This window comes from Anaerolineae bacterium, from assembly GCA_035529315.1.
Taxonomy (GTDB): domain Bacteria; phylum Desulfobacterota; class Desulfobacteria; order Desulfobacterales; family ETH-SRB1; genus Desulfaltia.
This window is the reverse complement of the sequence record DATKWZ010000016.1, coordinates 115,344-162,859: the sequence shown is the minus strand read 5'-3', so window position 1 is coordinate 162,859 and position 47,516 is coordinate 115,344. Positions and strand designations below refer to the sequence as shown.

General features: G+C 41.1%; 41 protein-coding genes and 4 tRNA genes (1 of these 45 only partly in view). 31 read left to right on the top strand and 14 right to left on the bottom strand.

What is annotated here, in order from left to right:
- Positions 1 to 309 (bottom strand): acetylpolyamine amidohydrolase (locus VMW78_03865; protein ID HUV50139.1); only part of this gene is annotated, 309 nt, incomplete at its 3' end.
- Between the two features lie 908 nt (positions 310 to 1,217).
- Here VMW78_03865 and VMW78_03860 point away from each other — a divergent pair.
- Positions 1,218 to 2,363, top strand: coding sequence for an amidohydrolase family protein (locus tag VMW78_03860; GenBank protein ID HUV50138.1), 1,146 nt, complete (start codon positions 1,218 to 1,220; stop codon positions 2,361 to 2,363).
- 87 nt (positions 2,364 to 2,450) lie between these two features.
- Entirely contained in the window at positions 2,451 to 3,320 is an 870-nt protein-coding gene (locus tag VMW78_03855; GenBank protein ID HUV50137.1) for a menaquinone biosynthesis protein, read from the top strand.
- 5 nt (positions 3,321 to 3,325) lie between these two features.
- On the opposite strand, the gene VMW78_03850 is transcribed toward VMW78_03855, so the two are convergent.
- Both VMW78_03850 and mqnB read right to left on the bottom strand, forming a co-directional pair.
- A complete protein-coding gene (locus VMW78_03850; protein ID HUV50136.1) occupies positions 3,326 to 4,162 on the bottom strand; it encodes a 1,4-dihydroxy-6-naphthoate synthase in 837 nt (278 codons plus the stop codon).
- Between the two features lie 3 nt (positions 4,163 to 4,165).
- The gene (gene mqnB, locus VMW78_03845; GenBank protein HUV50135.1) at positions 4,166 to 4,900 is read right to left on the bottom strand and encodes a futalosine hydrolase; all 735 of its coding nucleotides are present in this window, start codon (positions 4,898 to 4,900) and stop codon (positions 4,166 to 4,168) included.
- A 273-nt stretch (positions 4,901 to 5,173) separates the two neighbouring features.
- Here mqnB and VMW78_03840 point away from each other — a divergent pair, with 273 nt between their 5' ends.
- From VMW78_03840 to VMW78_03820, 5 genes are all read left to right on the top strand, one after another.
- Positions 5,174 to 6,280: an aminopeptidase P family protein gene (locus VMW78_03840; protein HUV50134.1), complete on the top strand. Its 1,107-nt coding sequence runs from the start codon at positions 5,174 to 5,176 to the stop codon at positions 6,278 to 6,280.
- A 26-nt stretch (positions 6,281 to 6,306) separates the two neighbouring features.
- Positions 6,307 to 6,831: a dTDP-4-dehydrorhamnose 3,5-epimerase gene (gene rfbC / locus VMW78_03835; protein HUV50133.1), complete on the top strand. Its 525-nt coding sequence runs from the start codon at positions 6,307 to 6,309 to the stop codon at positions 6,829 to 6,831.
- A gap of 1 nt (position 6,832) precedes the next feature.
- A complete protein-coding gene (gene lepA / locus VMW78_03830) occupies positions 6,833 to 8,629 on the top strand; it encodes a translation elongation factor 4 (GenBank protein HUV50132.1) in 1,797 nt (598 codons plus the stop codon).
- A gap of 292 nt (positions 8,630 to 8,921) precedes the next feature.
- A complete protein-coding gene (locus tag VMW78_03825) occupies positions 8,922 to 10,205 on the top strand; it encodes a 3-isopropylmalate dehydratase large subunit (GenBank protein ID HUV50131.1) in 1,284 nt (427 codons plus the stop codon).
- 29 nt (positions 10,206 to 10,234) lie between these two features.
- Positions 10,235 to 10,759 (top strand): 3-isopropylmalate dehydratase small subunit, encoded by a 525-nt coding sequence (locus tag VMW78_03820; GenBank protein HUV50130.1) that lies wholly within the window; start codon positions 10,235 to 10,237, stop codon positions 10,757 to 10,759.
- A 5-nt stretch (positions 10,760 to 10,764) separates the two neighbouring features.
- Here VMW78_03820 and glnE read toward each other — a convergent pair whose 3' ends face one another.
- On the bottom strand, positions 10,765 to 13,656 hold the full coding sequence (gene glnE, locus VMW78_03815) for a bifunctional [glutamate--ammonia ligase]-adenylyl-L-tyrosine phosphorylase/[glutamate--ammonia-ligase] adenylyltransferase (GenBank protein ID HUV50129.1): 2,892 nt from the start codon (positions 13,654 to 13,656) through the stop codon (positions 10,765 to 10,767).
- Between the two features lie 568 nt (positions 13,657 to 14,224).
- Between glnE and pgi the strand changes: the two genes are divergently transcribed.
- Positions 14,225 to 15,856, top strand: coding sequence for a glucose-6-phosphate isomerase (gene pgi, locus VMW78_03810; GenBank protein HUV50128.1), 1,632 nt, complete (start codon positions 14,225 to 14,227; stop codon positions 15,854 to 15,856).
- 288 nt (positions 15,857 to 16,144) lie between these two features.
- Here the strand turns inward: pgi and VMW78_03805 are convergent, their stop codons facing one another.
- On the bottom strand, positions 16,145 to 16,645 hold the full coding sequence (locus VMW78_03805; GenBank protein HUV50127.1) for an NUDIX domain-containing protein: 501 nt from the start codon (positions 16,643 to 16,645) through the stop codon (positions 16,145 to 16,147).
- Between the two features lie 2 nt (positions 16,646 to 16,647).
- Positions 16,648 to 17,922 carry a class II fructose-bisphosphate aldolase gene (locus VMW78_03800; protein ID HUV50126.1) on the bottom strand — a complete coding sequence of 425 codons (1,275 nt, stop codon included), beginning with the start codon at positions 17,920 to 17,922 and terminating at the stop codon, positions 16,648 to 16,650.
- 370 nt (positions 17,923 to 18,292) lie between these two features.
- On the opposite strand from VMW78_03800, the gene VMW78_03795 reads away from it, so the two are divergent.
- The 13 genes from VMW78_03795 to VMW78_03735 all read left to right on the top strand — a co-directional run bounded on the left by VMW78_03795 (position 18,293) and on the right by VMW78_03735 (position 30,244).
- Positions 18,293 to 19,147: an NAD(+)/NADH kinase gene (locus VMW78_03795; GenBank protein ID HUV50125.1), complete on the top strand. Its 855-nt coding sequence runs from the start codon at positions 18,293 to 18,295 to the stop codon at positions 19,145 to 19,147.
- Between the two features lie 20 nt (positions 19,148 to 19,167).
- Positions 19,168 to 19,542, top strand: a complete 375-nt coding sequence (locus VMW78_03790; GenBank protein ID HUV50124.1) for a NifB/NifX family molybdenum-iron cluster-binding protein — start codon at positions 19,168 to 19,170, stop codon at positions 19,540 to 19,542.
- A gap of 329 nt (positions 19,543 to 19,871) precedes the next feature.
- Positions 19,872 to 21,014: a site-specific integrase gene (locus VMW78_03785; GenBank protein HUV50123.1), complete on the top strand. Its 1,143-nt coding sequence runs from the start codon at positions 19,872 to 19,874 to the stop codon at positions 21,012 to 21,014.
- A gap of 503 nt (positions 21,015 to 21,517) precedes the next feature.
- Complete coding sequence (locus tag VMW78_03780) at positions 21,518 to 21,754, top strand: MerR family transcriptional regulator (protein HUV50122.1); 237 nt, start codon at positions 21,518 to 21,520, stop codon at positions 21,752 to 21,754.
- A complete protein-coding gene (locus tag VMW78_03775) occupies positions 21,754 to 22,335 on the top strand; it encodes a hypothetical protein (protein HUV50121.1) in 582 nt (193 codons plus the stop codon). The genes VMW78_03780 and VMW78_03775 overlap by 1 nt, the downstream gene beginning before the upstream one ends.
- 18 nt (positions 22,336 to 22,353) lie before the next feature.
- On the top strand, positions 22,354 to 22,833 hold the full coding sequence (locus tag VMW78_03770) for a hypothetical protein (GenBank protein HUV50120.1): 480 nt from the start codon (positions 22,354 to 22,356) through the stop codon (positions 22,831 to 22,833).
- Between the two features lie 15 nt (positions 22,834 to 22,848).
- Complete coding sequence (locus VMW78_03765) at positions 22,849 to 23,982, top strand: S49 family peptidase (GenBank protein ID HUV50119.1); 1,134 nt, start codon at positions 22,849 to 22,851, stop codon at positions 23,980 to 23,982.
- A gap of 148 nt (positions 23,983 to 24,130) precedes the next feature.
- Positions 24,131 to 24,319, top strand: coding sequence for a hypothetical protein (locus tag VMW78_03760; protein HUV50118.1), 189 nt, complete (start codon positions 24,131 to 24,133; stop codon positions 24,317 to 24,319).
- A 155-nt stretch (positions 24,320 to 24,474) separates the two neighbouring features.
- Positions 24,475 to 24,843: a hypothetical protein gene (locus VMW78_03755; protein HUV50117.1), complete on the top strand. Its 369-nt coding sequence runs from the start codon at positions 24,475 to 24,477 to the stop codon at positions 24,841 to 24,843.
- Positions 24,844 to 24,986: 143 nt separating this feature from the next.
- Positions 24,987 to 26,873, top strand: a complete 1,887-nt coding sequence (locus VMW78_03750; protein HUV50116.1) for an AAA family ATPase — start codon at positions 24,987 to 24,989, stop codon at positions 26,871 to 26,873.
- Between the two features lie 1,051 nt (positions 26,874 to 27,924).
- A complete protein-coding gene (locus tag VMW78_03745) occupies positions 27,925 to 28,218 on the top strand; it encodes a hypothetical protein (GenBank protein HUV50115.1) in 294 nt (97 codons plus the stop codon).
- A gap of 811 nt (positions 28,219 to 29,029) precedes the next feature.
- Positions 29,030 to 29,389, top strand: a complete 360-nt coding sequence (locus VMW78_03740) for a hypothetical protein (GenBank protein HUV50114.1) — start codon at positions 29,030 to 29,032, stop codon at positions 29,387 to 29,389.
- 69 nt (positions 29,390 to 29,458) lie between these two features.
- Positions 29,459 to 30,244: a PEP-CTERM sorting domain-containing protein gene (locus VMW78_03735; GenBank protein HUV50113.1), complete on the top strand. Its 786-nt coding sequence runs from the start codon at positions 29,459 to 29,461 to the stop codon at positions 30,242 to 30,244.
- A gap of 98 nt (positions 30,245 to 30,342) precedes the next feature.
- On the opposite strand, the gene VMW78_03730 is transcribed toward VMW78_03735, so the two are convergent.
- From VMW78_03730 to VMW78_03695, 8 genes are all read right to left on the bottom strand, one after another.
- Positions 30,343 to 31,176 carry a hypothetical protein gene (locus VMW78_03730; protein ID HUV50112.1) on the bottom strand — a complete coding sequence of 278 codons (834 nt, stop codon included), beginning with the start codon at positions 31,174 to 31,176 and terminating at the stop codon, positions 30,343 to 30,345.
- Positions 31,177 to 31,284: 108 nt separating this feature from the next.
- Positions 31,285 to 31,361: transfer RNA gene (locus VMW78_03725), tRNA-Asp, on the bottom strand.
- A gap of 75 nt (positions 31,362 to 31,436) precedes the next feature.
- Positions 31,437 to 31,512 (bottom strand) — tRNA-Val (locus VMW78_03720).
- A gap of 86 nt (positions 31,513 to 31,598) precedes the next feature.
- Positions 31,599 to 34,046: an endopeptidase La gene (gene lon, locus VMW78_03715; protein HUV50111.1), complete on the bottom strand. Its 2,448-nt coding sequence runs from the start codon at positions 34,044 to 34,046 to the stop codon at positions 31,599 to 31,601.
- A 12-nt stretch (positions 34,047 to 34,058) separates the two neighbouring features.
- A complete protein-coding gene (gene clpX / locus VMW78_03710; GenBank protein ID HUV50110.1) occupies positions 34,059 to 35,303 on the bottom strand; it encodes an ATP-dependent Clp protease ATP-binding subunit ClpX in 1,245 nt (414 codons plus the stop codon).
- Position 35,304: 1 nt separating this feature from the next.
- Entirely contained in the window at positions 35,305 to 35,922 is a 618-nt protein-coding gene (gene clpP, locus VMW78_03705) for an ATP-dependent Clp endopeptidase proteolytic subunit ClpP (protein HUV50109.1), read from the bottom strand.
- Between the two features lie 18 nt (positions 35,923 to 35,940).
- Positions 35,941 to 37,278: a trigger factor gene (tig, locus tag VMW78_03700; protein ID HUV50108.1), complete on the bottom strand. Its 1,338-nt coding sequence runs from the start codon at positions 37,276 to 37,278 to the stop codon at positions 35,941 to 35,943.
- A 69-nt stretch (positions 37,279 to 37,347) separates the two neighbouring features.
- Positions 37,348 to 37,434: transfer RNA gene (locus tag VMW78_03695), tRNA-Leu, on the bottom strand.
- Positions 37,435 to 37,627: 193 nt separating this feature from the next.
- Here VMW78_03695 and VMW78_03690 point away from each other — a divergent pair.
- The 10 genes from VMW78_03690 to VMW78_03645 form a co-directional block, all read left to right on the top strand.
- A complete protein-coding gene (locus tag VMW78_03690) occupies positions 37,628 to 38,359 on the top strand; it encodes an N-acetylmuramoyl-L-alanine amidase (protein ID HUV50107.1) in 732 nt (243 codons plus the stop codon).
- Positions 38,360 to 38,412: 53 nt separating this feature from the next.
- Positions 38,413 to 38,489, top strand: a tRNA-Pro gene (locus VMW78_03685).
- A gap of 235 nt (positions 38,490 to 38,724) precedes the next feature.
- Positions 38,725 to 39,570: an Mrp/NBP35 family ATP-binding protein gene (locus tag VMW78_03680; GenBank protein HUV50106.1), complete on the top strand. Its 846-nt coding sequence runs from the start codon at positions 38,725 to 38,727 to the stop codon at positions 39,568 to 39,570.
- Positions 39,571 to 39,812: 242 nt separating this feature from the next.
- A complete protein-coding gene (locus VMW78_03675; GenBank protein ID HUV50105.1) occupies positions 39,813 to 41,405 on the top strand; it encodes an HD domain-containing phosphohydrolase in 1,593 nt (530 codons plus the stop codon).
- 108 nt (positions 41,406 to 41,513) lie between these two features.
- A complete protein-coding gene (locus tag VMW78_03670; GenBank protein ID HUV50104.1) occupies positions 41,514 to 42,047 on the top strand; it encodes a multiheme c-type cytochrome in 534 nt (177 codons plus the stop codon).
- Entirely contained in the window at positions 42,044 to 42,919 is an 876-nt protein-coding gene (locus tag VMW78_03665; GenBank protein ID HUV50103.1) for a hypothetical protein, read from the top strand. The genes VMW78_03670 and VMW78_03665 overlap by 4 nt, the downstream gene beginning before the upstream one ends.
- A gap of 8 nt (positions 42,920 to 42,927) precedes the next feature.
- Positions 42,928 to 44,838, top strand: coding sequence for an ATP-binding protein (locus VMW78_03660; protein ID HUV50102.1), 1,911 nt, complete (start codon positions 42,928 to 42,930; stop codon positions 44,836 to 44,838).
- Positions 44,839 to 44,890: 52 nt separating this feature from the next.
- The gene (locus VMW78_03655; protein ID HUV50101.1) at positions 44,891 to 45,280 is read left to right on the top strand and encodes a response regulator; all 390 of its coding nucleotides are present in this window, start codon (positions 44,891 to 44,893) and stop codon (positions 45,278 to 45,280) included.
- 16 nt (positions 45,281 to 45,296) lie between these two features.
- Positions 45,297 to 46,526, top strand: coding sequence for an ABC transporter substrate-binding protein (locus VMW78_03650; GenBank protein ID HUV50100.1), 1,230 nt, complete (start codon positions 45,297 to 45,299; stop codon positions 46,524 to 46,526).
- A 149-nt stretch (positions 46,527 to 46,675) separates the two neighbouring features.
- Positions 46,676 to 47,516, top strand: the 5' portion of a protein-coding gene (locus VMW78_03645) for a universal stress protein (protein HUV50099.1). Its footprint extends 101 nt past the window's final position; 841 of the gene's 942 nt are visible here — the first part of the coding sequence; the start codon lies at positions 46,676 to 46,678; its stop codon lies beyond the right edge, outside the window.

Here is a 47,516-nt window from a genome sequence, read left to right as displayed (position 1 = left end):
GTAGAGAGCTCCGCCGACCCCGCGCCCCGGCTGCTTTGGCTCGATGGAGATGTAATCGAGATAGCAGAATCCCACGTCGGTGGCGTGCTGGAGGAGGGCAAAGCCCTTCACATCCCCCCGCTGGCCGTCCGCCACGAAGAGGATCGACTTGAAGCGGTACTTCATGGGGTTGCTGAGTTGGAGGGGGAGTTTGGCGATGTCCTGTTCGTCAAGACCCGCGAACTGGTTCCGCAGTATGGCCTGGACCTGAGCGATGGCCTCGTGGTCGCGGGGAAGGGTATCGTCATATATGCGCCTGATGCGAAACATTCGTGGTGCCTCCTGTCTTCGATGACTGTTACGCGCCGAATTGTGAAAAAGGGGTCAGGTCTGCCTTTGACCCTTGTTGATGATGTCTTGTATTTTTTCTATCTGGTTTTTAATTTTTCTGTTTTATTTTTAAGCTTCAAAACTCTTCTTTTATTAAAGTTTGCGTCTTGTATTGTCTTTCATGGGTCATGAGTAGATTGGGCTGTATTTCCTCGTCAAGAATATAATTTTTAGTTCATGGTTTCATGCCCAGGCCTGCATAAGCAAAAAGCCCCATCCTTCATATGGTTGAAGAAATGGGGCTTTATTTTTTTGTAATATTATGATGGGTCACCTGATCCTCCTGTTTGAGGTTCAAAAAACAGACCGAAATTAATTTAAAATAGTGTATATTAAGCGAATATACAAGTCAATTGAAGATTCCCCATACAAGCTACAGGGAATGTTCTGCCTGACGGCAGTGCTTCGCAGCGACCGTAAGGAAGTTGGCCGTTTTCAGATTCGCTCGCTAACTCCTCAGCCCCGATGGGACGGGATCTCCGCTTTGCTTCGACAAGCTGCGGGAAACGCGCTCGCTTTTGCGGTTCAATTTGTTATCTTTTCTATGAGTTATCAGTAAAACCTTTTTATATTATTGCCCCTTGTTTTAACCATAAAATGGCACAAATAGGGGGCAATATCAATTATTGCTTTAAACTGGTTCTTTTCTCCACCTGATAATCTTTATATGCCCCTTTATACCTGTTTATTAAATTATTCTTTTGTTGCGGGTAGGGCAACATGCTATATAATCAAATGCGAATAAATCATTTAAGGGCTGAAAAAAATTCTATCTAATCTGAAATAATGGCAAAATATAATATGTGGACTATAGTGTGAGGATAACACACAGGGCAGGATGGATACTTGTGGATCCGCGGACAGTTATTAAAAACGGATATGTGCGGGTCTGCAATGGACTGATTGAAGAGGTGGGTCAGGGACATTCAAGCGACAGCCATGTGGTTGATCACGGACCCGGCGCTATTATGCCTGCTTTTGTGAATGCTCATACACATCTTGAGTTGTGCGCTTTAAAGGCACGGGTGCTGTTCGGCAGGGGATTCAGGCCGTGGGTGAAGCAATTAATAAACCTGCGTAATGCAGAAGAGATGGAAAATCTGCTCACAGGCGCAAAACAAGGCATAAAGGAGATAATTGAATCAGGCACAGGGGTTGTCGGAGAGATATCCACCCTGGGCATTACAAAAGATATTTTAGCAGATTCCAGCCTTGCAGGTATATGGTTCAAGGAATATCTTGGAAACAGTTCTATTGTAAAAACAGGATGTAATGAAAAAAGGGGGGGGATTGCAACCTCGTTTGCCGCGCATGCTCCACACACCACGGCCCCTGAACTTCTCGTGAATTTAAAAAATGCCGCCCAAAAAAACAATCTTCCGTTTTCAATACATGTCGCAGAGTCGGAAGATGAAATCAGGTTTTTATCAACAGGAAAAGGCGAGTGGGCGGATTTTCTCACGGAAAGAGGGATCGACTTTTCAACCTGGGGTTTGCCCGTGGAAAGCCCTGTAAAATATCTTAAACGCCTTGGGCTTCTTGATAAAAAAACAATAGCTGTCCATCTGATACATGCTGATAAAGATGACCTTGAGATACTTCTGCGTTATAATGTTCGCGCATGTTTATGCTTAAGGAGTAATCATTATCTTCATCAAAGGCTGCCGGATCTTGCAGGCATGCTTGGCGCTGGATTAAAACCATGTCTTGGAACAGACAGTTTGGCCTGTGTGGATTCATTAAATATGTTCGACGAAACAGCATTTATATCTAATGCATTTCCTTTGGTTCCACCGTCTGAAATATTGGCAATGGCAACAATAAACGGCGCTGATGCCTTGGGTGTCGAAGACAGGTTCGGCACACTCGATCCCGGAAAATGCGGCTGGTTTGTCTATGTGCCGGTAAACGCGTCAAACAAATCAGGTCTTCTGGAGGCTATCGTAAATAAAGAATTTGCGGGGGATTGCAAGGTAATAATATCTCACCGCTAAGACGCAAAGCACGCAAAGATGAAAAGTTTTTTGTTTTTTTAAAATAAACTTCTTTGCGTCCTCTGCGGCTCTGCGGTAAATAAAGAAATGAAAAACAAATCTGAACAATATCGTAAGCAATCACCGGTCAAGATCGGACGGATAAGCTATATAAATGTTGCGCCGGTATATTGTGGGCTTGACAAGGGGCTGAACCCCGCGTGGCTCAAGATGGTCACCGCGCCTCCGTCGGTTTTAAACAACATGATGGCAAATGGAGAAATCGACATAAGCCCTGTCTCTTCCGTGGCTTATGCGCGGCATCAAAAGGATTGGCTGCTGCTGCGGGATCTTTCAATCGCATGTTCCGGAGATGTAATGAGCATTATCCTTGTCAGCAAATATCCGTTTGATAAGCTTAATAATAAAAGGGTAATTCTAATAGACGAGTCAGCTACCGCTGTTGAGCTTTTAAAACTTCTTTTCATCAAAAAAAAGGTGAAGCCGATTTTTGGAATCAATGCGATCCAGCATCCCCGCGATATCCCAAAAAATGCGGATGCAGCCCTTGTCATAGGAGATGCCGCGCTTAAGGAGAAATGGAGCGATCACTATGATTACATATTTGACCTTGGGAATATGTGGATGGAATTAACAGGTCTTTCCTTTGTGTTTGCCGTGTGGGCTGTACAAAAATCATTTGCGCGCAAAAGGCCGGATACGTTATCCGCGATAATCGACCTTTTTCATATTTCAAAAAAAGAGGGAGGTCAACATCACAGGCAGATCGTTGAATCAGCTTCATCAAAGCTTAAAATCAGCCTTGATATGTCTGAAAAATATTATGACAGACTGTGCTGCGATCTTGGACCAATGCAAATAAAAGGGCTTGAAAGCTTTTTTGCCAGCCTTTACAAGGAAAAAATACTTTCCGAAAAGGTAACTCTGTCCTTTGTTGATGAATTCGTAAAAAGCTGAATTACTTAACATGCAAAGACAGGCTTTTTGCTTTCAGGAAGTATTCCTCTGCTCCTTGCCATTTCAAATAAGGCCTCAATAGCCTCTTTTCCTTGTTCTCCGATCTCTATGGTAAAATCATTAACATAAAGATCTATATGCCCGCGAATCACGGCAGATGACATCTCCATGGCATATTTCTTAATATAACCGTCTGTCTCGATTCGATGCTTAAAGCCGTATAGAGTGCTTTCCCGTATGGCGTTTTCCACCTTTAATGCAATTTCAGGCGCTATGTCTCTGCGTATCGCAATCCCTCCCAGAGGAATGGGAAGAGATGTCTTTTCCTCCCACCACTTTCCAAGATCAAGAAGAGAGATTAAGCCATAATTTTTATAGGTAAACCTGCCCTCATGAATTATCACGCCAAAATCCAACTCTCCCCTTTTAATCGCAGGCATAATCAAATCAAACGGCATGGGAACAGCATCCGGCTTTTTAAAAAGATAAAGACCAAGCAGCATGCATGCGGTTGTCCACATGCCGGGCACTGCTATCTTTTTTGAATCGATCTGGTTTAGATTAAAACCCGGTCTTGCCACGACAAGCGGCCCGCAGCCCCTGCCGAGCGCGGATCCGCTGCGAAGAACTCCATATGTATCAAGCAGATGACCTATAGCGGCAAAGGATAGTTTTGATATATCAAAACCCCCTGCTCTTGCCTGCTGGTTAAGTGTTTCAACATCCGCGAGTTCTATCTTAAACGCAAGCCCGGACCTGTTAATCAGGTTGTGAGCGAGCGCATAAAAGATAAAGGTGTCATTCGGACAGGTTGAATAACCAAGTGTTAATTTATTATTCATATCTCAAAATCTTCGCACAAAAGCAAAAACAGCCATGGCTGCCCTCTCAAAGGCAAGAGCAAGGTTCCATGCGCCACAATCTCTTTTTCCGACCATGTTGCTTGCGGAACGGATCTCTAAAAAAGGTATGTTATAATGTATCGCGAGGTGCGCGGCTCCTGATCCTTCCATGCCTTCCATGCAGGGCTTGAACTGTTTATAAAGCTTTTCCGCTCTCATGTCTGTTGCGGTTATAGCTGAAACAGTTATAAACGGCCCCTTAATCAATCCGATATTTTTATCCGCACAATCTTTTTTAATCGCTTTAAAAGCAAGATTTGTTAATTCCTTATCAAGGCGATAACGGTTTTTAATGTCAGGGCCATGACTGTCAAGTAAAGAAAAAGGAAGCTCATTTAACGGCCCATCCATATTTTCCGGTTCAATGCCCAGGTTTACATCTATCTCCTCGGTCGCAATGCCGATGTCGCCGATTTTAAGTCCTGACTCCTTAAAGGCTCCAGCGCATCCTGTCTGAATAATTAAGGACGGCCTTGAATCTTCTATGGCCGCGGTTAAAGCCTGCACGGCATTTACAAGACCCGGCCCTGTGATAAGAACCTTAACCGGCTTACCTTCTATATGCCCGGAAACAATTTTCCGCCATCCAACCTTTGAAACAACAGGCTTTTCAACCCTGTCAATCAGAGCCGACAATTCATCATAAACAGCGGCTGTAATGATAATATCAGAATGCATTGGAAAAAACCTCAGATTTCGCATCATTATGTTCGGAGACGCACACCGCGATGTTTTTACCACTAAGAGCACGAAGTGAACGAAGATAAAGAAAAAAAATCCTTCGTGTCCTTGGTGGTGATTAACAATAAAATCATCTAAGTTAATAACATTGATGTATTGATCAAAAGCTTTAAATACTATAAATTAAAATAATAACACCACTTGATTCAGATTGTAAAGTCTGCTTTAAATAACAGTAATAATTGTCAGGAAATTCGGGGGCGGGGCATTTTGATAAAAACAATCAAAAACAGGTTAAATATTTTAAGAAAAATCCTTTCGAAAAAAAAATTTGACACGTTTATGATTCTTGTGGAGGAAAACCGCCGTTATTTAAGCGGGTTTACAGGTGAAGACACAGCGTTTGACGAATCAGCCGGAGCTCTCTTTATAACCGGCTCAAAACTTATCCTTGCCACTGATTCACGATACGAACTGCAGGCTGGACAGGAAGCCCCTGATTATGAGATAGTTTGTTATAAGAACGGACTTGTAAATGAGCTGCCGAACATTCTTAAAAGCCTTAAAACAAAAAAACTCGGCTTTGAATCAAAACGCCTGTCTTATATGCAGTATAATAAAATCATCAGCCGGCTTTTGTCCGAGGGTTTAGAGATTAAACTCGTGGAAGCGGAAGATATTGTAGAAAATCTTCGCGTAACAAAAGAGGATAATGAAATCAAAGACATTAAGAAGGCTCTTTTTATTGCGGAATCGGCTTTTAAAAATTTTATCGCAAACAATATTATGTCCGGCATGACGGAAAAGGTGGCTGCGTGGGAAATAGAAAAAGGGATGCGGGAAACAGGGGCTGACTCAATCTCCTTTCCGGTCATTGTGGCGTCAGGCCCAAACAGCGCCATGCCCCATGCAATACCTGGCGATCGCAGGATAAAAAAAGGGGAGCCGATTCTCTTTGACTGGGGCGCAAGAATAAATGGCTACTGTTCCGACATCTCGAGAACAGTCGTAACAGGCAAGCCGGATAAAACCTTCACAAAGGTTTATGAAACAGTGTTAAATGCGCAGCGCATGGCTATTGATGCCATAAGACCGGGCATTAGTTCAAAGGCTGTTGACAAAATCGCTCGAAACTACATTGAAAAAATGGGTTTTAAAGATAAATTCAACCACGGCCTGGGCCATGGAACAGGGCTGGCCATCCATGAATATCCGGGGCTCAATCCTGTTAAAGACACAATGCTTGATAAGGGCATGGTTTTTACAATCGAACCTGGAATATATATACCCGGATGGGGAGGCGTCAGGCTCGAAAATATGGTGGTTGTAAGGGAAAATGGGGCAGAGGTGCTAAACAGTCTCGATTGCGCCTCCTAACACTCAACACTTAATACTTTTTAGCTATGAATATTATTACAACAGCCCTTGAAGGGGTAATTATCATTGAACCAAAGGTATTTAGAGATAACCGCGGTTTTTTCATGGAGACATATAACCAGGACAGATACAAGAAAAGTATAAATCGTGTTTTTGTTCAGGACAATCTTTCCTGTTCGGTGAAAGGCACACTCAGGGGGCTGCACTTTCAGATAAAGCGGCCACAGGCAAAACTTGTACAGGTTGTCACAGGGGAAATATTTGACGTGGCTGTTGATATCAGGCCGGGCTCCTCAACATTCGGCAAATGGACAGGCGTTTATCTGTCGGAAAAAAACAAACGCCAGCTGTTTATACCTGAAGGGTTTGCCCACGGCTTTTGCGTGATCAGTGAAGCAGCCCATTTTTTATATAAATGTTCAGATTTTTACTTTCAGCATGATGAGGGCGGAATCATCTGGTCGGATCCGGATATAGGCATTGACTGGCCGGTTAAGGACCCTATTGTTTCAGAAAAGGATAAACAGCTTCCTTGTCTTTCGGATATATAAAATGAAAAATATAAGAAACTTCAGCATCATAGCTCATATTGATCATGGCAAATCGACTCTGTCGGATCGCCTTATACAATTTACCGATATTGTGAATGATCGGGATTTTAAGGATCAGATACTTGATACCATGGACATAGAGCGGGAGCGGGGCATTACAATAAAGAGCCAGACTGTTTGCCTTCCATATACCGCAAAAGACGGGAATACATATATTTTGAATCTTATAGATACACCCGGCCATGTGGATTTTACTTATGAGGTTTCACGAGCTCTTGCTTCATGCGAAGGGGTTCTTCTTTTGATAGATGCCAGCCAGGGCGTTGAAGCCCAGACGCTGGCCAACCTTTATCTTGCCATGGAGCACAATCTTGATATTATTCCCGTGATAAACAAGATAGATCTGCCGTCTGCTGATATTGATAAGGTTAAAAAGCAGATAGACAAGGACCTTGGGCTCGATCCTTCAACCGCAATTCTTACTTCAGCAAAAGAGGGTATTGGGATTGAAGATGTTCTTGAGGGGGTTGTAACAAGACTGCCGCCGCCGTCCGGAGATTTAGAAGCGCCGCTTAAGGCTTTGATTTTTGATTCCCACTATGATCCTTTCCGTGGAACCATAGTCCATATTCGTGTGTTTGAGGGAAAAATAAGTTTAGGTGATATTATTTCCTTTATGTCCAACAATGCTTCTTACAGGGTTGAGGAGGTTGGAATATTTCAGTTAAAACGGGTCCCCTGCAGGGAGCTTTCCGCGGGCCGGGTTGGATATTTTATTGCGGGAATAAAGACCGTAAGCGATACGAAATGCGGTGATACAATTACATTAAGGGCTCGGCCCTGCAAAACACCCATGCCGGGATTCAAGGAGGCAAAACCGGTTGTTTTTTCTTCCATCTACCCAGTGTCTTCTGATGAATATGGTGAATTGAGCGCCGGCTTAGAGAAGCTCAAACTAAATGATTCTGCCCTTGTTTATGAAAAGGATAGTTCCGCTGCCCTGGGTTTTGGTTTTCGCTGCGGTTTTCTGGGGCTTCTTCATCTTGAGGTGGTACAGGAACGGCTTGAGCGTGAATATGATCTTTCTCTGATACTAACGGCGCCGTCCGTGCGATACAAACTTACCATGCAGGACAGCTCAACGCTAATAATCGACAATCCTGCTTTATATCCTGATCCTGCCGGTATTCAGCGGACTCATGAGCCTTTTATTCGCGCATCAATAATAATCCCTGAACGTTATATGGGATCGGTAATGAAACTGTGCCTTGACAGGCGAGGAATTAATACCACCTATCAATATCTTACAAGTAATCGTCTGGAGATGATATTTGAACTTCCGCTTGCAGAAGTGATCTATGATTTTTACGACAGGCTCAAGTCTGTTACGCAGGGTTATGGATCCTTTGATTATGATTTAATTGACTACAGGGATACGGATCTTGTAAAGGTGGATATCCTGATAAACGGAGAGCGTGTAGATGCTCTTTCTCAGCTTGTCCACAGGGACAGGGCTGCTGAACAGGCAAGACATATCTGTGAAAAGCTGCGCGATGAAATCCCCAAGCAGATGTTTAAGATTGCCATTCAGGGGGCGATTGGTGGAAAAATAATAGCTCGCAAGACCGTTTCCGCTTTTAGAAAGGATGTTACGGCAAAATGTTATGGCGGAGATATCACCAGAAAGCGTAAGCTCCTTGAAAAGCAGAAAAAAGGGAAAAAAAGGATGAAGATGGTAGGCAAGGTAATGATTCCTCAGTCCGCATTTCTGGCGGTTTTGAAGACAGGTGGGGATTAAGAGATTGAAAAAAATGAACATCGAACATCGAACGTCCAACATCGAATGGAAAACACAAGAAACAGAGGCCGGAAATCTGAAATTAGCCACTGACACACACAGACTGACACAGACATTTGTCCGGCGGACATCGCCGGGCAAAAATAGTTATCGCTTCGCGAAAAAAAGATTATGTTGTTTTGTCCGTGTGTTTCTGTGGCAAAGATTTAGGGATTGAAGAGCGGAGCGACATCATTATTCGACGTTCAATGTTCGATGTTGGACGTTCGTCTTTTAATATGTTGGAGGGTTTATGGGAAAGACTATTGCTGAAAAAATTTTTGATTCTCATTTGGTTGATAACCCGTCGGAAAACATTCATGTAATAAGGCTGGATGCTGTATTCTGCCATGAAATAACAACCCCTGGAGCGATAATTGATTTAATTGCCAAGGGCAAGGACAGGGTTTTTGATTCCGCTAAAATCAAGGCCGTGATCGACCACGTGACTCCGGCAAAGGATTCAAAAACCGCCATGCAGGGCAAAATTTTAAGAGAGTGGGCATTGCGGCATAATATTTATGATTTTTTTGACATCGGCAGAAACGGGGTCTGTCACGCAATATTTCCGGAAAAAGGGTTTGTGCGACCAGGTTATACGGTGATTATGGGTGATTCACATACCTGCACCCATGGTGCATTTGGAGCGTTTGCGGCAGGTGTCGGCACAACAGATCTTGAGGTGGGTATCCTTAAGGGTGTGTGCGCGTTTCATTATCCTGCAACCATAAAATTAAATATAACAGGCAAGATGCCTGAAGGGGTTTACTCAAAGGATGTAATTCTTTCTATTATAGGCCGGCTTGGGGTAAACGGCGCAACCAATAGAGTAATTGAATTTGCCGGTCCGGTTATAGACAGGATGAGCATGGAAGCCAGGATGACCTGCTGTAATATGGCGGTTGAAGCCGGCGCAACCTGTGGTATATGCGGCCCTGATATGACGACGGTGGAATATCTCTGGGAGTTTATTAAGGGTGAATATGCTACAAAAAAGGAGGCTTTTGAGGAATTTAACAAATTTTCTCCTGATTTGGATGCAGTATACGAAGATGTTATTGGGCATGATATAAGCAGACTGGAACCTCTGGTTACATTCGGACATAAACCAGACCAGGTAAAACCGGTAAAAGAGATGGAAGGGATTAAGGTTGATCAGGTTTATATTGGATCATGCACAAATGGAAGGATAGAGGATCTTCGAGTCGCTGCACAGGTATTAAAAGGTGAGAAAATCAGCGATTCTGTCCGCGGTATTTTGTCGCCGGCCACTCCAAAGGTTTTCAGCCAGGCAATGGAGGAAGGAATATTGAAAATATTCATGGATGCCGGATTTTGCGTCACTAATCCAACATGTGGCGCATGCCTTGGAATGAGCAACGGAGTGCTTGCCGAAGGGGAAGTATGCGCTTCAACAACAAACCGGAATTTCAACGGCCGCATGGGCAAGGGCGGCATGGTTCATCTCATGAGTCCGGCAACAGCCGCTGCGACAGCTATAGCAGGGTATATTACTAATTCAAGCCTTTATAAATAACGGCTTTGGAAATATTTAAGGAGTAAATAATGAAAAATTTTAGCGGCAAGGCACTATTCCTTGACAGATCGGATATAAATACCGATGAAATAATTCCAGCAAAACATCTTACTGAAATTTCAAAACACGCTCTCAAACCTTATCTTTTAGAGGATTTAGAGCTTGATGGATTTTTTCCAAACCAGGATATAAAAGGGAAAAATATCATTATAACAAGGGCAAATTTTGGATGCGGATCTTCCAGAGAGCACGCGCCCTGGGCGCTTGAAACAAACAACATCAACCTTGTTATTGCGGAAAGCTTTGCAAGGATTTTCAGGCAGAACATGTTTAACTGTGGAATGATGGCGGTTGAGCTGCCCGCTGTGACCATAGACCGTGTTTTTAAAAGGTTTTCCGGCAAAGAGACATCTCTTGAAACCGATCTTGGGAAAAACATATTTATTATTAAAGCCGATGGACTAACAGAGGAGATATCTTTTAATGTTTCCGATTTTGATCGATCACTCGTAGATGCGGGCGGATGGGTTGAGTATGCTGATTCGAGATATTAAAACCTTTACTCTTCAAGAAAGAGTTTCCAGATTTTTTTTACCTTTTGCCGCAAACCATAAAATTCGTTTTCAGGTATTCTGGCAGGTTTTTCCTGGAGCCTGAGTTTGTGTACCGCAGATCTATAGGTGAGAAAAGCCTCTTTGAGAAGAATCGCAATGTCTTTATCGATTATTCCTGTTTGTGTCAGTGTTTCAAGAATACGCACATTATCGGTCCATTTTAAAAGCTCGGCATATTCGTGAGATTTTAAAAGCACCAGATATTGAACCAGAAATTCAATGTCAACAATTCCACCTTTATCCTGTATCAGATCAAACATCTCGGGTTCAGGGCTTAAGAGTTCCCTGCGCATACGTTCACGCATGGCGCATACCTCTTCTTGAAGCAAGGATTTATTCCTGGGACGCGCGAGCGCCTCTTTTCTTATTTTTTGAAAGTATTTTAACAGCTCAATATTGCCGCTTATCGGCCTTGCCCTTACAAGCGCCTGGTGTTCCCATGTCCAGGCATTTTTTATCTGATAATCACGAAACGATTCAATGTGGCCGACCAGAGGGCCGGCGCTTCCGCTGGGGCGCAGCCTCATGTCGATTTTATAAAGCATGCCCGCGGCAGTATGCGTTGTCAGGATATGGACTATTCTCTGCCCAAGGCGCGCAAAAAATTGTGAATTGTCAATAGGGCGCATGCCACCCTTTGTTTGCCCCTTTGTGCCCGCGTGAAGAAAAACCAGGTCAAGATCAGAGCCATATCCAAGTTCAATCCCACCAAGTTTTCCATAGGCGATTACAGCAAACCCTTTGTCAATTGCATGTCCGCCTGTAACGCAGGTTGGTGCGCCGTGTTTTTCAATCAGATAATTCCAGGCTAATTCAATAACTTTATTTACTATTGTTTCCGCAATTTCGGTAAGATGATCGCTGGTTCTCATCAGCTTCATCGCGCCGGTAACATCTGCCGCAGCCACTCGCAATATGTTAACCTGTTTAAATATGCATAATTCCTGTATCTGGCTTTCTAGATCATCATGAGGAATCGGCTCAAGCTTTTTTTGCACCTCTTTTTCAAGTTCATTCCTTTCAGGCGGCACATACAAGGTGCGCTGGTCAAGCAGTTCGTCAAGAAGCACAGGATGATTGGATAGAAACGAGATAATCCATGGGCCGGCATTTGCAAGCTTGATCAGATGGGTAAGCGCTGTCGGATTTTCCAGTAGAAGGGCTATGTAGCATGTTCGCCTTTCAATGGTTTTAATCAAATCGATTATGCGATTCAGGATGGAATAAGGGAGCCTGGATTTGCCGATTTCTTGCAGGACAAGCGGAATTAGCCTGTCGAGCCGTTTCCGGCCTTCGATGCTGAGCGCGCGAGTATGCGAATCGTTGCGAAGATGATCCAACAGGAGTAACACTTTTTCAGGCTTGTCAAATCCGGCATCAGAAAGCAGATTTATACTTTTTTCATTATCTATAAGGTTTTGCCAGATGCCCTTTAATTCGATTTCTATTTTTGCTTCTTGTTTATTACATTCTATCCGGCCATCCGGTTCTTTTTCAGCCAGCAATGCATTGAAATGATAATGAACCCTTTCCATGTGTCTGTTAAGGCGCAAAGAAAAAGATTCCCAGTCAACAAAACCCATTGATACGGCGAGGCGTTCTCTGCCTATAGAGTCCAGCGGAAGCTGGTGGGTTTGCCGGTCGGAAAATTCCTGGAGCCGGTGTTCGGCGTTGCGCAAAAAATTATATGCTTTTATAAGTTCATCGCAAGTGGCTTGCTCTATGTAATTATTTTGGAATAAGGCTGTTAATACATTATGGATGCGGCGTTCCCGAAGAACAGGGGTAACGCCGCCGCGTATAAGCTGAAATATCTGGCCGAAGAATTCTATCTCCCGTATTCCTCCGGGGCCAAGCTTAATATTGCTTTTCATCCCTTTATTCTTAACTTCAAGTGAAATTTTATTTTTCATTTCCCTTAAAGATTCAAAGACTCCAAAATCCAGATATCTGCGGTAAACAAAAGGCTGGAGCATTTCAAGAAGATTTTTGCCCGCCCCTTTTTCATCAGCCACAATTCTGGCCTTGATCCACGCGTAACGTTCCCATTCTCTTCCCTGCCTCTGATAGTAAGCCTCCATGTTATCGAAGCTCATAACCAGAGGGCCGCTTCCCCCATAAGGTCTAAGGCGTGTATCTACCCGAAAAACAAAACCTTCTGATGTGGTTGCGCTGATAACATTAAAAAAATGTCTGCAAAGGCCCACAAAAAACTCTTCATTGCTTATTGATACTGTTTTACCCTTTGTTTTTCCAGGTTCGGGATAGGCAAAGATTAGATCAATGTCTGAAGAAAAATTGAGTTCACACGCTCCAAGCTTGCCCATTCCTATAACCACAAGGTGTTGCTCGGAGCCGTCAGGGCCTGTGGGTATGCCGTGTTTCAAACATTGCTGGTCATACAGATGTGAAAGCGCGTGGGTTATGCAGGCATCGGCAAGGGCTGAAAGATCAGCCATTGTTTCTTTAAGATCCGCCCATCCGGCAAGGTCGCGCCAGGCAATGCGTACCATTTCATAAATCCTGAATCGTCTAAAAATATGCTGGAGGCTGGATGCCGGGGATTGGATGGCGGTTTTAAGCTTATCGTTGTATTCATTCGCCTTATAACCCCTTTGGAGATCATTGCTTTCAATAAGATTTTTGAGCAGTTCAGGAGTATGGATACAGCTTCTCGCAACAAAATCGCTAAAGGCAAAGACCTGTTTAAGGGCCGCAAAAATTTCAGGATTATCCCGCGAAATGTTTTTTGCAAATCGGGCTGAAACGCATAGCGATTTCCATTTAATATTAAAATCGTTTTCCAGCGACTTTGGAAGGCTATCTGCAGGTTTCATAAATTAGAGTATTTCCTTTTTAAATAGTATAACAACATATAATTTTACAATATATCAGATAGCACCTAATATGCAATAAACCATCTGCATTTGTAAAACTCCGGGGAAAAATCTTCGTTTAAACCTGATTTTGTATTTTGCTTGAAACTTTAAGTCAAAACTATTATGGTAGAAATATAAGGATTGAGGGATTAGAGAACAATTTCTAATTTTGAGTTCTGAATGTTAAATTAATAATTAAAAACGGTTTTTCCTGCATTCAAAATTCAAAACTCAAAACTATATTTTTAGCGGCTCGGCACCTTTGCGTGAGAACAGGATATTTTGAAATATTTAACCAAAAAAAACATGTTTAATTACATATTCGATTTTGAAATCGGATATTTTGTAAAAAGCCCATGCAGGGATTGCGACAAACAGAATGATTTTCCCGAGTGTGCGGATACCTGTAAAATTTTAGATGAAATACACGGTATTTTATCTAAAACAGTATCATGCTCAAAAAGGGTTTAATCCACATATTACGCAGATTTAACAGATTATTAAGGTTTTTAATGATGAGGATTGCATGAACACCTTGAAACTTCATGATGTTTTAGCATGGCAAAAACTTTTGCGTCATGCAAAAATAATGGATACCCCTGAAAAGCATTTGAGGAATCTTGTAAAAGATAAAAACAGACTTGAAAATTTTTCTCTGCATGGCGCAGACATCTTTTATGATTTTTCACGCCAGAGAGTTGATGAGAAGTGTATGGATCTTTTATTTGAGCTTGCCGAGACAAGAAAATTAAAACATCACTTTAACCGCATGGCAAGCGGGGAAAAGGTAAATATTACAGAAAACAGGGCGGCTCTTCATACAGCATCAAGGAGCTTTTCAGGTGAACCTGTTTTTGTGGATAATATAGATGTAATGCCTGAAATAAGAGAGGTCAGAGATGATATAAAAGAATTTGTCTCAAAGGTGCATGAGAAAAAAATAACGGGATCAACAGGCAAGCCTTTTAAACATGTAGTTGTCATTGGAATCGGCGGGTCGTATCTTGGCGGCGAGTTTGTTTCAAATGCCTTGTATGCTTATGCGGATAAAGGGATTGAGATCCATTATCTTTCAAATGTTGATATCCACAATTTCGGAAGAGTGGCCTCATGCATTGATCCTGAAACAACCATCTGGATAGTTATTTCCAAAAGCTATACAACCGCTGAAACCATTGCAAATGCTAATCTTGCAATAAGCTTTATAAAGGACAGGGGCCTTGATCCTGCAAAACACCTTGTAACAGTAACAGGCAAGGGTAGCCCCGGAGATTCGGGCAGCGGTTCGGTTTTACACTCTTTTCGCATGTTCGATTTCATAGGGGGAAGATACAGCGTTACCTCAGCAGTCGGAGGTGTTCCTCTGAGTCTGATTTTAGGATATGACAGGTTTGAAAGGTTTTTAAAAGGCGCAGAGGAGATGGATAATCATGCGAAATCCGCCCCTTTGCATGAGAATCTCCCCATTGTTGCAGCTATGATAGGTATATGGAACAATAACTTCCTGGGATATCAGAACCAGGCTATTATCCCATACGCATCTCCATTGCACAGGCTGGCACCTCATATCCAGCAGCTTTATATGGAAAGCAACGGAAAATCCGTGACCGAGGACGGAGATATTCTTGATGAACCCACAGGTGTTGTTCTTTTTGGAGAGCCCGGCACAAATGCGCAGCATTCATTTTTTCAACTTGCGCATCAGGGGCGTGCGTTTCCGATCGATTTTATCGGAGCAATCAGGCCGCAATACGAACAGTATCATTGCAAATCAAAAGGGGTTACCAATCATCAGGAACTCTGGGCGAATTTCATTGCTCAGCCCATGGCCCTTGCAGCCGGCAAGAAAGATAAGGACGGGGCAAAATATTTTTCAGGCAACAGACCCTCCTCAACAATTCTCTTAAATGATCTGTCGCCGGAAAACATGGGCCGTCTTTTAGCCTTTTATGAGGCTAAAACGGTTTTTGAGGCATTTGTCTGGGGCATTAATCCATTTGATCAGTTTGGAGTTGAGCTCGGCAAAACCATGGCATCCGGCATCAGAAATGAAATAGCAAAGAAAAATGAAAAAAGCACCCACAGTTTTGAAGGCATGGATCCGATTGCAAAATTTTACCTTGACGCGCTTTTTTCCGGAAAACTCAAGCCAGAGTAACAGGGATCAGGGGTCAGGGGTCAGGGGTCAGGGGATTAGAGGATTAGAGGATTGAGGGATTAAAAAAAATGAACATCGAACATCGAACGTCCAACATCGAATGTTGAATGGGAAAAGATGAAGAAACAGAAGAATTAATTAAGATTTTCGTTACGAGTATCAAATTTGTTTTTTTATTCGATTTTAGAATAATTTGAGGAGCGGAGCGACATCATTATTCGACGTTCGATGTTCAATGTTCGATGTTGGACGTTCACCTAATACCTAACACCTAACACCTAACACCTTTCATGAGTAAGCCGCGTAATATATCCTGATGAATTTTTTATGGCTTTTAAATGCGATTTCCGGCAAATCATCAGGATGGAAATATGCTGCTTCAGATGCATCATCTCCGGCTTTAAGGATGCCGGAATAGATTTTTACAAGATAGCCGACCATAAACACGGTGTCATATTGAGGGCTGTTGTTTGAGGTGATACCTAAAAGCATCTCTATCTGACCGGAAAGGCCTGTTTCCTCTTTGAGTTCTCTTAAAGCAGCAAGTTCAGGAGTCTCTCCAAGCTCCATGAATCCGCCAGGAAGACACCAAACCCCTTTGCTGGGCTCCACTTTCCGTTTAACAAGAAGCACCCTTTCATTTTTATCAATTACAACAATGCATGAGGCAGGTATCGGGTTTTCGTAAATCGGCTGATTGCATTGCTCACAGAAGAGCCGTTTGTTATCATTAACCCTTTTTTCAACAAGCCTGTTTCCGCAAAAATGGCAGAATATTTTTTTTTGCATGGTTAATCGTCGAAATTTCCGCTTTGTCCCTTATCTGTTGAGATTGCAGCCGCACGTCTGATTATCTTTTCACGGGTCCATTCATCAGGGTTTTCAAACCGTTCTGCTTTAAATCCAGGATCGTATGAACCTGTTGTCAGTATTGCCTCAATGGCAAGCGGCGCTGAATCTTTTGCATTAAATACGGTCACAAGCATGTTATGGACAAATTCTTCAACCCTGTCGGCCATCCTTTGCCTGATCTTTTTTGGTTGGCCAAGAAGCCTGTTTTCAAATGGAAGGTTAAGTTTCTTGTAGTTTCCTCCCTTAATCCCCTTTGACTCGGCATAAGCTGCCATTTCAGCCCACATTGATTCAGTCATTCCCTGATCTTTGACCTTTATGAAATCACCGTTGTCATCCAGGATGGCGTTTCCATAATCATTAACCTCAAGGCCCCATGAAATCATCTGAAGGGCAGTAGCCACATTGGCTTTGGTAGTTCTTGTTTTAGCGGCTATGGCTCTTAACTTATCGGAGTTGTTCCCGGATGTGCCGTGCTGGGCGCCTGAAACCTTATATTTTAACAGGGCGCTGTGAATTTCAGCGGTCAATTCAATCTGTATCCCCTGGTCGCTTGCCTCAATTCCGTGGGTTGTTCCGTTGTTTAAGGCAATCCAGTCCGGAAAAATATCATGCGCATTCAAGCCCTGCATGAGAAACAAGGCTTCATTAACGGTGGAAAGCCCTGATTTTCCCTTGATTTCACCCACTTCGGTTTCAAGACCGGCCCACTTTGGTACAAAAGGATTCAGTTCAATATTTGCAAGCAGGTTTTTATCATCCGGCATATGTGATGCATCTATGGCGATCGATGTCATGCCTGCTTCAAACAGTGTGGGGATCTCTATTTTTGCCCCTTTAATATCTTCTTCCTTTTTAATGCCGTAATGATCCGCATGTATGGCAACAGGGATCGTTATCCCCAGCTCGTTGCATATGGCATCTACCTGCCTGGCAATGTTCCAGTAATTTACAGCGCAATAAGCATCGGCGCCACCTTCGGATCTGGCTATTTCTATTATGATAACCGAATTTGCCCTTTGGGCTGCCTGAAGGGCTCCACGTATTATAAAGTGGTTTCTTCCATTGGCGGCCATTGCTATGGCATTACCCTTTGTAATCATGGCTTTATCTATAAACTTTCCGCTTACTATCAATGCCTTTGAATTAGGGAAAAGCTTTGCCACAGTTGGCGGACGACCTATCTGAAGAGCTCTTTCAAAATCTTCCGACATAACTAAACCTCCTTTGCTACCTTGTTGCGTGACTATTTTATCTTGTCCCAAATTAATATAAAGCACACACCGATAAAGTAGTCAAGCTTAGCTTCCAATGGTAATGGCTCAGCCACTCTTAGTGCCTTTGTGGCTGAACTATTACCATTGGAATAGATTGACAGGTTGCGCAATAAAATTATAGAAGATTACTTAAATATTATGGCGTCGTAAAAAGTCAAAAAACCACTTTTTGTGAACCGTGTTAAGTGTTAAGGGTATGATTAAACAGGCAATTGCTTTAACCACCTAACACCTAACACTTTACACTTAACACCTGATGAATTCGTTTTTTTACGAATTCATCAACAATAATAAAGGGCCGAATATTTTGAAAAGCATAGGACTATTTGTAAAAGCGGATGCAGAAGCAGGCAGGAAGGCCGATGAACTTCAAGCCTGGCTGCGATCAAGAGGCGTGGATGTTATAAGGGAAACAAGCCCGCGTCCGAGTCGCAAAATTTCAAGCAAAAGCAAATCATTTGCTCCGCCTGATCTGTTGTGTGTTTTTGTGCTTGGCGGTGATGGAACCTTTTTGAGAGCTGTTCGCTGGATAGGGGATCAGAATATTCCGATTTTAGGGGTTAAATTCGGCGAACTCGGTTTTCTTGCTGAAATAGCAGAGGAAAGCCTTTTTTCCGCTGCCGAATATATTCTAACCTCCAGGTTTGATATAAACCCCAGAATGCGTCTTCAGGTCAAAGTAATCAGAGAGGGCAGGGAGCTGGCGGATGAAACAGCATTAAATGATATAGTCATTACTAAAGGGGCATTTGCAGGGCTTGCAAGTATAAAAACATATATTGATGATCGCTATTTGACTACCTACAGAGCCGACGGTCTTATTATTTCAACACCTACCGGCTCGACAGCCTATTCACTTTCCGCAGGCGGCCCGATTGTTCATCCGGAAGTCCAGGGCATCATAATTACCCCGATTTGTCCTTTTACACTGACTGTTCGGCCTCTGATAGTTCCTGATTCTGTATGCATGAAAATCGAGTTTGAAGAAAAGTCATCAGATATCATTGCAAGCTTTGATGGTCAGGCCGGCCTGGAGATAAATAATAATGATACCATCATAATTCAAAAAGGGCTTCACCCTGTAAACATGATAATGATGCCGGATCAGAATTATTTTGATGTTTTAAAAGCCAAGCTAAGGTGGAGTGGCGCGCGTATGTAGGCGGATATTAAGGAGAAAAAATGAAAATTTGTTTTCCCGTTGAATCGGATAAAAGTTTAGACAGTGTTGTATATGGCCATTTTGGATCAGCGCCGGTATTTATTATTTTTGACACAAAAACAAGCACAACAGATACAATTAATAATCAGGACCTGGGTCATGTCCATGGTATGTGCAATCCTTTAAAAGCGTTAAATGGGGAATCTGTTGATGCTATAGTTGTCGGCGGTATTGGAGCGGGTGCTATAAACAAATTAAATGCAATGGGGGTAAAAGTTTACAGAGCCTGTGAAGGTACTGTTCGAGACAATATTAATCTATTTCAAAACAGCATAATGCCGGAGATGTCAATAAAAAATGCTTGTGCCGGTCATGCCGGTGGTTGCGGACATTAAATGGCGGGAGTGACGAGACTTGAACTCGCGACCTCCGGCTTGACAGGCCGTAAGCTTAAATTTACCTCTTTTTACCTTCTTTTACTAAACCCCCTTAATATCATATTAATATCACAGTATTTATTTTTTTCTTTTTTTCTTGACTTACTTTTTTTTACTCTGATATATAGAAAAAAGGTTGGAAATAGGGTTGGAAAGTAATTCCCGCCTTTTTCCAACTTTGGGACTTGCAAGCCGGAAACCAAAGAAATATTTATCATGTAAACACAGAGGGTTAAACAGGTTTCCGGCTAAAATTATAATCCAATTAATACAATATTGGAGGTTTTATGTCAAAGCGAAAAAAAACAACATATCCTGGGGTATTTTTTCGGGAATCAAAAAGAATCGGTGGCAAAGGGAGCGAAAAAGTTTTTTATGTTGTCTATAAAAAGGAAGGCAAACTTTTTGAAGAAAAAGCAGGGCGTCAATATGCTGATGACATGACCCCGGCCAGGGCGGCACATATACGGTCAGAATTAATCGAAGGCAAAAGATTAACCCGAAAGGCGAAACGTAAACAAGAGCATGCCCTCAAAGAGGCTGAGGCCGACAAGTTGACAATCCAAAGGCTTTTTGATGAATATATCAAAGGCAGGACACCTGGCAAAAGTCTTAAAACTGATTTAGGCCGATATGAAAAGTATTTGAAAGCCCCTTTTGGTGATACCGAACCTAAAAATATTTTAGCCTTGGATATTGACCGGCTTAGAATAAAGCTTTTAAAAGAGAAATCACCGCAAACCGTAAAACATGTTCTTAACCTTCTCACCTGGATCGCAAACTTTGGTATTAAAAAAGGTTTATGTCCTGGGCTTCCCTTCCGTATCAAAAAACCTACAGTCTCAAACCTGGTTACTGAAGATTTAACATCTGAACAAATAAAAGACTTATTGAAGGCCATTGATAACGACATACACCCGCAAGCTGGGCCTATAATGAAACTTGCGCTATTTTCTGGAATGAGAAGATCCGAAATGCTGAAACTGAAATGGGAACACGTTAATTTTGACCGTGGATTTATAAATATTGTAGATCCCAAGGGCGGCACTGATCAAGTAATCCCCCTGAACGATGCCGCAAGAGAACTGCTTAAAAATCACCCACGAACGGAAAGCCCTTTTATATTTCCGGGACGTGAGGGCAAGCAGTTAGTAAATATTTCAAAACCCATAAATAAGATAAAAAGAAAAGCTGGATTGCCTGCAAAGTTCCGGCCCTTGCACGGCCTTCGCCATGTCTTTGCGTCAATGCTTGCCAGTTCAGGCAAGGTCGATATGTACACCCTCCAGAAACTGCTAACCCACAAAGGCCCTGCAATGACACAGAGATATGCACACCTGCAAGACGAAACACTTGTGGCAGCTTCAAATCTGGCCGGTAATATCGTTGCCGATGCTGTAAAAAATATATCCAAAATCGGAAGACCGTGAACCTTTAAAGAAGTAAATTCCCCCCTTATTTTTTTAGTAAATACCACACCCCAGTCCTTAATTTAGACAAAATACCATACTTCTTTTTCCTTTGCTTTACCCTATATTATTTCAATTTCTATTATCTGCTTGATATTATTAGCCTTATAGGTTTTCAACTGCCAAAATATTGCAAAGTAAAACAGTGATCTTCAAAAAAAGATTGAAACAATCATTTGTTTTCATCATTTTGGGAGAAAAGAAAACAAATTTGATGGGGTGAATGTCTATGAAAAAGTATATTAACGAAAAACAAGTCTGCGAAATAACATGCCGTGCCTTGCAAACCTTGCGCAACGATAGACATTGCGGCAGGGGCTTCCCTTACGTGAAGATGGGGCGGTCAGTCAGATATCTATTGCAGGATGTTCTTGATTGGATGGAAGCACACAAGATCGAAACCGGTGCGCTGTAGGCAGAGGCAAAAAAATTTGACCTTTTGACTTCTACACTTGGACTTTTAAATGAAGATATTAAGAACAAAAAAATTGATGCAGATGACGGGATTGAGCAGTAAAACCATTTCCCGATATGTCAAGGCTGGCTGGCTACCAGTGCCACAGTTTAAGTCTTTTGGCCGATATGGCGCAAGTAATTACTGGCCGGAAACAACCATTGAGCGGCTCTTGACGATAAAAAGCTTAAAAAAGACAGGATACAAAAATGTTGATATTAATGAAATTTTGAAGGGAGTTTTATAATGTATGAGCCTAATATAAGAGTTTTGACGGAAGAAGAACAGGCCGAAGCACGGCGGCAAAAGGGGCTGCCAGGTGTGAAATTGTCTAAACATAATAAATATTACTGCGAAAAAAAATTAGCCGACACATGCCAGCATATTTTCTATGACAACCGCGAGTCTGGCCGGTGCGGTATTGATGAGGGTAAATTTTTTATTGAAATTTATAGTCTCAATCTTGAAAGAATGAATTTGCTTGCTTCCCGAAGTTCGGACAGCAGCTTTCACAAATTTTTGCAAGATTGCTATGATGCGGTTTGCAAAATCCACGAGAAACGCCTTGAGGCGGCAGTGGTGGCTGTAAAAACCGAAGAGGATTTTTTAAAACTTCGAGAAGATGCCTTAAGAACTTTGGAGAAAAATCTTTCAGAAATGCGGGCAGATCAGCAGCTTGCACAATCTCAGAAATTAAAAAGGCCGGGAAAGCCTTTCGATAAAGGCGATTTAAAAACTTGGTGTTCTCTTTCCTTTGAAGACGCACAGGACAGTAAGGATAGACTGGTCGAGAAAAAAGTTGCTCTTTTGAAAAAAATAAATGAATAGGGGGTTTGAGAAAAAATTATGAAGGATAACATACCTATTGAAAAACAGATCCAAAAGCTTACGGCTGAACTGGAAGTATTCCAAACGGAAGTAAATGCGCTTGAGGTTAAGCTTGAGGCGGCTTCGGATGAATCGGAATATAAAAATATCCGCTTAAGTTTCGATTATAATAAATTGCAGGTTGAAAAATTACAGAAGAAAATTGAAAAATTGGAGAATGAGAAAATTGAGATTGAAACACAATTGAAAGACTTGGAACGGCAAATATCCGTTTTAAATTGTGTTTTGGATTTTTACCAACTTCAGAAAGAGGCAAAAAACTTTGAAGACAGAAAGGCACGGGCGGTCGAAAGGGTTTTAAAAGCAATAAAAGACCGCGAAGGGCTTATAGCGATGAGGGAAAATCTTAATAAACAATGGACGGCCTTAATAGGAGAAGACAAAGAACTTTGCGAACGCCTGCCGTTAAAGGCTTCGGCTGAAATATATTTTATTTAGGAGGTTTTAAAAATTATGCAATTATATGATTTGATGATTAATTCTGCCTGGGCTATCACCCCTGACAAACTGGAAGAAATTTTACAAGTGGTTGAAGCTAAACAGCTTGGCGAATTGAAGGATATAGAAGCAAAACTATCGCTGGCAGATGCGGGCCAAGCGGAAAATAGATATAAGGTCGAAAACGGCATTGCATTTATAAAAATTTACGGCACGTTGGCAAAAAGAATGAATATTATAGCGGCTGCAAGTGGTGGCACGAGTTACGAAATTGCGGGCAGGGATTTTCAAAAAGCTCTTGCAGATCCGGCGGTTGAAACGATTTTACTTGATGTGGATTCTCCAGGGGGCAACGTAAGTGGTTTGATGGTTTTCACTAACCTAATCTATGAATCAAGGCTTAAAAAGCGAATAATTGCTTTTTGCAATGGCCTCGCAGCTTCAGCGGCGTATTTTATTGCTTCCGCAGCACACGAAGTAATTATTTCCGACAAATCGGCGCAAGCTGGAAGTATCGGCATTATCGGTCTGCACATGGATCGTTCAGCAGCATACGAACAAAAAGGACTCAAACCCACGGTGCTTAAAGCTGGCAAATTCAAAGCAGTTGGCAATGAGTACAACCCATTGAGTAAAGATGATGAAAAAAATATCCAAGGCAAACTTGATTTTTTATATGGACTGATGATCCAGGACATTGCAAGAAACCGGGGCGTGACTGCCGATGTTGCGGACAAACAAATGGGTCAGGGGCGTCTTTTTATCGGGGAGCAAGCAATAGATGTGGGTTTGGCGGATCGGATTGAATCATGGGATAGTTTGTTGACTCGTCTGAAAGGCAAATATTCCGGCACTATAAAAACCGAAAGGAACATTACTGCCATGAATAGCTTAAAAGCGGTTGCCGAAGATATCCAGAGAGCAAAGGATTTGCCGGAGTTGAAGGCTCTTGAAGATGCTTGCCTCTTGCATTTCAGCGAGGAAGCAAAGACAGCTTCAAACTGGCTTCAGGAAGAAAAAGCAAAAGGCATAAGCCGCAAAGTCACGGAGTTGGCCGATATACGGCGCAGGCAGATTTTGACAATGCCCAAAATGCAGGAATCAAAAGCCGATTATGAAATCGGCCAGATGATCGGCCAAGGCAAATAAGTTATGCATGGGCGTACCGGATGCGCCAATGGGCGCAGCTGTTTCTGTTCGTGGGAGCCGTTACAGCTGCTGCCTTTAAAAGGGCTGGGCCGTTTTCATACGTCAACGGCCTCTCCCTATCACTTTTAAAATGCAAAGGAGATTGAGTATGCTTTATAATCTAAACAAATTTGAGCTCGAAAAAATCGCCGGAATTTACAAAATCGACGTCAACCTTTTAGTCGAAAAACTTGAATTGCAGGACGATATCCTTGACTTTGTTGCCTTTGAATCAGGGGTGAAAGTCGAAACAAAGAGCGGGCAATGCCTGATTTTGCGCCTAAAAAATAGACTATAATCTGAACGTGGGATGGGACTTCGGCCAGTTTATTATCCCTCCTTGGGCGGCGATTAGGGTTCACCTCCGAATGACCGCCCATCCGTGACGAATCGGACTGTTTCTGGTTCGGTTCGTCACAACAACAACAACAAAAGGAAAGGAAAATTTCCATTATGGGACTTACAGAAAAAATAACGATATTTTCAAGTAGAACAATTGCAAAGAATGCGAGTATTGTTCTGGCCACTCCAATATATCTTGGCAAATGTGGGCCGAAAACAAAATATTTTGCTGATCTTAATGCTTCCGGCGGCGGCAACGTAGCAGTGACATATCAAGTGGGCGATACACCTGACGAAACATTTTATACTCCTGCAAATGCAACGGCTATTCATACTTCTTTTAAATCAAGTGTCGGAAATGCAAGCCGTGACAGGTTCAATGCTTCGATTATTAGCACTGTATGGGCGAAATTCAAAGCGAAAGAAGCAAATGCGTCCCCGGTTGTGCTGAATATGGATTTAATAATTTCTAAAAATTGACATTCAAGATTTGAATTTTAGCTAATCCCGCACGGGAGGCAAAGCAATTAATTCTTGGGGTTCGCCCGGCGGCGTTAATGGGCACGTAAGGCCACACACTTGCGCGCCCACCCCAAAAACTGACCCGTGTGGAGGTTATAATTATGAAAAAAAATAATGTGAAAAAATTAAATTTTAATTTTGACGAAAATCCGGAAGAGAAGACTTTAAATTTTGTGCAAAACAGCAAAGGCAGTATTGATGCCTTAAAATCAATGCTTCCGGGCATCCCGGAGGCTGTTAAGAACTTACGCAAAGAATCGGAAAACAGCCTTTGCGGGCCTTGCCCTAAATGCGGCGGAAATGATCGTTTTGTTTTTAGAACAGATCAACAACGATTTTGGTGCCGTCAATGTAATGAAAAAGGGGGCGATATAGTTGATTTTCATGCCTGGCTTGCAGATACGAATATCAAGGAGCTGTTTAAAAGATACATGCCTGGTTTAAAGTTGGTCAAAACTACTTACAAGAAAACAAACCCGTTTGAGCATTACGAGTTGGGATCTCCGATTGAAAAATATCCTTATGTAAACGCAAATGGCAAAGTTCTTTATTACAACTGTAGGTTTGAGCCTAAGACCTTCAGACAATGCAGTGCGGATGGGCTGAAATGGTCAACTAAAGGTATTAAACCGAAAGTGCCTTACAACCTGTTAAAGGTTATTGATGCAGAAACCGTCTTTGTTTTTGAAGGTGAAAAAGATTGCAATAATGCGGGAAGGCTGAATTTCACAGGTACTTGCAATGTTGCCGGGGCCGGGAACTGGTCTGAGGATTTAAATCAATATTTCAAAAACAAGAAAGTTATACTGGTGCCAGACAATGACAAACCCGGATGCGAGCATATTGAAAAAGTTTTTCAAAATATAAAAAACATAGCAAAGAATATTCAGTTACTGGAATTGCCTGGATTGTCTGAGGGGGGCGATTTTTCTGACTGGCTTGACAGTTTTGACGACTTGGACGAAGCAGCGGAGCGGTTTTCAATTTTAATTGAAAATGCCGAAATTTATGAACCGCCTAAAAAAATCACTATTAATGATATAATATTATCAGCAAATGAATTTTATAAAATAGACGTGCCGGAAAAGCAGGAGCTTTTATTTCCGTGGTTAAAAGAAGATTCGATTAATCTTATATCAGGATGGAGGGGATGCGGCAAAACCTGGCTTGCCCTTGGAATACTGGACGCAGTTTCAAGAGGTTCAAATTTTGGCCCTTGGGAGTGCAAAAAATCAGTTTCCTGCTTGTTTCTGGATGGTGAAATGACAATCAGAGACGATCGGGATCGAATCGAAAATTTAAAACTTCATTCAGCCCGTAAAAATCCACTGCTTTTTTATTCTGATGCTTATGCAAATTCAATGGGACTGCATAGGGCGTCACTTGTTGATGTTGACTGGCGAAACCTTATGAAGGAAATTTTAATAAGCAGGCATGTCAAATTGTGGGTAGTTGACAATATCGCAAGCTTAGCGCCTGGTCTTGATGAAAACGCTAAGCAGGATTGGGATATTATAAATCAATGGCTTTTAGAGTTAAGATTTTGTGGAATCAGCACAATTTTATTGCACCATGTATCTAAAGATGGACGGCAAAGGGGGACTTCCGCACGTGAGGACAACCTTGACACAAGTATAATGCTGAAAGCTCCTTATAATTATGTCCCTGAAGATGGGGCACGTTTTATATTGCAATTTGGTAAAAATAGAGTTGATACAAAATGTTTGCATTTATTATCGGATCAAGAGTTTAAACTTACCCTTGACGAGAATAAAAACCATATTTGGACATACGGAAATATTAAGGCGGAAACTAAAACCGAAATATTAAAATTGCTTGACGAAGGATTATCACAAACAGAAATTACAGATATATTAGGAATTGACAAGGCATATATCAGCCGTATCCGTAAAAAGGCTATTAAAGATGGTTTGCTAAGTCAAAAAAACAAACTCACGCAATCAGGATTTATGACCGCAAACGGATAAGAATTTTAGTCAACTTTTTAGTCAACTGAGTCAACCGAGTTGACAAGTCAACAAGCTGGTCAACTTTAGTCAACTGGTATTATATAACATATTGTTTTTACTTTAAATAATAACAAGAATTTTAGTCAACTTTTTTATTCCAAACCAGTTGTTGACAACCCCCCCCTCTGGGGGTTGTCAACTGGTCAACTAATTGTATTTTATGATTCGAATCTTCGTAGCAAAACATATCAATTTTATAACATTTTACCGCAAGGACAAAAACAAATCGCGGTTAACATGTTTTCCTGCTAAAAACTCCCGAAATTAATATTTATATTTTCCTGCCAGGATATGGAAGATATTTTTAAAATATGCCCGAATCCTGCTTTATAATCTTATACAACCTTATGTTTCATTTTGAAACACTTTGAAAGGGTGTGATAGGCAAAACCCATCATAACAGTTATAATTATACTTAATTATAGCTAATTATGCGACTTTTGGCACACAAAAACACAATATATAGTAACTGATTTAAAGATATATCAATATATTGTGTTTAGTTTTTTTTATCCTTACGTCATTAACCTTGTAGTGATACCGGAAAGAAACATTTTATATTTGTGATCTTAGTTTTTTGTATTGCATAATATTCGTTGACCTGAATAAAATAAACGGCTATTTGTTTTTTTATCGGACATTATAAGCACTTTCCCAAAGCCTTTATTTTCAACGTTTAGCAGCCTGCAATTTACGAAAGTTTACATAATAGCTGTTATCGGACGGCAAATGCTTTATTTTACTGCTTTGTAACTTGTCAATATCATTAAACATATTACTACCTATCCCTTATAAAGTCTTTGTCTTCAGCATTCCTTTGTAATACTATGTATTGTAAGGCTTTACAGCGGATTATAGGTATAGCAAGGCTTTACAAGGCTTGTCGTTATTATACTAAACAATTATAATAAGTTAGTTTGATAGCTATGTAAAAACATGGTGATAATTGATAAATTTTACTGTTTTGGTTTTTTGGGAAAAAGATGCCGGATAGGTGATCTTTTTATCTGTGATCAAGAAGGTTAAACAGGTTTATTATATCTGTCTTTATCTTGATAACAAGATCAATAATAAACAAAAGGCATATATAAACTCAATAGGTATATACCCTTTATGCCTGCCTATAAGCAGCCTGTCCCTGGCTATACAGCTTAATGATTGCAACAGACAGGCAAGGGCAGGATGCAGAGATAATAAACATATCAAGGCATGGTCGGTCGGCTTTGATACTGGAGGGTATCAATACAACAGGGACAGAGCGAGTCCAAGGGTAAAACCTTATGGGTATTATGGTTACACTTAAAGAACCATATACTTGCTATAGATAGCAGTTCAGGTGGTTAATGAAATATTATAACCCGTCTTGACCTTCAGGCATTCCATGACTACAAAATAAACAATACATTATAACTACTTGATATATAAATATATAATATACCCACCCCTTTGATTTTTGTCAACTTGACACACATCTTGCAATACTGCACCCCTCGAAATTCCGGCAATTTCTGAAAAATCGACTTGTCGCAACCCCTTGTTTTAATGCCATTTCTTTTATAAAAATTCTGTTTGTAGTCAATCTGGCGGTTGCTGTCTTTGCTTTGTATTGTAGTCAATTCAAAATCACGTTTAACATGCTGTAATTATGATGTTTTAGTATATCTGCAAGGTTAGTAGGGATGCCGGAAATTACAGCCCTAAAACAAGCTTATTATTCAGTAATATCAAGCCATTAAGTCTTATATGCTTGCTGACTACTGTTTTTTAATAAGATCGGACTGATTGCAGCTATTGTTTAGCTAAAAACAGGCTTAAAAGTGAATATAAACTTACTGTAACCCCTTATCAATAAAGGCTTTCCGGCGTTTTTCCGATATTATGATAGTTATTACAGAAATATGGTTAAATCGGGGGTTCAGATTCAGCCAACCTATTGAGATTACAGAATATCTATGGCGTAAAAAATGTATTTAGGAAAAGGTGGTTTTGATGTTTTGGCTGAAATTATCTTTTTCTTTCGATAAAAAGGGTTATTTTATAGTTATAGCAGGTTAAAAAATTGCTTTTACCTGATAATGAGATTATAATATTAAGATAATTCAGGAGGTCGCGGCATGAAAAAGTTTTTATTTCTTATTATTTTAATGATTTTCTTTTGTGCCGAAGGTGTTTTTGCAGGTGAAACAATAAGGCAATATGACCAGCAACACAATTTGACCGGTTATACAGTTATTGAGGACAGCAAAGAAACACACTTTGATAAAAACTGGAATAGAACCGGCCACAGCATTTATAAAGATGACGAGGTTGTTAAATACGATCAAGATCAAAACAGAACCGGCAAAACTGTTTGGGATAATAACACCGGCACAACTTATGACCAAAACGGAAACCGAACCGGATATATTAAAAGGCAAGATGGCAAAGAAACCTTTTATGATAAAAACTGGAGGCGGGAAGGGTATAAAAAATAAAATACAGGCGATTTTGCTTTGTTACTTCCTTTGTTAGTACCGAAATATATAAATGGGAGGAAACGAACAATGAAAAAATTTTGGGTGTTTTTTTCCGCAATATTGATTGTGATAGGTTCCGTGGGATCTTCGGAGGCAGTTCTTATCCTTGAAGATGATTTTAATAATGGGGTTTTAGGCCCAGCTTGGACAATCTCTTTTGAGAATGCTGCGGGTTGGGATTATAGTGAATCAGGCACAAACCTTATTGTTACAGATGTCCAGGATATTGATGTAAGTTCTGGCCCTGTTACTCCTTGGGGTATAGTAAATCTTTCAAGAACTTTTTCCCCGCTTTCTGATTTCCATATAGATTTTAATATTTCATGGGATTCCCAAAACAGCCAAGGGCAAGAGACGGTTCTTGCTATGCAAGCTGTTTTTATAGAGCTTTTTGATACACAGAACAAATTTTTAACCGCAATAGGATATTGTGATCCATGGGCTATGGATTTCGGAATAGGGCTTATTTCTGTGGGTGGTAGATATCGAGAAGGTGTTTATATACGTGGTGATTATTTTCCTCAAGCAGGATCAGCAGATATAGATATTATACAGGAAGGCAACACGATTGAATATTTATGGAACAATTCATCACTATTAACACTACCAGCGATCACTTCTATTGGTGGAGTTAATATATCATTCTGGCATTATGCCTATAATGGTGGTTGGGGTACTTCCTATTTTGGATCTGAGTCCATTGACTTGGTAAGAGTAGCAGCAGGCACTCCGGTGCCCGAACCCGCCACAATATTTCTTGTAGGTTCTGGTTTGTTTGGTTTTTCAAGGTTCAGGAGGAAGGTTAAAAAATAACAGATCACAATAGGCGAGCCTAAAAATCAAAGCCCGGATTCCAGTGATGGAGCCCGGGTTTTATTATCTGGCCTTCAAAATAAGTGAGATGGTTAATCTTAAGCAAGATGGCGGGGCCTTAAATCTTTTTGTATTTTCTTTAAAGTTTTTTCTGTGATATTATTAACGTTAAAGCTTTTAAAAATCGAAGCTGTGGCTCCCCGTGCGAGTTTATCCATATCTTTAGAGGTTAGGGCTGTCTTGTCCAGCTTTATCGGATTAAGACAAGGATCTTCAAAGGCTGGGTAAGAATTAATAAACACAGGTAACCCCCCGTCTTGATAAAGAACGAACCCTTTTATATTTACTATTCGGATTTTAATAAAGGCGGTGGCATTAAGATGTTGTGCTAATGTGCCAGCAAAGTTAAAAATGTCTCTGATAGTATTATTAATGGAATTGATTCCAATTTGGTTTTGCTTTTCGGCCTCAATTGAAAGGAAATGCACAAATTGACCGTTGCTGTGAAATCGCCAATATTCAATGAGTTCATTGTTATCCTGTGAATCTATCCAGTTTGTTCCTTTACCGTCTGTTCCTTTATTGTGACTATAAGAGCCTTGTGTTAAGTTTACATGAGGACGATAATAACCTGCCGAAATATAGGAACATGATCTTATTGTTTCCCAGTATGTCTCAAGACTTAAAATATGATTAGGATCAGCGTTAAAAGTATTATCAAACCTTAAGTCTATATACCAATGCGGGATGTTTTTCAGCGGTGATGTATCATGCAAATCTTGTGCTTGCTTGTCAAATTTCTCCAGAGCTACACACTCGTTACACTTTTTGCAATATCTTGTTGGTTCTTGATAATCCGATATGGGCCAGTTAGAGCATTCCTTATGCGAATGCCATGTGTCACTATCTTTTTTTCTTCTGTAGGTTGCCATAATTGATTACCCACAAATTGTTTTTATAGGTTGGAAATGAGGTTGGAATTTGAATTTTACCCATTTAAAAAGGGATTGTTAATTGTTCGTAACCCCTTGACTTTATTATGGCGGGAGTGACGAGACTTGAACTCGCGACCTCCGGCTTGACAGGCCGGCGCTCTAACCAACTGAGCTACACCCCCAAGAAAAGCTTCACTTTTATCATTAGCTAACAGCTAATAGCTATTGGCTAAAGGTAAATGGCTATAGGCCATTTGTGGTAGGCGGAACAGGGCTTGAACCTGTGACCCTCGGCTTGTAAGGCCGATGCTCTCCCAGCTGAGCTACCCGCCCTGATGAGACTTAAAGATTCCCGACATGTGGTTTTCTCGTCGAAAAAATACTGCTAACAATATAATAAAATAATGTCAAGGTTAAACCTAAATTAAAACCGGTCTGCCCTCCGGGTTTTCGGGCGGGTTTTCGGACATTATCTGGTAAGATATATAATCCTTTTTAAAAAGGGTATCACCTTCATTAAGTATCAAGGCATTGGATAGTACATCATCCATGTGTTCTGCTAATATAATTTCTATCTGTTTTAATATAGAAGGTGGTATATCCCTGATATCTTTTTCATTGTCTTTTGGGATAATAATCTTTTTAATACCTCCTCTATGAGCGGCCAGAATTTTTTCCTTTAATCCTCCGATAGGAAGAATCCTGCCACGCAGGGTTATTTCACCGGTCATGGCAATATCACGATATACCGGTTTTCTGATAAGGGCTGACACAATAGATGTGCATATTGAAATGCCTGCTGAAGGTCCATCCTTGGGGATGGCTCCCTCTGGAACATGTATATGGATATCGCATTTTTTATAAAATTTATTGTCAATCATAAGGCTGTCGGCGCGTGAACGGATATAACTTACCGCTGCCTGGGCGGATTCTTTCATAACATCGCCTAATTTGCCGGTCATTATCAGATCTCCTTTTCCCGGCATAATCAGGGTCTCAATGCAAAGGAGCTCTCCTCCCACCTGCGTCCAGGCAAGTCCTGTAACAATACCGATCTGATCCTTATCCTCAAGCTGACCATGTTTGAACGGTGGCGGCCCCAAATGTTTTTCAACCGACTTTGTTGTAATATTATGTGTGTTGCGGTTTTTATTTTTTACAAATTCGCGCGCAATCTTCCGGCAGATAGAAGATATTTCACGCTCGAGATTTCTGACACCCGCCTCACGTGTATATCGCTGCACAATATAAAGGATCGAATTTTGGGAAAACTTAACATCCTTATCTTCAAGTCCGTTCATTTTCAGCTGTTTTTTAATAAGAAACTCTTTGGCAATATTATATTTTTCATATTCGGTATAGCCTGCAAGGCGTATTATTTCCATCCTGTCCTGTAATGGAAGCGGTATGTCCGGCAAAGTATTGGCTGTGGTTATAAAAAGGATGTCTGAAAGATCGTAATCCATATCAAGATAGTGATCGTTGAAGCTGAAATTTTGCTCAGGATCAAGCACCTCGAGAAGTGCGGCAGAAGGATCACCCCTGAAGTCCATACTCATTTTATCAACTTCGTCAAGACAAAAGACAGGATTGTTCACACCGGTCTTTTTTAATGACTGAATTATTTTTCCGGGCATAGCGCCGATATAAGTACGCCTGTGTCCGCGTATTTCAGCCTCATCCCTTACACCACCAAGGGAAAGGCGTATAAATTTTCTTCCTGTAGCCCTTGCAACAGATTTTGCCAGCGAAGTCTTTCCCACGCCTGGTGGCCCGACAAAGCATAGTATAGGCCCCCTTATCTTTTTAACCAGCAATTGAACGGCTAAATATTCCAGTATGCGTTCCTTTGGCTTTTTCAGCCCATAATGATCCTCGTTTAGAATTTTTTCAGCCTCTTCGATGTCATTACACACTTTGCTCTGTTCGAACCAGGGGAGGCTGATTATCCATTCAATATAGTTTCGAACAACCGTTGCTTCGGCCGACATCGGAGTCATCATCTTGAGCTTTCTAAATTCCTGCCTGGCTTTACCTGAAGCCTCTTTTGACATTCTTTTCCGTTTAATCTGCTTTTCAAGCTCCTGCAGCTCATCAACAGCGCCTTCGTCAGCTCCTATTTCCTTTTTAATGGCACGCATCTGTTCATTCAGATAATAGCTCTTCTGGGTCTTTTCCATCTGATTCTTAACCCGTTTTTTTATCTTTTGATCCATCTTGAAGATATCTATTTCCATCCTTATAAGGCCCAGGAGAAGGGAAAGCCGTTTTGAAGGTGATATTGTTTCCAGCAAACGTTGTTTATCATTCATTTTAAAAGAAAAATGGGTTGCCACGGTATCGGCTAGTTGTGAAGGGTCCGAGATGGAAGCAGCATTATCCACCAGGTTTTTTGAAATGCTCTTGTTTAGTTTGGAATATTCTTCAAAACTTTGAACAACGGCTCTGTTCAGGGCCACAATCTCAGGAGTTGATACTTCAGGTTCAATGACAGGTTCTATTTCTACAAGGAAAAAGTCTTCATTTTTAACAAAACGAATAATACGGGCTCTGGTTTGTCCCTCAACCAATGCCTTTACCGTGCCATCAGGCAGCCTGAGAAGTTGAAGCACATCTCCAATGGCGCCGATTGAAGAAATATCTTGTGGGCGAGGATTGTCAATGTCCATCTTTTTCTGGGTAGCAAGAAAAACCTTTTTATCGCGATTCATCGCATCGGAAAGGGCCTGTACAGATTTTGCGCGTCCTACAAATAAAGGTGAAACCATGTGGGGAAAGACCACAATATCTCTCAGAGGCAACAGGGGGAGAATTAACCTTGACGATACCGGTTCATCATCTTTGAATATTTTTTGTAAATTAATCATAAATTTTTATGCTTAAGCCCGTTTTTTTGTTTGTTCATACAGAAGAATAGGATCTTCCTTGTTTAAAATCACATCTTCACCAACAACACATTCTTTTATACCTTTGATGGAAGGAATTTTATACATTATATCCAGCAGACAATTTTCCAGAACAGATCGAAGCCCCCGAGCTCCGGATTTTTGCTTCAAAGCCTCATTTGCAATGGCTGAAAGAGCGCTGTCCGTAAATCTCAGGGTTACGCCCTCGATCTCAAAAAGCTTTTTAAACTGCTTGATCAGGGCGTTTTTAGGCTCGATCAATATTTTAATCAAGGAAGATTCGTCCAGTTCGTCAAGAGTTGTTATAACAGGCAGGCGACCGAGAAATTCAGGAATCAACCCGTACTTGATCAGGTCTTCAGGTTGAATCAGCTGCAGGGTTTCACCAATTTTTTTATCTTTTTGTTTGCTGATGTTGGCGCCAAAGCCCATAATTTTAGATCCTAAACGCCGCTGAATTATCTTTTCGAGATTATTAAAAGTTCCTCCGCAAATAAAAAGAATATCAGAGGTGTCGACCTTGATAAAATCCTGTTGAGGATGCTTTCTTCCTCCTTTGGGAGGCACACTGGCGGTAGTTCCTTCAATGATTTTTAATAATGCCTGCTGCACCCCTTCACCTGAAACATCCCGTGTAATGGAAGGGTTATCCGATTTAAGCGCAATCTTATCGATCTCATCAATATAAACAATACCGCGTTTAGCTTTTTCCACATCATAATCGGCATTCTGGAGCAAAGAAACTATGATGTTTTCAACATCTTCACCAACATAGCCGGCTTCCGTCAGACTTGTAGCATCAGCTATTGTAAACGGGACATTTAAAAACCTGGCAAGGGTTTGAGCCAGCAGAGTCTTGCCGCATCCGGTTGGCCCAATAATAAGGACGTTGCTTTTTTGTATTTCAACATCGCTCATAGTAACCGCGCTATCAAGCCTTTTGTAATGGTTATAGACAGCGACGGCGAGGATTTTTTTTGCCCTGTCCTGTTCAATCACGTAATCGTCAAGCATGGCTTTAATCTCTTTTGGAGTAAAGTTTTGCTCAATATCGGTCTTCTTTTTTTCAGTTTCTTCATCGATTATTTCGCCGCATAATCGTATGCATTCATCGCATATATAGACTGCGGGTCCTGCAATCAACTTTGTAACCTCAGTCTGTTTTTTACCGCAAAATGAGCAGAAAAGATTATTGTTTGGACCCCTTTTTTTTGCCATTTTACGCCCCTCCAGTCTTTTTTATTTGATCGAAATCATCCCTGTCGGTGATCACGTGATCTATGATTCCGTATTCTTTTGCTTCTTTACCGGACATAAAAAAATCGCGGTCAGTATCAATGCGTATTTGCTCTAAGTTCTTGTTTGTGTGAAATACCAGTATATCATTCAAGGTATCTTTCATCCGAAGTATTTCTCTGGCCTGTATAGCAATATCAGATGCCTGCCCCTGGAATCCGCCCATTGGCTGGTGGATCAAAATCCTGGAGTTGGGAAGGGAATATCGTTTCCCTTTTGCGCCTGCGGCGAGTAAAACCGCGCTCATGCTGGCGGCCTGGCCGACACATACCGTGGCAATAGAAGGTTTAATATATTGCAGTGTGTCATATACGGCAAGACCCGCTGTTACAACTCCGCCAGGCGAATTAATATAAAAATTTATATCCTTGTCAGGATCTTCAGACTCAAGAAACAGTAGCTGGGCTATTAAAAGATTTGCAATTTCATCGGTTATCGGAGAGCCTAAAAAAATTATTCTATCCTTGAGAAGCCTTGAATAAATATCATATGCCCGTTCCCCTCTGCTGCTCTGTTCTATAACCATCGGTATTAACGGCACGAATATTCTCCTTTCAAATTAATTAGTTTCATCCTTAGCCTCTTGCTTTTTCTGCTCGGCTTCAGGTTCAACATTTTCAATAATGCTATTTTCAATAATAAGCTTGATTGATTTTTTTTCAAGGAGTGTATTTTTAAATAATTCCAGATTATCCTTGTTCTGTTTATAGAAGCTGCTTATTTCTTCAAGCGGTTTATTAAAAACCCTGGACATCTCCTCGAAGCCGTTATTAATTTCTTCATCAGAAAGGGTCAGGTTTTCCTGCTCAATCAACTTGTTTAATATTAAATGACGCTTAACCTGTTTTATTGCCGTATCCCGATATTTTTCTGAAAGGTTCTCTTTTGAAAGGCCCAGGTTTTCCATTGAGGTGTTGCTGTTAGCAAAAGACCTTTCAATATCTGAAATAATACCATCCAGCTCATATTCAACCATTGTATCCGGCACTTCAAACCCCTTTTTTGCTATCAATGCCGTAAAGATCTGTTCGTTAAGCTCCTGCTCGGTTCTTTTTCCATAACCCTGCTGCAGGTTATCGGAAATTGCATTTTTCAGTTGATCCAGTGTTTCATACTTGCCGAAATTCTTGGCAAATTCATCATTTATTTCAGGGAGCACCTCTTCTCTGATTTCATTGAGTTTAACATGAAAGCTTATATCAAGATTAGCCAGTTCCTTGTTAAAATAATCTTCAGGAAAATGTATGTTTATTTCCTTGCTCTCACCAGGATTCATGCTGATCAGTTGTTCGTCGAATTCCTTGAAAATTTGACCATTGCCGACCTTTAATGTAAAATTTTCCGTCTTTTGAGTTTCGGCAAATGGTTTTCCGTCTTTAAAACCTTCATAATCTATGAGGGCAAAATCCCCTTTTTGAACCGGCCGAGTTTCTTCGACCGTCTTTTGCTGAGCCAGGTTTTTCTGCAGCATCTTGAGCTGTGTAGATATTTCTTCATCACTTACACTGTACAGAGTTTTTTTGAGTTTTAACCCTTTAAAATCGAGCTTGTCAATTTCCGGTTGTATCTCGACTATTGCATCATATTTATAAGGTTCTTTTGTGTTAAGTTCAGGTGGATCAATTTCCGGGGTTCCAATAACCTTAAGATCTTTTTCCTTGATCGCATTAATTAATGAGTCCTGAAGCAATTTAGATGATACATCTGAATGCACATCTTTTTTAAATAATCTTTCCAGAACCGAGCGGGGCGTTTTACCTGGGCGATAACCTTTTATCTTTGCGGTTTTTTTGAGGTTTTTATAGGCATGGTCCAGTTCCTGGACAACCATATCATTTGGGATTTCAATATGAAGTTTCTTTTTTACACTGTTAATATCTTCTACAATAACTTGCATAATTTTCCTTTCTCAATTAACTATCAAAAATTATATTCGATTTTCAGGCAATTACATTTTATTTTTAACTGGTGCGAAAGGGGAGATTTGAACTCCCACTCTGTTCCCAGAGCTGGATCCTAAGTCCAGTGCGTCTACCAATTCCGCCACTCTCGCAGGTTGCAATTATTTCATCTGCAGATTAAAGCTGGTTGCAAAAACCTTGATTTAATAATCAATATATATATAATAAGAAAAATATTATCAAACAATATATGATGAATCTGACTTTTTACGAATTCATCATATATGTGTCAAGGCAAAATTGATGCGCTTATCTTTTATGTTTAATATTATTACACCAAATCGGATGAAACTATTATTTGCATTAATAATCTGTTTGTTAATATCTTTATGCTTTCTGACGACCAATGGAAATGCAAATTCTAATTTATTTAACCACGAAAAGAAGATTATTGTTTTAGACCCGGGACATGGGGGGCATGATAAAGGCGCCCGGGGAGCGGATGGAGCATTTGAAAAGACAATAACTCTAAGCCTTGCCAGAATGATTGCAACCGAACTTGGGAGTAAGTACAGTGCGTCTTTAACCAGGGCGGATGATTACCTGCTTGGCATACCGGACAGAACTGCCGTTGCAAACCATATGGAAGCAGACCTGTTTGTCAGCATACATGTCGGTGGAAGTTTTCTTCATAAAGCAAGCGGAATAACCATATATTATTTCAAAGAAATGTCGGGTTCTGATATAACTTTTAACGGTGCAACATCAGAGACTTATAATTCAGGCAACGACCGGACAACCTGGGATGATATTCAAAAAAGGCATATAGCGAGAAGCAGAGCCTTGGCTGAATCAATGCAAACTCAGATTAATGACAGAATAAAACATATGGAAACCAGGATAGACGTGGCGTCGCTTGTAGCGCTGTCAGGGGCGGATATGCCTGCTGTACTTATTGAAATCGGATATTTAAGCAACCCGGGTGAAGAGAAAAAGCTGTGTGACACACAGCTTTTGTCTGAATTTGCGGAGGCAATAAGCAGGGCAATAGACAATTTTTTATCAGAAAAAAACTAATAATTATAACTTGCGTGAATAAATAAAGCATGATAGAAAAACCAATCTATTATCGGGGCGTGGCGCAGCCTGGTAGCGCGCCTGCTTTGGGAGCAGGAAGCCGGAGGTTCAAATCCTCTCGCCCCGACCAAAAATATCAGGTAGTTAGAGACCTTTGCAAAACGCCCCCTTTTGCCCAATTTCGGCGTCAGGCTCAAATTTTAAGCCTCGAAATACTCAATGTATTCCTACGTTTACAATTTTCGCCTTCCTTGAACTTAAACAAAATTGAGCATTTTTCAAAGGTCTCATTTAGGCGCCGCATTTGCGGCGTTTTCTTTTTTGTATAGCTCCACGCAAGCCCGTCAATAATATTAGGAGATATAATGGAAATAATTAATAAAAAAAGTTGTAGCGCGGCTAAAAAGCAACAAGTGAAATCTAATCATGATGCCATGGTAGATGAATCTCTAAAAAAAATAAAAAATAAAATCATTGTTATGAGCGGCAAAGGCGGTGTCGGCAAGACAAGCGTGTCTGTTAACCTTGCCATAGCCCTTGCCGACAAAGGTTATAAGGTTGGGATTATGGATGTTGATCTGCACGGGCCTGATATTCCCAGAATGCTCGGGCTTGAAGGGATGCTGACCCTGAATCAGAATCAGAAGCTTACGCCCATGAGTTTTTCTGAGAATCTCCAGGCTGTATCAGTAGAGTCTTTAACCCTAAATAAGGACGATGCGATAATATGGAGAGGTCCGATCAAACATTCTGCGATCAGACAATTTGTTGCCGATGTTGAATGGGGTGAGCTTGATTTCTTGATTATAGATTCTCCTCCAGGAACAGGTGACGAACCTCTTTCCGTTGCCCAGACTATTTCCGATGCCAGAGCAATCATAGTAACCACACCGCAGGAGGTAGCTCTTGCAGATGTCAGGAAATCAATTAATTTCTGTAAAACCGTAAAAATGGAGATTTTTGGTCTTATAGAAAATATGAGCGGTTTTACATGCCCCAATTGCGGTGAAAAACATAATCTGTTTGGATCAGGTGGTGGAGAGAAAACCGCTGAAACAGCAGGAATAGCTTTTTTAGGAAAAATTCCCTTTGACCTTAATGTTGTGTCATGTGGTGATACAGGTGTTTCTTTTCAGGAAAAATATAAAGATTCCCCGGTAACAAAGGCTTTTGCCGATATTGCCGGAAAAATGTCAAAACTTATACACTAATTGAGCCATTAAAATCATTTGAATTTGGTCTTTGCTATCAACAGTTTACGCGAATTTAGAAGGTAATTCATATTGTCAAAATAAATGAGATGTAAAACCTCTATGTGTCTGAAGAAGAAGCCAAAGAACTCATTAAAAACGTAAAAATAATTTCCGATGATGATCCTTGAAAAATTGTCAACCATTTAGAACAAGCTTTATTAAAAACCATGTCTTGTTAATCAGGTGGAGATTCAAACAAGATGACATCTTCGTCAGATTTTGATCGGAAAATCAACAACCAGCAAAAGCAGATGAAACAGCTTGCCGAGATAGGGCTGGCACTGTCTGCTGAAAAAAATATCAGCAAGCTGCTGGAAATGATTGTTGATGAAGCCAGAGATCTTTCAAATGCTGATGCAGGAACATTGTATACAGTCGATGACGACAAATTGCATCTTAGTTTTGAGATAATGCAGAATGACTCCATTGCGAACAAAATTGTCCTGCCTAAAGTTCCTCTTTATATAAGTGGACGTCCAAATCATTCCAATGTTTCATCATATACCGCTCTTACAGGTGAAACCATCAACATACCGGATGTCTATAAAGCATCAGGGTTTGATTTTACCGGCCCGAAAAAATACGATACAACCACAGGCTACAGATCAAAGTCCATGATTGTTATTCCAATGAAAAATCATGAAAATGATATTATTGGCGTGTTGCAGTTATTAAATGCCAAGAATATTAAAACAGGCAGGGTGGTGTCATTTCCCGCAAAACATGTAAATCTGATCGCTTCCCTTGCTTCGCAGGCCGCAGTTGCTTTGACCAACACACAACTCATCCAGGATCTGAAAAATTTATTCTATTCCTTTATCAAAAGCATTGCCACAGCTGTTGACGAAAAATCTCCATACACAGGAGGCCATATAAGGCGTGTCGTCTTTCTTACCATGATGATTGCAGAAGAAATAAACAAGTCTCATGATGGTCCGTTTAAAGATATTTATTTTAATGAAGATGAAATTGAAGAGTTGAGGCTTGCAGCATGGATGCACGATGTGGGCAAAATTACTACACCTGAGCACGTGATTGACAAGTCAACAAAACTCGAGACCATGTGTGACCGTATATTTCTTATTGAAACCAGATTTTATCTTATAGCCGGCTTAATTAAAAACAGATATTTAAAGCGTAAAATAGAATTACTGAAAAATGAAGAAAATTCCAGGGATAAAATAAAACGTATTGAGCAGTACCTTGGCGATGAATTAAAAATGCTTTATAATGAACTTGATTTTATCAAAGCATGTAACAATACAAAAGAATTTATGAATGATGACAAAATCAAAAGAATTAAAAATATCGCAAAAAAAACCTATTCACTAAATAATGAAGAACATTATTATCTTACTGAGGACGAGGTAAAGAATCTGTGTATTCGCAAAGGAACTCTAACCTGGGAAGAACGCAAAATTATAGAAAACCATGCTGAAATGACTCTTAAGATATTAAAACAGATCCCTTTTCCAAAAAAACTGGCAAATGTGCCGAGATACGCTGCATCACACCATGAAAAACTTGATGGATCAGGCTATCCAAGCGGTTTGACGGCAAAGGAAATGCCTTTTCAGTTGCGTATTATGGTTGTTGCTGATATTTTTGAAGCGCTGACTGCCAAGGACAGACCATATAATAAACCCAGAAAGCTCTCCCATGCGATAAAAATCATGGAGTGCATGAAAAAGGATAAGCATATTGATCCGGATATTTATGATCTGTTTGTCAAAAAACGTCTTTTTTATGACTATGCAAAAAAGGAAATGATTTCTGAACAAATAGATTTGTAGAGAAAGGTTTGCAAGGTTGACATTAACTATATTTTTTTGATATTAATTCAATAGTGATGGTCTTGTATTAAAAGTGAATAAACGTAATCATAACTCCAGGTGATTGAAATGGCTAAACTCCGATTCATTATTATTGTATTCACAGCCTTGCTCTTTGAGGCCGTCTTCTTTTCCCTTGCACCCTCACTCTTCCAACTGCATGTGCGCGATGTCTTTGCCAATGGAGAGCAATACTATATCGGCAACAGGAAATGCCGCCTCTGTCATTTCGAATACTTTAAGGAATGGGAAAAAGACCCCCATGCCAATGCCTTTGCACGGCTTGGAAGGATGAAAAACAACCCCTATTGTTTAAAATGTCACACCACCGGCTATCGCGAATCTCAGGGCTTTGTCAGCGAAAAGATTACACCGGAATTAAGGGGTGTCCAGTGCGAGGCCTGTCATGGTCCGGGCAGCAAACACAAGGATAACCCTTACGACAAGAAGGCGCTTCCGATCGGAAGAAAGATAGATTATCAAAGTGTCTGCATTAAATGTCACGATCGCAACTGGACCCCGGAATTTGATTATGAAAAATACCGGAAGCGGATTGAACACAGGGCCGAGTCTAAAGTGAGAAAAGAGGTGTCTTCTAAATGAAAAATACCAAAGAGATTAAAATCGCCTTTAGTGTCTGCATTGTTCTTTCTCTTATTATCGGCTCTATTATTTTATTAAATGTCAAAGCCATCCCGAAATATACCCATCTGGTCGACAGTGGAATACAGATAAAGGAGTTGGTCTTGGAGATGAAATTACAGGCAAATAGTTATCTCCTCTACCATCAAGAAGATGTGCCAGACAATGTTAAAGATAAGATAATCAAGTTGCGAAAGGTGCTCTCTCTTTATGAAAAAACATCATTTGCCGAAAAGCCGGAAGAGCTTTTTGAATTTCCCATCTGGGAGGAGGCTATAAACATTTATGAGCGATTGTTTGATCAGCTAGTTTTATATCATGAAGTTGTTGATAAAAACATTACCGAGATAAGAGACTTAGAAAAAAATATTCTGGCGGTCATATATTCAAAAATGAATCCCGAACGCGGCATCATTGCCCTGCAGGAAATTCGCATAAATGAAAAGGGGTACATAATCTACCGGAGTCATCCCAGATCTCCGGATGAAATCTCTTTTGAGAATAAGCGGAAGGAAGCGGTGACAAATCTTTTGATCTGGGCGCAGGATGATAAGAGGATTGATGAATTAATGAGCCAAGACAACCTGATCTTTAACGAGATTACGAAAAACTATGCGTACCTGGATAATACCTTGCATGCGCTAAACATTGAGGGTGAAAAAATAAAAAACGTGGCTGAGAATTTTTCGGAAAAAGGAAATAAAGGATTATATATTATCTATCGTAGTTGCGCTTTTTTTTCCATAATCCTTTTGATCGTATGGCTAATCATAGCCATTCCGATTGCAGCAACCATGCTTTCTTATAAGCACGGCCTCAGCGGCAAGGAATAAACCGACACATGCAATCCTCAAAAGGTATGGGCATACGGGCCAAGATTATAGCAGCTATGGTTGCATTGCTTGTCTTCATTACGCTGCTATCCTTCTGGGCCAGCTATATGCACGAAAAGAAGAGCCTTCTTACCAACATGCAGGATAATGCCGTTATCTTGAACCGCGCACTGATTATCGGTATTACAAACCAGAAAAGTATTGCCGAAAAGGTAAGCCTGCAAGCGCTTGTGGAGGAATTGTCCCTGACTGAAGGAATTTTCGGCGTATGGGTCATAGATAGTAGTGGTCGAATTACATCCGCCACATTCAGGGAGCAGGTTGGGGAAGTTGCATCTTCCTATCTTATTTCAAACGCATTACAAAAGGGTTACTATGTCAGCGGATTTGACACCAAGATGGGAGAGCAGGTCTATTCAGCGGTTTACCCTTTTAAAAGGGGGGATAAGGTTTTTGGTTTGCTGGAGGTTGCCTTTGAATTGCGCGAATATCTGTATGCGCGCCCCAAAGATCAGGTGCAACTTGCCGACCAGATGAAGAGAGACAGCCGCATTATGGCTGAATCGCTCAGTTACAGCATCGAAAACATGCAGGATGTAAACAGGCTGATTCATATTCAAAGATTAGTGGACAGATTAACATCGGAATCCGAGATTATTTCCCGGATCATGATTGTCGACGACAACAGCCGTATCATAGCGTGCAGTGATTTGAACAGGGTAGGCATGATTGCCGCTGATAAGGGGGTTAAGGCAATTATCAACGGGGCTGAAAGCTACACCAGGTTGTCGCCAGGTCAAAAAATATATATGTTTGATATGCCGCTGAGAATTGATGGTGAATTTAAAGGAGTGGTAAGCATCGGTTATGACGCAACAGCATATTATGCACGTTTGTCTGAAATCTTTCGCTTTGGTCTGCTGATCTCCGGGATGGGCATTGTCCTGGGGATATTTCTCTCCTTTCAAGTAGCCAACACCATTATTAAACCCATCCAGCGCCTGATGGAGGTTACAAAAGGACTTGCGGCAGGAGATCTTTCCCAAAGGGCTGTTGTGAATTCCAGAGATGAGGTCGGAGCTCTGGCTGCGGCTTTCAACCGTATGGCTGAAGATCTGGCGGTTTCAAAGAACAAAATAGATCAATATAGCAAAACCCTTGAAAAAAAGGTACAGCAACGCACCCAGGATTTGGAAAAAGCCAACAATGAATTAATGGTAATCCAAAATGAGCTGATGGAAACCAACATGGCTAAGTCAGAATTTTTAAGCACAGCCTCTCATGAGCTTCGAACACCCTTGACCACTCTTCTGGGATATAGCGAACTTCTCCTGACAAGAACTTTAACAGAAAGCCAGAAAAAAGATTTTTTGGGTTTTATTAGTGAGGAATCAATCCATCTGAGCAATATTGTTGATGACCTGCTCGACGTCTCACGGATAGAATCTCAAAAGGATTTTAGCTTTACAAAAAAGCCTGTTAATTTAGCTGATATCTTATCAAAAAACATTAATTTTTATTCCAAAGCAGAGACCGGCCACCGCATTATTGCAGACATAGAAGAAAATCTTCCCCTTGTAAGCGCGGATAAAGAGAGAATAGATCAGGTTATAAAGAACATTCTTGATAATGCAATTAAATACTCTCCGGGAGGCGATATTATGTGCAAGGCTTTTGCAAGAGATGATATTGTCTGGATTAGTGTGCAAGATCATGGTATCGGCATAGCAAAGCAGGATCTTCGCTATATCTTTGATAAGTTTTTCCGGGTAAGACGAAAGGAAACAGAGAAAATCAGCGGCACAGGTCTGGGTATGTCCATTATAAAATATATTGTAGAATCTCATGGCGGGAGGGTAACAATAAAAAGTGAACTTGACAAGGGCACAACGGTTGGTTTCGGACTCTTTCGGCTTTAGTCAAGTGATCCGGCAGGAAATTAGTCGACTAACGGAAAGGATGTGGAGCTAAATGAGAAAGATATTGATAGTTGATGACCAGCAAAAAGTAAGAGCGCTGTTAGAAGTTACGATTTCTATGGGCGATTTTGAGATTCTCCATGCATCGTCAGGCGAAGAGGGCTTAAGGAAAGCGCGAGAGTGCATGCCGGATATTATTTTACTGGATGTTATGATGCCGGGTCTGGATGGCATTGAGGTGTGCAGGCTTCTCAAAAAGGACCCGGCCACAAAGGATATCTATATCATTATGCTTACAGCCAGGGGGCAACAGGCGGACAAAAAAAAAGGGTTTGACGCAGGCGCCGACGAATATTTTACAAAGCCATTTAGTCCCATGGACTTAATAAACAAGATAGATAAGATATTTGAATCTAAAACAGTCAAGCGGGAAATTGGTTGAAAGGAGAAAACACGTTTTGCAAAAGATATGGCTTGGCATTATCATAGTTTTGATCGGTCTTGGTGTTTATAGCCTTTACGGCTATCTTCAGTTAAAATCGCCACTGATAGAAGAAGAAATGGATTTAGAGCAGCCGGTGGCTTCAGATGTCTCCGTCGCGCCAGGGGTAACTCCCGATGAGATAATAATCGGTTCATCTCTGGCTCTTGGCGGACATGCCGGCTTTTTGGGGACTCAATACCTGAATGGTGCAATGTGTTTGATCAAGCAGATAAACAGTGATGGGGGCATCCATCACCGCAAGATCACTGTGGTTACACATGATGATGGATATGACCCTCCGCGATGTGTAGCCAATACAAACAGGCTGATTCATAAGGATAATGTTTTTTGTCTCTTTTGCTATGTGGGAACGCCGACCAGCTTGAAGATCATAGACATTCTTGAAAAGACCAAAACCCCGCTTCTTGGTATTTTTAGCGGAGCCGATAAGCTTCGCTTTCCTTTCCGGCACTATATCTTTAATGTCCGATCATCTTACTATCACGAAACCAACGCCATTGTCCGTTATTTTGTGGAGAAAAAAGGGCTGTCCCGCATAGCGGTATTCTATCAATATGACGACTATGGCCTTGACGGGCTTAAGGGAACACAGCTTGCCCTGCAAAAATATAATCTTTCTCCGGTGGCCACCGGGAGTTTTGTAAGAGGAACCATGGAGATTGCCGAGGCACTTGATAAAATCCAGTCCTCTAAGGCTGAGGCGGTCATCATGATAGGGACATACAGCCCATGTGCCAAGTTTATAAAAGAGGCCAGGGCAAGCGGGTATAATCCTTTATTTCATAATGTCTCTTTTGTCGGGGCGGATAAACTGGTCCAGGAGCTTGGTGATGACGCTGAGGGGGTCTTGATAACCCAGGTTGTGCCCCCGCCCACTGAACGGATTCTTCTGCCTGCTGGCGATCAATATTCCCGTTTGTTAACCAAATATTATCCGCAGGATAAGCCTAACTTCGTAGGTTTTGAAGGCTTTATTAACGCCAGAATTCTGATCGAAGCCTTGAGGCGGGCAGGACGAGATATTTCAAGAGAAGGGTTTATCAGGGCATTAGAGTCTATTAAAGAACATTATGTGGGAATCGGAGCGGTTATTAATTTCGGCCCGCAGGATCACCAGGGGATGGATGAAGTATACCTTACTCACGTCAAAGATGGACACCTGCAGCTTATATTCTATAAGTAAAATGGTTGAGTGGTTGCGGTTCAACCCAACCCACGACTGATTATGGAAATATTTGATGAGCTGTGGCACCTCCCAGAATTTTTAAACCGGACAGCAGTGATATCCTTTAAAATTGGAGTAAAGGATTTAGTGTGATAAAGGAGAATATTATGGGGGAGTTGAAAAAAAGCATTGTCATACCGCTTGATGGTTCAAAAAATTCATTGAAATCATTGGATTATCTTGATCTTATGTTTGGCCCGGAGCATAAAATGCATGTCCATCTTTTGTATGTCATGCCGTCTTTGCCGCCGCTGTTAACAGACGATAAAACAATGGACAGGAAGATCAGGTCGGCGCTGGCTTCAGTTAAAAGAAAGAATAAAGAAATAGCCGAGCGGGTTTTAGCGGAAGCCATGGAAATTCTTATTGATAAAGGTTTTGATGAAGAGAATATCAAGCCGCATTGCCGGCAATGCGAAAGTACTATTGCCAGAGATATTCATTTTTTGGCAAAAAATAAAGGGGCGGATACTATTCTAATGTCCAGGCGGGGACGAACCGATTTTAAACCGTTTATCATGGGCGCTATCTCAACAAGGCTTGTGGAGTACGGCAGGGATTGTCCACTGTGGATAGTGGGGGGTGGTGTTCGTTCAAAAAAAGTGCTTATTGCCGTGGATAGCTCCAAAAATGCCCTGAGAGCTGTTGACCATGCCGGTTTTATGCTGTCCGGTACCGATTGCAAGGCAACCATTTTTTATACCATGAGGAATCTGAGACGCTTTGTTCCTCTGGAGGCCCTTGAAGAGGCTCCTGATCTTGAAGAGTTCTGGCGAAACAAGGCAGGCCAGCAGATTGCTCCATATATGAAAAAGGCTAAAAAAATACTTCTTGATGCAGGGCTTTCCGAGGATCAGATCGCCACTAAAGTAATAGACGGCAGCCGGTCTGCTGCTGACGATATTCTCAAAGAGGCGCATGAAAACGGTTTTGGAACAATTGTATTGG

What these genes read in the sequence shown, in the direction of transcription:
- VMW78_03690 (HUV50107.1), top strand. Translation starts at nt 37,628, where the DNA reads ATGAAACTATTATTTGCATTAATAATCTGTTTGTTAATATCTTTATGC.
- glnE (HUV50129.1), bottom strand. Translation starts at nt 13,656, where the DNA reads ATGAAACCTGCAGATAGCCTTCCAAAGTCGCTGGAAAACGATTTTAAT.
- VMW78_03850 (HUV50136.1), bottom strand. Translation starts at nt 4,162, where the DNA reads ATGAATAATAAATTAACACTTGGTTATTCAACCTGTCCGAATGACACC.
- VMW78_03680 (HUV50106.1), top strand. Translation starts at nt 38,725, where the DNA reads ATGGAAATAATTAATAAAAAAAGTTGTAGCGCGGCTAAAAAGCAACAA.
- VMW78_03755 (HUV50117.1), top strand. Translation starts at nt 24,475, where the DNA reads ATGGGACTTACAGAAAAAATAACGATATTTTCAAGTAGAACAATTGCA.
- VMW78_03790 (HUV50124.1), top strand. Translation starts at nt 19,168, where the DNA reads ATGAAAATTTGTTTTCCCGTTGAATCGGATAAAAGTTTAGACAGTGTT.
- VMW78_03805 (HUV50127.1), bottom strand. Translation starts at nt 16,645, where the DNA reads ATGCAAAAAAAAATATTCTGCCATTTTTGCGGAAACAGGCTTGTTGAA.
- VMW78_03785 (HUV50123.1), top strand. Translation starts at nt 19,872, where the DNA reads ATGTCAAAGCGAAAAAAAACAACATATCCTGGGGTATTTTTTCGGGAA.
- mqnB (HUV50135.1), bottom strand. Translation starts at nt 4,900, where the DNA reads ATGCATTCTGATATTATCATTACAGCCGCTGTTTATGATGAATTGTCG.
- VMW78_03670 (HUV50104.1), top strand. Translation starts at nt 41,514, where the DNA reads ATGGCTAAACTCCGATTCATTATTATTGTATTCACAGCCTTGCTCTTT.
- VMW78_03740 (HUV50114.1), top strand. Translation starts at nt 29,030, where the DNA reads ATGAAAAAGTTTTTATTTCTTATTATTTTAATGATTTTCTTTTGTGCC.
- VMW78_03775 (HUV50121.1), top strand. Translation starts at nt 21,754, where the DNA reads ATGTATGAGCCTAATATAAGAGTTTTGACGGAAGAAGAACAGGCCGAA.
- VMW78_03855 (HUV50137.1), top strand. Translation starts at nt 2,451, where the DNA reads ATGAAAAACAAATCTGAACAATATCGTAAGCAATCACCGGTCAAGATC.
- VMW78_03765 (HUV50119.1), top strand. Translation starts at nt 22,849, where the DNA reads ATGCAATTATATGATTTGATGATTAATTCTGCCTGGGCTATCACCCCT.
- clpX (HUV50110.1), bottom strand. Translation starts at nt 35,303, where the DNA reads ATGGCAAAAAAAAGGGGTCCAAACAATAATCTTTTCTGCTCATTTTGC.
- VMW78_03770 (HUV50120.1), top strand. Translation starts at nt 22,354, where the DNA reads ATGAAGGATAACATACCTATTGAAAAACAGATCCAAAAGCTTACGGCT.
- lon (HUV50111.1), bottom strand. Translation starts at nt 34,046, where the DNA reads ATGATTAATTTACAAAAAATATTCAAAGATGATGAACCGGTATCGTCA.
- VMW78_03665 (HUV50103.1), top strand. Translation starts at nt 42,044, where the DNA reads ATGAAAAATACCAAAGAGATTAAAATCGCCTTTAGTGTCTGCATTGTT.
- tig (HUV50108.1), bottom strand. Translation starts at nt 37,278, where the DNA reads ATGCAAGTTATTGTAGAAGATATTAACAGTGTAAAAAAGAAACTTCAT.
- lepA (HUV50132.1), top strand. Translation starts at nt 6,833, where the DNA reads ATGAAAAATATAAGAAACTTCAGCATCATAGCTCATATTGATCATGGC.
- VMW78_03800 (HUV50126.1), bottom strand. Translation starts at nt 17,922, where the DNA reads ATGTCGGAAGATTTTGAAAGAGCTCTTCAGATAGGTCGTCCGCCAACT.
- VMW78_03730 (HUV50112.1), bottom strand. Translation starts at nt 31,176, where the DNA reads ATGGCAACCTACAGAAGAAAAAAAGATAGTGACACATGGCATTCGCAT.
- pgi (HUV50128.1), top strand. Translation starts at nt 14,225, where the DNA reads ATGAACACCTTGAAACTTCATGATGTTTTAGCATGGCAAAAACTTTTG.
- VMW78_03780 (HUV50122.1), top strand. Translation starts at nt 21,518, where the DNA reads ATGAAGATATTAAGAACAAAAAAATTGATGCAGATGACGGGATTGAGC.
- VMW78_03735 (HUV50113.1), top strand. Translation starts at nt 29,459, where the DNA reads ATGAAAAAATTTTGGGTGTTTTTTTCCGCAATATTGATTGTGATAGGT.
- VMW78_03825 (HUV50131.1), top strand. Translation starts at nt 8,922, where the DNA reads ATGGGAAAGACTATTGCTGAAAAAATTTTTGATTCTCATTTGGTTGAT.
- rfbC (HUV50133.1), top strand. Translation starts at nt 6,307, where the DNA reads ATGAATATTATTACAACAGCCCTTGAAGGGGTAATTATCATTGAACCA.
- VMW78_03660 (HUV50102.1), top strand. Translation starts at nt 42,928, where the DNA reads ATGCAATCCTCAAAAGGTATGGGCATACGGGCCAAGATTATAGCAGCT.
- VMW78_03750 (HUV50116.1), top strand. Translation starts at nt 24,987, where the DNA reads ATGAAAAAAAATAATGTGAAAAAATTAAATTTTAATTTTGACGAAAAT.
- VMW78_03760 (HUV50118.1), top strand. Translation starts at nt 24,131, where the DNA reads ATGCTTTATAATCTAAACAAATTTGAGCTCGAAAAAATCGCCGGAATT.
- VMW78_03675 (HUV50105.1), top strand. Translation starts at nt 39,813, where the DNA reads ATGACATCTTCGTCAGATTTTGATCGGAAAATCAACAACCAGCAAAAG.
- VMW78_03820 (HUV50130.1), top strand. Translation starts at nt 10,235, where the DNA reads ATGAAAAATTTTAGCGGCAAGGCACTATTCCTTGACAGATCGGATATA.
- VMW78_03655 (HUV50101.1), top strand. Translation starts at nt 44,891, where the DNA reads ATGAGAAAGATATTGATAGTTGATGACCAGCAAAAAGTAAGAGCGCTG.